36 protein-coding genes and 2 rRNA genes are annotated in these 57,671 nt (G+C 71.4%); 19 read left to right on the top strand and 19 right to left on the bottom strand.

What is annotated here, in order from left to right; translation table 11 throughout:
* Positions 1-468: 468 nt before the first annotated feature.
* Positions 469-4,179: a transcription-repair coupling factor gene (gene mfd, locus K7C98_RS19430; RefSeq protein WP_224193182.1), complete on the bottom strand. Its 3,711-nt coding sequence runs from the start codon at positions 4,177-4,179 to the stop codon at positions 469-471.
* A 54-nt stretch (positions 4,180-4,233) separates the two neighbouring features.
* Here mfd and K7C98_RS19425 point away from each other — a divergent pair, with 54 nt between their 5' ends.
* Positions 4,234-5,823: a hypothetical protein gene (locus tag K7C98_RS19425; protein ID WP_224193181.1), complete on the top strand. Its 1,590-nt coding sequence runs from the start codon at positions 4,234-4,236 to the stop codon at positions 5,821-5,823.
* 157 nt (positions 5,824-5,980) lie between these two features.
* Here the strand turns inward: K7C98_RS19425 and K7C98_RS19420 are convergent, their stop codons facing one another.
* Positions 5,981-6,388 (bottom strand): hemerythrin domain-containing protein, encoded by a 408-nt coding sequence (locus K7C98_RS19420; RefSeq protein ID WP_224193180.1) that lies wholly within the window; start codon positions 6,386-6,388, stop codon positions 5,981-5,983.
* 166 nt (positions 6,389-6,554) lie between these two features.
* Here K7C98_RS19420 and K7C98_RS19415 point away from each other — a divergent pair, with 166 nt between their 5' ends.
* A complete protein-coding gene (locus K7C98_RS19415; RefSeq protein ID WP_346660294.1) occupies positions 6,555-8,858 on the top strand; it encodes a nitric-oxide reductase large subunit in 2,304 nt (767 codons plus the stop codon).
* Between the two features lie 104 nt (positions 8,859-8,962).
* Here the strand turns inward: K7C98_RS19415 and K7C98_RS19410 are convergent, their stop codons facing one another.
* Positions 8,963-10,693: a proprotein convertase P-domain-containing protein gene (locus K7C98_RS19410; RefSeq protein ID WP_224193178.1), complete on the bottom strand. Its 1,731-nt coding sequence runs from the start codon at positions 10,691-10,693 to the stop codon at positions 8,963-8,965.
* A gap of 740 nt (positions 10,694-11,433) precedes the next feature.
* Here K7C98_RS19410 and K7C98_RS19405 point away from each other — a divergent pair.
* A complete protein-coding gene (locus tag K7C98_RS19405) occupies positions 11,434-13,359 on the top strand; it encodes a hypothetical protein (RefSeq protein ID WP_224193177.1) in 1,926 nt (641 codons plus the stop codon).
* A gap of 6 nt (positions 13,360-13,365) precedes the next feature.
* On the opposite strand, the gene K7C98_RS19400 is transcribed toward K7C98_RS19405, so the two are convergent.
* The 6 genes from K7C98_RS19400 to K7C98_RS19375 all read right to left on the bottom strand — a co-directional run bounded on the left by K7C98_RS19400 (position 13,366) and on the right by K7C98_RS19375 (position 20,060).
* Positions 13,366-14,289, bottom strand: a complete 924-nt coding sequence (locus tag K7C98_RS19400; RefSeq protein ID WP_224193176.1) for a response regulator — start codon at positions 14,287-14,289, stop codon at positions 13,366-13,368.
* The gene (locus tag K7C98_RS19395) at positions 14,289-15,149 is read right to left on the bottom strand and encodes a sensor histidine kinase (protein ID WP_224193175.1); all 861 of its coding nucleotides are present in this window, start codon (positions 15,147-15,149) and stop codon (positions 14,289-14,291) included. The genes K7C98_RS19400 and K7C98_RS19395 overlap by 1 nt, the downstream gene beginning before the upstream one ends.
* On the bottom strand, positions 15,146-15,892 hold the full coding sequence (locus K7C98_RS19390; RefSeq protein WP_224193174.1) for a hypothetical protein: 747 nt from the start codon (positions 15,890-15,892) through the stop codon (positions 15,146-15,148). The genes K7C98_RS19395 and K7C98_RS19390 overlap by 4 nt, the downstream gene beginning before the upstream one ends.
* Positions 15,893-15,973: 81 nt before the next feature.
* Positions 15,974-17,206 (bottom strand): succinylglutamate desuccinylase/aspartoacylase family protein, encoded by a 1,233-nt coding sequence (locus tag K7C98_RS19385; RefSeq protein ID WP_224193173.1) that lies wholly within the window; start codon positions 17,204-17,206, stop codon positions 15,974-15,976.
* Positions 17,190-19,106 carry a glutamate-cysteine ligase family protein gene (locus K7C98_RS19380; protein ID WP_224193172.1) on the bottom strand — a complete coding sequence of 639 codons (1,917 nt, stop codon included), beginning with the start codon at positions 19,104-19,106 and terminating at the stop codon, positions 17,190-17,192. The genes K7C98_RS19385 and K7C98_RS19380 overlap by 17 nt, the downstream gene beginning before the upstream one ends.
* A 99-nt stretch (positions 19,107-19,205) precedes the next feature.
* Complete coding sequence (locus tag K7C98_RS19375) at positions 19,206-20,060, bottom strand: alpha/beta fold hydrolase (protein WP_224193171.1); 855 nt, start codon at positions 20,058-20,060, stop codon at positions 19,206-19,208.
* A 236-nt stretch (positions 20,061-20,296) separates the two neighbouring features.
* Between K7C98_RS19375 and K7C98_RS19370 the strand changes: the two genes are divergently transcribed.
* Both K7C98_RS19370 and K7C98_RS19365 read left to right on the top strand, forming a co-directional pair.
* Positions 20,297-20,902: a TetR family transcriptional regulator gene (locus K7C98_RS19370; RefSeq protein WP_224193170.1), complete on the top strand. Its 606-nt coding sequence runs from the start codon at positions 20,297-20,299 to the stop codon at positions 20,900-20,902.
* A 343-nt stretch (positions 20,903-21,245) separates the two neighbouring features.
* Positions 21,246-21,977 carry an endonuclease/exonuclease/phosphatase family protein gene (locus K7C98_RS19365; RefSeq protein WP_224193169.1) on the top strand — a complete coding sequence of 244 codons (732 nt, stop codon included), beginning with the start codon at positions 21,246-21,248 and terminating at the stop codon, positions 21,975-21,977.
* A 124-nt stretch (positions 21,978-22,101) separates the two neighbouring features.
* Here K7C98_RS19365 and K7C98_RS19360 read toward each other — a convergent pair whose 3' ends face one another.
* Positions 22,102-22,653 (bottom strand): hypothetical protein, encoded by a 552-nt coding sequence (locus K7C98_RS19360; RefSeq protein ID WP_224193168.1) that lies wholly within the window; start codon positions 22,651-22,653, stop codon positions 22,102-22,104.
* 84 nt (positions 22,654-22,737) lie between these two features.
* Positions 22,738-28,575: an Ig-like domain-containing alpha-2-macroglobulin family protein gene (locus K7C98_RS19355; protein WP_224193167.1), complete on the bottom strand. Its 5,838-nt coding sequence runs from the start codon at positions 28,573-28,575 to the stop codon at positions 22,738-22,740.
* Between the two features lie 248 nt (positions 28,576-28,823).
* Here K7C98_RS19355 and K7C98_RS19350 point away from each other — a divergent pair, with 248 nt between their 5' ends.
* The 7 genes from K7C98_RS19350 (at position 28,824) to K7C98_RS19320 (ending at position 37,260) form a co-directional block, all read left to right on the top strand.
* Complete coding sequence (locus K7C98_RS19350; protein WP_224193166.1) at positions 28,824-29,225, top strand: general stress protein; 402 nt, start codon at positions 28,824-28,826, stop codon at positions 29,223-29,225.
* A 111-nt stretch (positions 29,226-29,336) separates the two neighbouring features.
* Positions 29,337-30,644 carry a porin gene (locus tag K7C98_RS19345; RefSeq protein ID WP_224193165.1) on the top strand — a complete coding sequence of 436 codons (1,308 nt, stop codon included), beginning with the start codon at positions 29,337-29,339 and terminating at the stop codon, positions 30,642-30,644.
* 267 nt (positions 30,645-30,911) lie between these two features.
* On the top strand, positions 30,912-31,769 hold the full coding sequence (locus K7C98_RS19340; protein WP_224193164.1) for a hypothetical protein: 858 nt from the start codon (positions 30,912-30,914) through the stop codon (positions 31,767-31,769).
* A 27-nt stretch (positions 31,770-31,796) separates the two neighbouring features.
* A complete protein-coding gene (locus K7C98_RS19335; RefSeq protein WP_224193163.1) occupies positions 31,797-33,638 on the top strand; it encodes a feruloyl-CoA synthase in 1,842 nt (613 codons plus the stop codon).
* Positions 33,639-34,036: 398 nt separating this feature from the next.
* The gene (locus K7C98_RS19330; protein WP_224193162.1) at positions 34,037-35,389 is read left to right on the top strand and encodes a sigma 54-interacting transcriptional regulator; all 1,353 of its coding nucleotides are present in this window, start codon (positions 34,037-34,039) and stop codon (positions 35,387-35,389) included.
* A gap of 139 nt (positions 35,390-35,528) precedes the next feature.
* Positions 35,529-36,071: an inorganic diphosphatase gene (locus K7C98_RS19325; RefSeq protein WP_224193161.1), complete on the top strand. Its 543-nt coding sequence runs from the start codon at positions 35,529-35,531 to the stop codon at positions 36,069-36,071.
* A 238-nt stretch (positions 36,072-36,309) separates the two neighbouring features.
* Positions 36,310-37,260, top strand: coding sequence for a DMT family transporter (locus K7C98_RS19320; RefSeq protein WP_224193160.1), 951 nt, complete (start codon positions 36,310-36,312; stop codon positions 37,258-37,260).
* Positions 37,261-38,305: 1,045 nt separating this feature from the next.
* On the opposite strand, the gene K7C98_RS19315 is transcribed toward K7C98_RS19320, so the two are convergent.
* A complete protein-coding gene (locus tag K7C98_RS19315) occupies positions 38,306-39,595 on the bottom strand; it encodes a hypothetical protein (RefSeq protein ID WP_224193159.1) in 1,290 nt (429 codons plus the stop codon).
* Positions 39,596-39,635: 40 nt separating this feature from the next.
* On the opposite strand from K7C98_RS19315, the gene K7C98_RS19310 reads away from it, so the two are divergent.
* The 3 genes from K7C98_RS19310 to K7C98_RS19300 are packed head-to-tail and all read left to right on the top strand — an operon-like array spanning position 39,636 to position 43,643.
* Positions 39,636-41,384 (top strand): TrkH family potassium uptake protein, encoded by a 1,749-nt coding sequence (locus K7C98_RS19310; RefSeq protein WP_224193158.1) that lies wholly within the window; start codon positions 39,636-39,638, stop codon positions 41,382-41,384.
* 51 nt (positions 41,385-41,435) lie between these two features.
* Positions 41,436-43,184, top strand: coding sequence for a TrkH family potassium uptake protein (locus K7C98_RS19305; RefSeq protein WP_224193157.1), 1,749 nt, complete (start codon positions 41,436-41,438; stop codon positions 43,182-43,184).
* A gap of 9 nt (positions 43,185-43,193) precedes the next feature.
* Positions 43,194-43,643, top strand: coding sequence for a potassium channel family protein (locus K7C98_RS19300; protein WP_224193156.1), 450 nt, complete (start codon positions 43,194-43,196; stop codon positions 43,641-43,643).
* A gap of 170 nt (positions 43,644-43,813) precedes the next feature.
* Here the strand turns inward: K7C98_RS19300 and K7C98_RS19295 are convergent, their stop codons facing one another.
* Together K7C98_RS19295 and K7C98_RS19290 are read right to left on the bottom strand one after the other, a co-directional pair.
* Entirely contained in the window at positions 43,814-44,062 is a 249-nt protein-coding gene (locus K7C98_RS19295) for a helix-turn-helix domain-containing protein (protein WP_224193155.1), read from the bottom strand.
* Between the two features lie 224 nt (positions 44,063-44,286).
* Positions 44,287-45,312 carry a lysylphosphatidylglycerol synthase transmembrane domain-containing protein gene (locus K7C98_RS19290; RefSeq protein ID WP_224193154.1) on the bottom strand — a complete coding sequence of 342 codons (1,026 nt, stop codon included), beginning with the start codon at positions 45,310-45,312 and terminating at the stop codon, positions 44,287-44,289.
* Positions 45,313-45,437: 125 nt separating this feature from the next.
* On the opposite strand from K7C98_RS19290, the gene K7C98_RS19285 reads away from it, so the two are divergent.
* Positions 45,438-46,295 carry a fumarylacetoacetate hydrolase family protein gene (locus K7C98_RS19285; RefSeq protein ID WP_224193153.1) on the top strand — a complete coding sequence of 286 codons (858 nt, stop codon included), beginning with the start codon at positions 45,438-45,440 and terminating at the stop codon, positions 46,293-46,295.
* 17 nt (positions 46,296-46,312) lie between these two features.
* Here the strand turns inward: K7C98_RS19285 and K7C98_RS19280 are convergent, their stop codons facing one another.
* Together K7C98_RS19280 and K7C98_RS19275 are read right to left on the bottom strand one after the other, a co-directional pair.
* Positions 46,313-46,696 (bottom strand): hypothetical protein, encoded by a 384-nt coding sequence (locus tag K7C98_RS19280; protein WP_224193152.1) that lies wholly within the window; start codon positions 46,694-46,696, stop codon positions 46,313-46,315.
* 119 nt (positions 46,697-46,815) lie between these two features.
* A complete protein-coding gene (locus K7C98_RS19275; RefSeq protein WP_224193151.1) occupies positions 46,816-47,382 on the bottom strand; it encodes a hypothetical protein in 567 nt (188 codons plus the stop codon).
* Between the two features lie 101 nt (positions 47,383-47,483).
* Between K7C98_RS19275 and K7C98_RS44890 the strand changes: the two genes are divergently transcribed.
* A complete protein-coding gene (locus tag K7C98_RS44890) occupies positions 47,484-49,589 on the top strand; it encodes a fused MFS/spermidine synthase (protein WP_224193150.1) in 2,106 nt (701 codons plus the stop codon).
* A 292-nt stretch (positions 49,590-49,881) separates the two neighbouring features.
* Entirely contained in the window at positions 49,882-50,664 is a 783-nt protein-coding gene (locus tag K7C98_RS19265; RefSeq protein ID WP_224193149.1) for a DUF1571 domain-containing protein, read from the top strand.
* Positions 50,665-50,725: 61 nt separating this feature from the next.
* On the opposite strand, the gene K7C98_RS19260 is transcribed toward K7C98_RS19265, so the two are convergent.
* On the bottom strand, positions 50,726-52,267 hold the full coding sequence (locus K7C98_RS19260) for a hypothetical protein (protein WP_224193148.1): 1,542 nt from the start codon (positions 52,265-52,267) through the stop codon (positions 50,726-50,728).
* A 724-nt stretch (positions 52,268-52,991) separates the two neighbouring features.
* On the opposite strand from K7C98_RS19260, the gene K7C98_RS19255 reads away from it, so the two are divergent.
* Complete coding sequence (locus K7C98_RS19255; protein ID WP_224193147.1) at positions 52,992-54,008, top strand: hypothetical protein; 1,017 nt, start codon at positions 52,992-52,994, stop codon at positions 54,006-54,008.
* Positions 54,009-54,374: 366 nt separating this feature from the next.
* On the opposite strand, the gene rrf is transcribed toward K7C98_RS19255, so the two are convergent.
* Both rrf and K7C98_RS19245 read right to left on the bottom strand, forming a co-directional pair.
* Positions 54,375-54,491, bottom strand: a 5S ribosomal RNA gene (gene rrf, locus K7C98_RS19250).
* Between the two features lie 176 nt (positions 54,492-54,667).
* Positions 54,668-57,610, bottom strand: a 23S ribosomal RNA gene (locus K7C98_RS19245).
* Positions 57,611-57,671: the final 61 nt, after the last annotated feature.

Below are 57,671 nucleotides of genomic sequence, written 5' to 3'. Positions count from 1 at the left end.
GCGTCACGACGTCGAGCCCTCGCGCGCACGAGCGACGCCGAACGCCTGCGGTGCGGCCCCGGGGAGGGACGCCCCCACACGCAACGGGGGCCCGGGTGAGCTCGGCAGCATCGCCGCGGATTGTATACCAACGTGTCCGGCCCCGGGCGCCGGGTACGACCCTACCGGCGCATCCCGGACCCTCCGCCGCAGACGACGCGGAGTCCACCTCGCGCCGCGCGCCGACCGGGACGATCTGCCGTCCACGTGTGCCCCGGCGGCCACGAGCGCGGGTCCGAACACCCATGCGTGCGCACACGATCCCACCCCCTCGATCGCGTGGCCCACAGGCACCAGCCGATGCGGGCGCATGTCAATGCAACGAGTCGGATTGCGTATAACGGCGCGCCGGCAATGCCATGACCGCCGCGAGATCGCGGCGTACAGCCCCCGACGCGCCCGCTCAGGCGACTGCTGACATTTCGCGACTCAGCGCTTGCGCCCCGCCGCCGGCCTGGCCTCGGCGATCTGCGTCAGCTCGGCCAGCGCCGCGACCGCCACCTTGAGCTGCGTGCGGCGGTCGGGCCCGCGCGCCTCGGGCACGCTCGAGGTCACGCGATCGCCTTGCAGTTTGAACTTGCCATGGGTGGTCGCGTTGAGCCGGCCGGCTGTCTCTCCGGACAGGGGCGTGTCGGGCCCGAGGCGGACCGCCAGGCGGGTGCCCTTGAGCTCGACCGCCAGGGCGCCGAGCCGTCGGCCGTAGGTCTTGCAGATCATCACCAGCCCGAGGTGCTCCGCCTCGAGCGGGGCCTCGCCGTAGCGGTCGATGATCTCGCTCATCACGTCGTCGACCGCGTCGCGGTCGCGGGCGGCCGACAGGCGGCGGTAGAGATCGAGGCGCTGGCCGACGTCGCGCACGTACGCCTCGGGCAGGTAGGCCGGGGTGTCGAACGCGATCTCCGGGTCGGTCTCCTTGATGATCGGCTCGCCGCGCAGCTCGGCCACCGCCTCCTGCAGGATCCGGGCGTAGGCGTCGAAGCCGATCGCCTGGATCTGCCCGCTCTGGCGCGCCCCCAGCAGCTCGCCCGCGCCGCGGATCTCCAGGTCGTGGACCGCCACCCCGAAGCCCGAGCCGAGCTCCGCGTGGCGCTGGATCGCCTCGAGCCGGCGCCGCGCCTCCGGCGACAGCCGCTCGAGCGCCTGCACCATCAGGTAGCAGTGCGCGCGCTGCTTGCTGCGGCCGACGCGGCCGCGCAGCTGGTACAGCTGGGCCAGGCCGAACTGGTCGGCGTGGGCGATGAACATCGTGTTGGCGCGCGGGATGTCGAGCCCGCTCTCGATGATCGTCGTCGACACCAGCACGTCGGCGCGGTGCTCGACGAACTCGAGCATCGTCCGCTCGAGCATCTCCTCGGGCATCTGGCCGTGGGCGACCAGCACGCGGGCGTTCGGGACAAGCTCGCGGATCCGGACCGCGTGCTCCTCGATGCCGAGGATCTTCGGCACGACGTAGAACACCTGCCCGCCGCGCGCCAGCTCGCGGGTGATGCCCTCCTCGATCACCGCGTCGCCGATCCGGACGATGGCTGTGCGGACGGCCAGGCGGTCGATCGGCGGCGTGCGGATCATGCTGATCTCGCGCAGGCCGAGCAGCGACATGTGCAGCGTCCGCGGGATCGGCGTGGCCGACAGCGTCAGCACGTCGACCTGCGCCTTGAACTTCTTGAAGCGCTCCTTCTGGGCCACCCCGAACCGCTGCTCCTCGTCGATGATGAGCAGGCCGAGGTCCTTGAAGCGGACGTCCTTGCCGAGCAGGCGGTGGGTGCCGATCACGACGTCGACCTCGCCGCTGGCGACGCCCTCGATCGTGCGCTTCAGCTGGCGGTCGCTGGCGAAGCGGTTCAGCACCTCGACGCGCAGGTCGAACGGCGCGAGGCGCTCGCGGAACGTGATCCCGTGCTGCTGCACGAGCACGGTCGTCGGCGCCAGCACGGCCACCTGCCTGCCGTTCTGGGCCACGCGGAAGGCCGCGCGCAGCGCCACCTCGGTCTTGCCGAAGCCGACGTCGCCGCAGATCAGGCGGTCCATCGGGCGCGCGCGGCCGAGGTCGCCCTGGACCGCGTCGATCGCCGCCTCCTGGTCGACCGTCTCCTGGAACGGGAAGCTGTCGGCGAACGACTGGTCGAACTCGTCGGGCCCCGGGTACGCGGTGCCGGGCGTCGACTCGCGCTGGGCGTAGATCTGCAGCAGCTCCTCGGCCATCTGCCGCACCTCGGTCTTGACCTTGTTGGCCTTGACCAGGAAGGTGCTGCCGCCCATCTTGTCGAGCTTCGGCGGCTTGCCCTCGGCCGCCACGTAGCGCTCGATCTCCGACAGGCGGTAGACCGGCAGGTACAGCTTGTCGCCGCCGGCGTACTCGAGCTGCACGTAGTCGCCGGGCGCCCCGCCGAGCTGCAGCTGCACCAGCCCCGCGTAGCGGCCGACGCCGTGCTGCAGGTGCACCACGTAGTCGCCGACCCCGAGCTGCGACAGGCTCGACAGGCCGGTGCGCCGCCGCGACTGCGCGCGTCGGGTCGACTTGCCGAACAGGTCGAACTCCGACAGCACCATCAGCCGCGCCGCCGGGTAGTCGAAGCCCTCGCTGAGCTCGCCGACGGCCACGTGCACCCGCGTGCCGCCGGTCGTCGGCGCGCGCGCGTCGACCGGCGCCTCGTCGACGAGCAGCGCCTCGGGCTGGAGCCCGTGGCCGCGCAGCGCCCCGATCAGGCGGTCGACCTGGGCCCGCCCCGGCACCACCAGCAGCACCGTCCACGGCAGCAGCTCGCCGAGGTCGCCGGCGGCCGCCGGGGTCTCGGCCTGGAGCGCGCGGATCTGGTCGACCAGCGGCCGCATCGGCTCGCTGCCGCGGTCGGCCCGCGACGCCTCGAGCGCCGTGCGCAGCGGCTTGTTCGAGCTGACCTGCAGCCACACCGCCGGCCGGGCGTCGAGCTTGCCTGCCCTTTCGAACATGCCCTCTCGGACATGCTCCTTCGGACCTTCCTCTTCGGACCTGTCCTCAGGTTCACCCTCGACGAGCAGCCGGCTCAGCACCACCGGCGCGTGGCGCAGGCGGCGGCCGAGGTCGGCGTCGGGGACGAAGAACTGCTCGGGCGGGGCGACCACGCTGCGCTCGGCCAGCGCGCGCCCGTGCTGCTCGGCCAGCTCCTGGCCCTGCGCCTCGGCCACCTCGAGCAGCGCGTCGGGCTCCTCGATCACCCAGCGGGTGCCGCGCGGCAGGTAGTCCCACAGCGGCGCCATCGCGTCGTGGAAGATCGGCGTCAGCGCCTCGACGCCGAAGAACTCGAGGTTCTGCTCGAGGTTGTCGACGATCTGGCGGCTCTTGCTCGACGGCGCCAGCGCGGCGTCGGCGAGCGCCAGCACCCGCGCGCGCAGCGAGGCCGCGGTGGTCGGCACCGTCTCGCGCACCGGGTGGATCGACACCGAGGTCACCGGCCGCAGGCTGCGCTGCGACTCGGGGTCGAACAGGCGCAGGCGCTCGATGAGGTCGTCGTCGAACTCGACGCGGGTGGGGAAGCGCGAGCAGCCGACGAACAGGTCGATCACGCCGCCGCGGACCGCGTAGGTCCCCGGATCCTCGACCACGTCGACGCGGGTGTAGCCAGCCCGCTGCAGCGCCGCGATCGCGGCCTCGCGCGGCAGCTCGTCGCCCTCGCTCCAGCGCGTGCACAGCCCGAGGAACGCGTCCTTCGGGATCACCCGCCGGCGCAGCGAACGGACGCTGGCGACGATCAGCTTCGGCGGCTCGCTCTGCGCGTCGACGAGGCGGTACAGCGCCGCCAGCCGCAGCGCCATCGCCCGCGGGTCGGCCGCCGCGTCGGCGTACGGCGAGGTGTCGATCTCGGGCACCACCAGCACCGGTCCGTCGCTCGCGTCGCGCAGCGGGGCGCCGAGGAAGAACGCCGCGTCGCCCGCCAGCGCCCGCGCGCTCGCCTCGTCCGGCGCGACGGTGAACACCGGCGCATCGGCGCCGCGGGCCGCCATCGCCAGCGCGTAGCCGCGGAAGCCGCCGACGGCCCCGACGAGGCGCACGTCGGAGCCCTCGCGCAGCGCCGTGAGCACGCGCTGCAGCGGATCGCCGGGGCCCGCCGACGCGGCACTCGCAGCGCGGAGCGGGGCGGTTTGGACGGGACGCGCAGGCACGACGAGGCCGCGGGAGGGTAGCGGCGCCGCCCGTCCCCCGCTACCCTGCTCGTCGTGTTGCGTCGCACTGTCCCGCGAGCCCGCCGTGAGTCTGCGCCGCGCCTCGGCGCACCACCCCGCGAGCTGACGTCGGCGTCGGAGCTGCGCTCGTCGGGCGCGACCGGACTCATGCGGCAAGCACCTCGCCAGGCCGACCCCGACCGCGGGAAGATCACCGATCTCGCCGCCGCGGACCCCGTGACCCTCGCCGCCCACCGCGAACCGGGAGCGTCCGCCTCGACCGGCTCCCACGCCTCGCCGCCCTCGCCGCGGCGCCGGGCACGCCGGGCCCTGCTCCGCGGCCTGCCCCTGAGCCTCGCCCTCGCCTGCAGCCACGGCGCCCCCAGCGGCCCCGCGGTCGCGGCCGGGCCCGAGACCACCAGTCCTTCCGGACATGCCCCTTCGGACAGCTCACAGTCCAGCGCCGGCGGCGTGTCGCAGCCGCGGGCCGAGGCGATCACCAGGAAGATCATGGAGGCCGTGGCGGCCGCGCGCGGCCTGCCGATCACCGGCGGCGTCGCGGTCGAGGTGCTGAGCCGCGGCGACGTGCGGCTGTTCGCCGAGAAGTCGATGTACGAGCACCACAGCCGCGACGAGATCCGGCTGTTCACCCGCATCGAGGCCAGCCTCGGCGTCCTGCCGCCCGGGGCCGACGGCGAGCAGATCCTGCTCGACATGCTCGAGCTGGGCGTGATGGGCATCTACGAGCCCAAGAAGAAGGCCATGCTGATCGGCACCCACGTCAGCGAGTCGCAGCTCGACATGGTCGTCGGCCACGAGATCGCACATGGCCTTCAGGACATGCACTTCGACCTTTTGCGGCTGCAGCAGCCGATCCCCGGCGACAGCGACGCCGAGACCGCGCGCACCTTCCTGGTCGAGGGCGACGCCCAGGCCGCCTACCTCGCGTGGGTCTCGGGCCCGGACGGCCTCAATGCCATCCCGCCCGAGGTCCTCGCCACCGTCGGCGACCAGGCGCTGAGCCTGGCCTCGATGCTCGACCACCCGATCCTCAACCGCTCGCTGCAGCTGCCCTACGCCGACGGCGCGGCCACCGTCGCCGCGCTCGTGCGCGCCAGGGGCTGGGCCGCCGTCGACGCCCTGTACCGCGACCTGCCGACCACCAGCGAGCAGATGCTGCACGTCGACAAGCTCGTCGCCCGCGAGCCCGCGATCGCCGTGGCCGCCGAGCCGAAGGCCCTCGCGGCCGCCCTGCCCGAGCACGCGCTGGTGTGGCAGGACACCCTCGGCGAGGCCACCCTCCTGTGCATGCTCGCCGACTCGGTGCCGACCAGCGACGCCCGCGCCGCCGCGGCCGGCTGGGGCGGCGACCGCCTGCTGGTGTTCGACCGCAAGGCCGGCCCCGACGTCACCCCGCTCGTCGTCGGCCTCGTCGCCTGGGACAGCGAGGCCGACGCCCGCGAGTTCGAGGCCGCCTTCAACAAGTACCTGATGGACCGCATGCCGACCACGTCCATGGTCCGCCGCCGCGGCGACCGCGTGCTGTTCGCCACCGGCATCCCCCAGGGAGCCGGCGCCGCGCTCGACCCCGCGGCCTGGAACGCCTTCCCGGCCCCGATCCGCGCCAAGGGACAGGGCACCTAGGACAGGTCCGACAGGACATGCCCGCCTGAGCATGTCCCCGGGAGCATGCCGCAGGGGACATGCTCAAGACCTGAGCTCGGCTTCACCGTCCTGGCCCACCCGGCCGCCACGGGCCGGGCCGACCTCGCCGCTCGTGGTCCAGGCCGCGAGACGCCGCTCACCTGCGCTGCCCGACCGCGTCGAGCACGGCGGCCGGCAGCCGCGCCTCGCAGCACGGGAACAGCTCGCGCTCCTCGAAGCGGACGTGGTCGGTCAGGCGCTCGGCGAACGCGACCAGGCCGTCGCGGCGACCGCCCCTGGCGGCCAGCGCCAGGGCCCGCAGGGACGCGTGGTCGGCCTCCGTCCGCTCGACCAGCGCGACCTCGCCGGCGCCTCGCAGCGCCGGCAGCAGCAGCGCCTCCTCGACGCGGAAGTGCGGCTCGAGCTCGTGCTCGAAGCGGTCGATCAGGTGGTTGGCCGCGTCGTCTGCCCGGCCCGCGGCGACCAGCGCCGTCACCGTGCGCGCGAGCACCAGCGCATGGTGGTGCTCCGACGACAGCCCCCTGAGCCTGGGATCGCGCTTCATCGCCCTCCCGCGCCGCGGGAGCGCGACAGGCAGGCGGCCATGGCTTGTCGCATGTCGCGCATGACGGGCTTCGAGGCGGCCCGCCGAGGATGGACGCGCCGGCGCGCCGGCGCAAGCGTTGCCGCCGGCCCGGGCGCGCGCAGGTGTTACCGTGCGCGCACCGGCCATGCAAATGCAACGACGAGGACCCCTGATCTCCCACGGTTGGGTGCAAGCCGTGGCCCTCGTGGCCCTGTTCGGCTTCTCCGTGCTCGGCTTCATCGCCGCCCGCACCTACCAGGCCGAGCCGCCGATCCCCGACCGGGTCGTCTCGCCCACCGGCGAGCTCGTGTTCACCGGCGAGGACGTGCGAGCCGGGCAGGAGGTGTTCCTCCGCAACGGCATCATGCAGTACGGCTCGATCTTCGGCCACGGCGCCTATCTCGGCCCCGACTTCACCGCCGACTATCTGCACCGCGCCGCCGCCGACGTCGAGCAGCAGCACCGCAGCGACCACGCCGACGCCCATCGCCTCACCGTCGCCGAGTTCCGCGCCAATCACTACGACCCGGACAGCGGCACGCTGGCCTACTCCGCCGCGCGTACGGCGGCCCATCGCCGGCTCGAGCGGCATTATCACGAGCTCTTCACCGACGCCGCGGGCGGCCGCGGCTTGCGACCCGCCGCGATCGTCGACGCCGACGACACCCGCCGCCTGACCGCCTACTTCGCCTGGAGCGCCTGGGTGGCCGCGGCGCAGCGACCCGGCGAGGACTACTCGTACACCAACAATTGGCCGCCCGAGGAGCTCGTCGACAACCGACCGACCGCCGACGCGATCGTCTGGAGCGTGCTCTCGCTGATCGCCCTGCTGGCCGGCATCGGCGCCGTCATGGCCGCGTTCGGCCGCTGGGACTGGCTCGGCTGGCACGGCAGCGAGCGCTACAAGCTGTCGTTTCGTCCGCCCGACGCGGTCGCCCTCACCCCGTCGCAGCGGGCCACGGCCGGGTTCTTCTTCGTCATGGCGGCGATGTTCCTGCTGCAGGCCGTGCTCGGCGCGCTCACCCAGCACTACCGCACCGAGCTGGGCGGCGTGTTCGGCCTCCGCCTCGACTACTTCCTGCCGTACAACATCGCCCGCACCTGGCACGTCCAGCTGGCGATCTTCTGGGTCGTGACCTCGTTCCTCGCCGCGGGCATCTTCCTCGCGCCGATGATCGCCGGGCACCGGGAGCCGCGCGGCCAGCACGTGCTCACCTACGCGCTGCTCGGCGCCCTCGCGGTCGTGGTCGGCGGCAGCTTGCTCGGCGAGCTGGCCGGGATCCACGGCTGGTTCGGCGACGCGTGGCTGTGGTTCGGGATGCAGGGCTTCGAGTACCTCGACCTCGGCCGGTTCTGGCAGGTCCTGCTCACCGGCGGGATGTTCTTCTGGGTCGCGATCTTGTGGCGCTCGCTGCGGCGGCGGCTCGCGGTCGAGCACGCCGCCAACATGCCGTGGCTGTTCTTCTTCGCCGCGCTCGCGCTGCCGGCGTGGTACGCCGTCGGCCTGCTGGCCCACCCGCGCGCCAGCTTCGTCGTCGCCGACTTCTGGCGCTTCATCGTCGTGCACCTGTGGGTCGAGGACTTCCTCGAGCTGTTCACCACGGTGATGGTCGCCTACATGTTCGTCCTGCTCGGCGTCGTGCGCGAGCGCGTGGCCCTGACCGTCATCTTCGTCGACATCGTCCTCTACAGCGCGGGCGGGGTCATCGGCACCGCGCACCACCTCTACTTCAACGGCGAGCCGGCCGAGGTCCTCGCGCTCGGCGCCTTCTTCTCGGCGATGGAGGTCATCCCGCTGACCCTCCTCACCGCCGAGGCCTGGAACTTCCTCCAGCTCGGCGTCCAGCAGGAGGCCCGCTCCTCGACCCCGTTCCCGCACCGCTGGGCCGTCATGTTCCTGGTCGCCGTCGGCTTCTGGAACTTCGTCGGCGCCGGCGTGTTCGGCTTCCTCGTCAACCTCCCGATCGTCTCCTACTACGAGATCGGCACCGCCCTCACCGCCAACCACGCCCACGCGGCCATGATGGGCGTCTACGGCATGCTCGCCGTCGGCTTCATGCTGTTCTGCCTGCGCTACCTGGTGCCCGAAGAGCGCTGGTCCGACCGCCTGGCGAGGCTCAGCTTCTGGTCGCTCAACCTCGGCCTCGCGTGGATGGCCTTCGTCACCCTCCTGCCGCTCGGCGTCCTCCAGCTCCACCACTCCGTCAGCGCCGGCTATCACGCCGCCCGCGACCTCGAGTTCATCACCGCCGACACCAACTGGTGGATCGAGGTCCTGCGGCTCCCCGGAGACCTCCTGTTCATCCTCGGCGGCGTGCTCCCGCTGCTCTGGCTCGCCTTCCAGGGCGTCCGCCACCGCGGCGCCCACCAGGGCGCCGGCGGCGACAGCCAGCAGCTCCTGTTCACCGAGCTCACGCCGTGCGAGCCTGCGAGCGAGGAGACAGCGTGATCGCGCCGCGTGCCGCGGACGAGTGATGCCCGCGGCGCGGCTCCGGACCGGTCAAGCGCGACGAGCCGGTCGAGGTCGCCTCGCCCGCACGTCGCGCCCGCGCGTCACTCGAACTCGATGCGCCACTCGTCGATCCGGCCGTTGTCGCCGTCGAGCTGCGAGTACGCGGCCGCGACCTTGAGCTGCCACAGGCCGGCGCGGGGCAGGTTCGAGAGGTAGAAGATCGTCTTGACGTCGCCGGTGATGCCGTTGGCGTCGCCCGGGCCGTGCAGCGAGTGCTCGACGCCGTTGGGGTCGACGAGCTTGATGTGGAGCCCGCTGATCTCGTGCTCGACGTCGACGTGGACGCGCACGCGGGCCGCGTTGCCGACCCCCGTCGTCGTGATCTTGCTGTCGACGTACACGGGATCGCCCCCGAGCGGCCGGAAGGGGATCGTGACGTCGGTCCAGTTCTCCCACGCGGAGACGCTGACCCAGTCGACGACGCCGCTGCGATGGCCGGTCACCGCCGCGAGCATGCGCCCGCGCTGCTGCGGCGACAGGCGCTGGCGGTCGCCGAAGCAGTGCTTGAAGTAGCTCATCACGTTGCGCCGGTCGGGGTTGGCGAAGTAGAGGATCGAGGCGTTGTACGGCGCGCCGAAGAAGATGCTGGTGTAGATCGACAGCAGCGGGTTCGGGTTGCACTCGTCGCCGTGCACCGCGGCGAACAGCGTCTCGCCCGGATCGGCCGGCGTGTCGTTGATCGGGTAGCTCGCCAGGTACGCGAGGCCGCCGGTGAGCCAGGAGACCGATCTGTCGACGTCGTACAGGGCGTTGACGATCCCGGCGGTGTCCCACGCCGTGTGCCCGCCGACGACCTTGCCGATGATCTGACTCGTGAAGTCCGACAGCGTCTTCGGCTTGGTGCTGCCCTCGAGGAAGGTGTGCGGCAGGCAGAAGTAGTGCCCGAGCTCGTGGGCGAGGAAGCTGCTGCCCCAGAAGTTGCCCGTCAAGTTGACGTAGTGGGTGGTGCACCACGAGCTGCCCCCGGAGATGGCCTTCGTCTTCCACGAGCTCGTCGCCGCGTCCCACACGACGGTGCCGATGCCGGCCCGCGCGAACAGCGGCACCGCGCCCTCGGCCTCGATGTCCTGCCCCAGGTCGGTGGCGTCGGCGTCGTCGAACGACGGCGGGCACAGGAACGCCGCGTCGGCGGGGGTGTCGTCCTGGCCGTCGCCGTTGGGATCGGGGGTCGTGTACGACGCGAGGTTGGCGACCGGGGTGCAACTGTTGTTGATCCCGCTGTTGTTGACGAAGGCGTTGAAGTTGGTGCCGGCGTCGATGCGGAAGCGCAGCATGCTGTCGCTGCGGTACTGGACCCGGTCGGCCCAGTCGATCGCGGCCTGCATGTTCGCCTGCGTCAGCGCCGAGCAGGTGGTGCCGTTGTCGTTGCACAGCTTGATCGGGCGCAGCTGCGCCTGGTGGTAATAACGCGTGGTCGCGACGCCGAAGACGTTGCGCGGCGCCGGCGACGAGGCCTCTGCCTCGACCCTCAGCTCGAACGCGGGCGGGTCGCTGCCCACGGCGGAGAGATCGACGGCGCCTCCGGGCCATACATCTTCGGCCGCACGCGCTCGGTCGAGGTGCGCGCTCGCCTCGTCGACCTCGCAGGTGAATTCGCTGTCGGCCACGACCGACTCGCCGGGCTCGTCGGCGTCGGCGAGCTGCTCGTCGTCCTCGACGACATCGAGGTCGGCCGCGTCCTCGTCACAGCCGGGGACGACCGCGAGGGCGAGCGCGAGGGAGAAGAGGGAGAGAGGAGTGACGATACGACGATGGGAATTACGGAGAGACATAGTTGGGCTCCTGAGTCCGCGATGCCTCCCGCCTGAGCAACCCGCGTGCCAGCGCGTTTGGGTCGGCCCCGCCGACCGATTCGCCTCCGCAGTTCGCTTTGGCGACGACAGGGCGCGAGCACCGAGATGCGCGCGCATCCGGATCGATGCGCGCGCATCGCTCGAGATGAGCGGTCCAGCAGCCCGCGACCTGGCGCCGGGGAGCTGCGCCGCGCCACCATGTCGGCTCGCACACGGCGCCCGGGCGAGGAGGACCTGCCCGGGCCGCAGCTCGCGGATCGGCGCGTCCTCTTCGCCGCCTCGGACCGAGACGCCGCGCAAAACCGGGCGCACCCGGCCCGCGCCCGGCGGGGCTGCCGCTGCCCTCCCTGGCCCGTTCTCTGCCCGGGGCCTCGCCGAGCCCGGTCGCTGCGGCTAGAATCGGCCGACGTGCCGCTCGCCTGCGCCTCCGGGACCGCCCCACCCCGTTCGCCCGCGCTCGCCCGGGCCCCCTCGCGTGAGGTGCTCGCTGCGCCATGTCTCTCGCGACATGCTCGAAAAGGCATCTTTGAGCGCCGCGGCATCGACGGGCGGTCGCCGACCCACCGATCATCGCGGGCGTCCCGATCAAGGTGTTCGATGAGCCAGGTCTCCTGCGACATGTCCCAAGAGGCATCCTCGCGCCCCACGGCATCGGGCCGCCGGCCCCGGGCAGGCCGCGAACGCTCTCGAGGTGACCGATGAGCCAGGTCCCCGGCGGCATGTCCGATCGCCCAGGCCCCGCCGCCCCGCAGGTCGAGCGCCTGGTGCGGGCCGCCTGCCGGCGCGAGCGCGTCGCCGACGCCGCCGCCCTGCTCACCCGCGTCGCCCTGCCGCTCGGCTGTGTCCTCGCCGCGGCGGGCGTCCTCGCCACGCGCCGCCTCGACGCCCCTGCCTGGCTCGGCTGGCTCGGCCTCGTGCCGGTCGTGCTCGTGCTCGTCTACGCCGTCGTGCGCCCGGCCCGGCCGCGTCGGGCCGCCCGCAGGATCGACGCCCACTACGGCCTCCACGACCTCATCGGCAACGCCTTCGAGATCGCAGGGCGCCCGCTCCCCGCCGGCGACGCCCAGGCCGCCGATCTGCTGGCCCTGCACGTCGCCGACGCCGAGGCGGCCGCGCCCGCGATCGACCCGCGCCCCGTCGTCCCGCTGCGCCCGCCCGGCCTGCGCGCGCACGACTTCGCCGCCGCGGCGCTGCTCGTGCTCGCCATGCTGGTCCCGCGCCCGCCGCCGCCGGTCGCCGACGATCCTGAACCTCCGGACATGCCCGAAGAGTCAGCCAAGGCCGCGGCCAGGAAGGCGCCGACCGACCGCGCCCTGACCGAGCCGCTGCGCGAGGACCTGCGGGCGCTCAAGGAGGGCGAGGACCGGGCCGCCGCGCTGGCCGAGCGCATGCTGCAGATCCTCGACGCCTACGGCCGCGGCGAGCTCGACCGCGAGGCCGCCTACGCCCAGCTCGAGGAGCTCGAGAAGTCGCTGGCCGAGGCCGAGGCTGACCTCGAGGCCAGGATGGAGGAGGACCCGGCCGTGCTGGCCGAGGGCGTGCGCCAGCTGGCCGAGGCGCTCAAGCAGGAGGAGATCACGCAGGACGCGGCCGAGGCGCTGGCGCGCGGCGACGGCGACGAGGCCGAGAGGTCGCTCGCCGACGCCGAGGCGGCCGCCGAGGCCAGCGACGAGGCCGAGAGGTCGCTGCAGCGGGCCATGCAGCAGGCCGAGAAGTCGCTCGGCAAGGCGGCCGGCGAGAACACCGACACCGCGTCACAGCTGGCCGAGGCCGAGCGTCGGCTCAAGCGCCAGCAGGAGCAGCCCGCCGCCGACCCGCAGGAGCAGGAGCGCCGGCTCAAGAAGCAGCAGGAGAAGGTCGACGAGCTGCGCCGCCAGCACGAGCGCGAGAAGGCCGCCCAGCGCAAGCTCGACGAGCTGCGCCGCCAGGCCAACGACGCCCAGAAGGGCCAGAAGGGCTCACAGCAGAAGAAGCGCGCGCTCGAGCAGCTGCGCCGCGGAGCCGGTGACGCCGCCCGCAAGGCCTCGCAGTCGCGCCGCCTCGGCCAGGCGCGCGACGACCTCGAGGAGGCCAAGAGCTTCATGCGCCGCGCCGGCCAGGGCGGCGAGCAGGACGACAAGCGCAAGCAGCAGATGCAGAAGTTCGCCAAGGCCGCCAAGGGCAAGAAGCCCGGCCAAAAGGACGGCCCGACCCTGCTGGTCGAGGGCGACCTCGGCGACGGCGAGCCGAGCATGCAGATGGAGGGCGACTCCGGCGGCGACCCGCAGGACAGCGGCGACGGCGGCGACCCGCAGGACAGCGGCGACGGCGACGGCCAGGACAGCGGCCAGGGCCAGGACTCGTCCGGCGACGGCCAGGCCCAGGGCGACGGCATGGGCCAGGGCTCGGCCGATGCCCTCGGCGATCCGACCGGCCTCAAGGTCAAGCCGAAGGACGTCCGCGTCGACCCCAAGCAGGGCAAGGGCACGACCAAGGCCGAGATCATCAAGACCGCCAGCCAGGAGGGCTTCGCCTCCGCGCCCTACCGCACCATGTACACCGACTACAAGGCGTTCGCCCAGAGCACGCTCGACAGCGAGGCCCTGCCCGCCGAGCAGCGCCGCCGCGTCAAGCGCTACTTCCAGATGATCCAGCCGCGCAAGTAGTCGCCGCTACTTGGCGTCGGCTGCCGTCGTGACCTCGCCGTGCAGGTCTTTCAGGAACTGGACGCGATCGCTCGCGGCGATCCAGCGCTCGAGGCGCTCGCGATCGACAGGCAGCACGAGGTCATGGCTCTCACTCGATACCAGCGTCGCCATCGCCCGGAACGGCTGCGTGAAGCCGTTCAACGCGACGAACACACCGAGCCGACAGCGACGATGCTTGCGGTTCATCTTCCCGCGCAGCGAGTCGAACTCGTGGCGTGGCACCGGGGCGCTCCAGTGCTTGCACTCGACCAGCAGGTACTGCCCCTCGTCGCGCCAGAACGGATCGGTCGACTCGATGCGCACCACGAGATCCATCTCTTCGATGTCGTTGCGACGATTGCGCTGGAACACGACGAAACCCGGCATGGTGCGGAACAGCGTGTCGAGCACCTCCTCGAGGAGCGCCCCCTTGCGGTTCTTGTCGACCTCGGTGAGGCACGCGGTCCAGGTCTCGCGCAACTGGCGGTCGAGCTCGCTGCGCGCGAGTGCAGCAGCGTCGCGAGCCCGGACGCTCTCCCAGGCGCTGCGCAGCTTGATCCGCAGCAACGCGTCGAGCACCTCGTTCTTCTCGAGATAATCGTAAGCGCCCAGCTCGAAGGCCCGCTCCACGGCCCGGCTGTCGGCGTATCCCGTGACCACGATCGTCTTCGCCCCGGGCGAGCGACGAGAGACCTCCTCCAGGAGATCGAGCCCGCTGTCGGGGCCATCCGGGCCGCGCAGCCGCTGATCGAAGAGCACCGCCGTCCAGTCGCCCGCGTCGAGCTTCGCCAGCGCCTCGTCGCGCGACGCGGCGCTCTCGGCCGAGTACCCTTCGGCCTTCAGGATGCCGAGGTAGATCTGGACGAAGCTCGGATCGTCGTCGACGACCAGGATCTTGGGGCTCAGCATCATGTGACTCCTTCGAGCGGGATCGGCAACCGCAGCACGAACCGCGCTCCGCCGCGCTGGCTGGGTTCGTAGTGGATCGACCCGCGCAGCTCGTCCTCGACGACCCCGCGAACGAGGGCGAGCCCATGGCCGCTTCCACCGGCGCGAAACGACACGCCATCGGCGAAGATCGCGGCCTGCTGCTCGACCGGCACGCCCGGTCCGTCGTCCTCCACCATGACGACGAGGCGAGCGCCTGTCCCGCCCGTCATCTCGGCGCGGACGAAGATCCTGACCTCGACACCGCCGGCCTGACTCGCGTTGCGCAAGAGATTGAGGATCGCCAGAACGAACCGCTCCCGCCGCCCGCGGAGATAGACGCGCTCGACGCCCGCGGTCGACTCGAACTCGACCGGATGACGCAGGTCTGACTCTACCGCCACGATCGCGTCCCGCACCGCCGCCTCCGCAGCGAACAGCTCGTCGCGACTGGTGCCCTGACTCGTCACGCGCGCGGTGTCGGTGGCGAACCGCAGCGCCCGCTCGAGCCCGCTGGCGATGTTGTCGAGCGAGCCCGCGTTCTCCGTCACGAATCCCTCACCGCTCCCCTGGCGCCGCAGTTGCTTCAACGTGAGCTGCACGGGAACCAGGATGTTGCGGAGCTCGTGCGCGACCATCCGCGTGTGCCGCCCGAGCTCCGCTGCCTCGGAGACCGCCGGTGGCCGCCCGTGCAACGCCTCGTGTGCCTCGTCGGCGAGGGTCGCGCGCGCGAGCGACCGCAGCGCCTCTCCGGATGGTTGCTCGAGCTCGCCGAACAGCTCGACGCCGATCGGAGTGACGCGATACATCTCGAGATATTGCTCCGCCACGACCTCGATCAATCCGCTCGAGGCGAAGCGTCGCTCGTCGAAATCCCACGGCCACTGCCTCTCTTCCCCACTCCATACATCCGCTCGCCGAGCACCGAGGAGGGCTGCGCTCGCTCCGAACTGATCCGCCAAGGGTCCTGGTCTCCCAACGCCGCGGACACTTCGAGCGCCAATAACCAGCGCATCGCATCTCGCCCTCGCAGACCGAGGAACACCGCCCCAGCCGGTCGCAAGGTGGTCGTCGAGTCCGTCGTCTTGGTCAACTGGAGCTCTTCGGCATAACGGCGCGTAGGAAAGTCGCCCAACGCTGTCACCACGGCGACGGCTTCTGCAGCCGCCCGCCTGGCGCTCGCCTGAAGACGCAAGCCCCGAACCTGAGAAGGAAAACTCCGTAGTTCGTCCGAACGATGGACTCCCCGAGCGACGATTTCCTTGCGTAGAACCCACGCGATCAGCCATTCGTCCTCGTCGGGCTGACCGGACAGGAGGCCCGACTCTGCGAGGTGAGCGACCGCGTGCTCGACCAGGGTTTGCGCGTGCCCATCGCCCCAACGCTGGAGGAGGCTCCAAAATCCCTGCCAACGGTCCTCGCCGGGCCAAGGTCCCTTCTCACCAGCCTGCTTCTCTGCAGCGTCGAAGATCTCGAGGACCTTCGCCTCGCGGCGCGCGTCGTCCATCCACGTCGGGAACCTGCGCGTCGTCAGCAAGCCCTGTCGGGCCAGCTCGAGATGCCGACGGAGCGCTTCGACGAACACCGCAGGAGCCTAGCGTCGATGCCGAGCACCAGCAACCGTGCGAGCAGGCTCGGCGCCCCGCTGCTCTCGCACATCTCGAACTCACCCCTCGACGGTCTCGTCGCCCTCGCGCAGCCGCTGCAGCTCGGCCGGCAGCATCGGGCGCGCCGCGGGGCGCCGGCGGCTGAACACCAGCCGCTCGGCGTCGGCGCGCACGTGGCGGTAGCCGAACAGGTGGAACACCTGCTCGACCGCCACGCGCGCGATCGCGGGGTCGGCGACGTAGTGATCGGCGCGCTCGGGGTGGCGCGACACGCCCGGCAGCCAGGGCACCAGCACGTCGAGCCGCAACGTCCGCAGCGCCGCCGACACCCGCAGCGCCGTGCGCGAGACCGGACGGGCGATGAAGTAGCCGTCGTCGCCCTGGCCCTGGTAGCGCGGCAGCATCATCATCCCGGTCTCGGGCGCGCGCACCGGGCCGCGGCGGTCGCCGGCGACCGCCTGGCCGCGCTCGACGATCTGGAAGTTGACGAAGCCGGGCAGCATGACGAACGGCTCGTCCTCGGCCTTGATCACGTGCCGGTGGCGGATCTCGCACACCGCGGGCATGCCTGAGTTGACGGCCGCGAGGCGGGCGCGATGGGCCGCGAGGTCGGGCACGTGGCGCGCCTCGAGCGAGCCGGCCGCCACCAGCATGAGCAGCAGCGCCGACTCGTGGAAGTCGACGGTGCGCGGGTCGTCGTGCTGCCCGCCTTCGATCGCCACGCCGACGTGGCCGAGGTCGCACAGGTAGCCGAGCATCGAGCCCTCGATCACCTCCTCGAGCCCGAGCACCACCGGGATCGGCAGCGCCAGCGCCAGCGGGCGGTTGCGCAGGACGTCGGCCATGCACGAAAACGGCGTCGACAGCCCCGAGGTGCTGTGGAGGTCGATGAAGTGGACCGGCCCGCGCCGCAAGAGGGGGAGGAACACGCCCAGCAGCTCGCGCGTCTCCTGATCCTCGCTGGTCTCGATCGTCCCCGCGACGATGCGGGCGATGTTGTCCGGGGTCCAGCGGCGGTTGAGGTCGCGGTCGACGAAGCGGCGCTCCTCGATCAGCGCGCGGCGGTTGCCGGTCACGCCGACGAGCTCGCCGCGCAGCGGCACGCCGCCGTCCTGCAGGCGGGCGAGCACGCGTGAGATGGCCGAAAGGCCAGCCGGCTCGTTGCCGTGGAGCGCCCCGATGCACACGACCGTGGGTCCGGGGCGCCCGCTGCTGTAGCGCCCGAGCACGCGCGGGTGCGCGCCCGGGCCGGGGGGTCGCGTGGTCGGCGGGCCGCTACTGCTGAGCGTCACGCAGGTAGCTTTCGAGCAATTTGCCCGAGACGTCAATGAGGTCGCGCTCCGTGATCACGCCGACCAGCTTGTCGCCCTCGACCACCGGCAGGCACGAGATGCCGCGCTCGCGCATCAGCTTCATCACCTCGAGCGTCGGCATCTCCGGCCCGATCGTCAGCGGGTTCTTGACCATCAGCTGCGCGACCGTGGCGTTGTCCTGGACGCTCCGGGCGCCGCGGGCGACCATGCGGATCAGCGCGCGGTGCGACAGCAGGCCGACCAGCCGGCCCTCCTCGTCCTCCACGAGGATGTGGCGGATCTTCTTCCAGTCCATGATGTTGGCCGCGAGGTCGATGATGTCGCTCGGCTGGACGGTGAAGATGTCGGTCGACATGAACTGACCGGCCGTCTGATACGAGTCGCGCCAGGTCTTCGGCTCGCCCTCGAGCCGCGCGGTCTCCCACGTGTGGACCGGCGCGCCGCTCTTCTGGTTGCTGAGCATCGCCGACGACAGCGTGCGGTAGCGGACGTCCGAGGTGCCCTGCTCGCCCATCGCGTGCAGCGAGTTCAACATCCACTGCGACCCCGTGGTGCCCTTGCGGACGCGCTCCTCGATGGTGCCGAGGTAGCGGTCGATGTCGCTGCCGTCGACCTTGACGTGCTGCAGGCCCCAGCGGGCCGTCTTGAGCAGCTCGGTCAGGATCAGGTCCTGCGCCGACATCGTCCGGCCCTTCCACGTCTGCTGCGCCTTGAGGCCGTCGCGCGCGGCGTTGAAGAAGTTCGCCTTGGCGTCCTCGAAGGACATGTCCTTGAAGACAGGCCGCTCGTCCTCGGCGAGCGCCGCCATCAGGCCGAAGAAGAACGCCGCGTTGGCGACCTCGTCGAGCACCGTCGGCCCCGACGGCAGCACGCGGTTCTCGATGCGCAGGTGCGCCTTGTCGGCCGACACGCCGTAGCAGGCGCGGTTCCACCGGTACACGGTGCCGTTGTGCAGGCGCAGCGCGCCGAACTGCGGGATCCCGCCGCGCTCGATCACCTGCATCGGGTCCTCGTCGATCGCGTTGGCGATCAGGATCCGGAAGCGGGCGATGTCCTCGCGGAAGATCTCGAGCACGCTCTGCTGGATCCACCCGTCGCCGAAGTGCACGCGCGGCCGCGCGGCGCGGTCGACCCGCACCTGCGAGCGCGTGTCGACCGAGCGCTCGAACAGGGCGATCCGCGTCTCGTGCCACAGGCGGTGCTTGAGCAGCACGGGCGAGTTGACGGCCGCGGCCAGCAGCGGGCCGGTGACCGCCTGGGCCAGGTTGTAGAACTTGGCGAACTCGCTCGGGCTGACCTGGAAGTGGACCTGGAAGCTGGTGTTGCACGACTCGAGCATCACGTTGTCGTGCGTCGTCTCGAGCTCCTCGATGCCGCGGATCAGCACGTGGAAGTCGTCGCCGCGGAGCCGCCGCAGGGTGCGGTTCAGCTCGAGGTAGCGCGGCTTGGGCGTCATGTTGTCGAGCCCGAGGTCGGCCTTGCGCAGCGTCGGCAGGATGCCGGTCAGCAGGATGTCGGCGCCGCAGTGGCGCGCGGCGTCGCGGGCGACCCCGACGACCTCGTTGAGCTCGTCCTCCATGCGGCGCAGGCACGACGCGTTGAACACCTGCGGCGACAGGTTGGCCTCGAGGTTGAAGCGCGCGAGCTCCGTGGTGAGGCGCGGGTCCTGGGCCCGCTCGAGCACCTCCATGACCACCGACGCCGGCCGCAGGCTGCGGTCGACGAGGAACATCTCTTGCTCGGCGCCGACCCGGCGCACGCCGGTCTCGAAGCGATCGGTCTCGAGCAGCCGCTCGAGCGCGACCACGTCGTCGAGGAGCTTCTTCATGAAATTGCGCAGCTGGTCGTCGTCGGACGTCGCGATGTTTTGTTCACCCATGGGCGTATTTGGTCGCAGGGTATCCGCTCTCGGATCGGCGGCCAAATTCGGCCGTGCGGTTTCCGGCGGGCTCAAGCGCGAAGTGCGCGGAGAACGCTGTCACACTGCCGATACGAACGGTCCGACGATCGCTGCGACCGCCGCCGGGTTGTCGAGGTGGGCGTGATGCCCCCCCGGGACCTCGGCGAGCACGGCGCCGCCGATCATGGCCAGGCGCTCGCGCATCAGGGCCTCGTCGAACGCCATCCCCGGGACGGCGCGCACCACCAGAGTCGGGCACGCGATCGCGGTGAAGAAAGCCCGCACCTGGGCCTCCGTCAGCCGCTGCCGCGAGGGCAAGCGCAGGTGGGGATCGGCCCGCCAGCGCACCCGGCCCCCGTGGGGCTCGAGCCCGCGGCGCAGCAAGATCCGCGCCGAGTCGACGCGCATCCCGGTCGCGCTCGCCAGGCGCTCCGCGACCTGCTCGGCGCCGGCGTAACCACCGTGCTCGTCGCGGGCGCGGGCGGCCGCCTCGGCCTGCAGCGCGTCCCGGAGCTGCCGCGGCGCGGCGTCGTCGGGGTTCGTCAGCGGGCCCAGCCCTTCGAGCAGCACGAGCCGCGTGACCTGTTCGGGACATGTCCCGGCGAGCAGGGCCGCCACGCCCGCCCCGAGCGAATGGCCGACGACGACGCAGCGCGACCAGCCGAGCGCCGAGATCGCCAGCGACGCGTCGGCGACGTAATCGAGGAACACGTAGACACCGTCGGCGCGCCGCTGCGACAGCCCGTGACCGGCGAGGTCGAGCGCGACGAGGTTGACGCCGTGCAGGTGCTCCGCGAGCCGCTCGAAGCTCGCCGCGTTGTCGAGCCAACCGTGCATCGCCAGCACCGGAACGCCGTCCTCCGGGCCGAAGCACAGCGCCGCGAGCCGGGTGCCGCCGATGTCGATGAGCCGCTCGCCGCGAGGTGTAAGCATGCGCCGGACCATGTCCGAATTGGCAGCTGAACGCAACTCGGCGGGCGCAAACCGACCACGTGTGCGCCAGTGACCTGGCCCTTGAGACATCACGTCGAGGCGCTGCGAACGCACCTACGCAGGTTGACTCCGGCGAGTGTCTCATTCACCGTGGGGGTGCTCCCGAAAGATCGATGGTAGATGTCCCGCCGAAGCGACGCGCGCGGGCCGACGCGGACAAGCAATCGCGTCGGCGTGTGCTCCTGCGCGCTGCGGCCGAGGCGTTCGACGAGCTGCCGTACAACGCGGTCACCGTCGCCGACATCGCCCGCCGCGCCAACCTGGCCAAAGGGACAGTCTATCTCTACTTCGCGACCAAGGAGGAGCTGTTCCTCCAGCTCGCGCTCGAGCAGCTCGGCGAGTGGCTCGGCGACGTCGAGGTCGCCCTCGCCGGCGACGAGGCGCCGGCCGCCCCCGAGGCGCTGGCGGAGCTGCTGGCCCGCTCGCTCGCCGCGCGCGTGCGGCTGGCCCGGCTGCTGGCGCTGCAGCACGCGGTGCTCGAGCACAACGTCGCGCCGGCGGTGGTGCTGGCGTGGCGCCGCGGCATGCTGGCACAGACGCTGCAAACGGCGGCGCTGCTCGAGCGGCGCTGCGCTGCCCTGCGGCCCGGCGACGGCCTGCGCTTCATGCTGCACCTCCACGCCGCGGCCATCGGGCTGCACCAGATGACGCACCCCGCCCCCGAGCTGGCGGCCCCCCTCGCCTGCCCGACGATCGAGCCGCTGCGCCTCGACTTCACCGCCGCCCTCCAGGCCCACGCCGCGGCCCTGCTGCGCGGGCTGCCGCCGACAGCCGCGACGTGAGCGGCCCCGCGCGGGAGACCTTCGTCGCGCGCGTGGAATGCCGCCGACCCCCCGGACGAAGTAGGCTCAGCCGCCGCCCAGGAGTCCGCCCCTGTCCGACATCCGCCCTCGTTCCGCCCCGCGCCGCGCGCTCGCCGGGCTCACCGTCGTCCTGGTCTTCGGGACATGTCTCTTCAGTCTGGCCGGCCACCTCGGCGGGCTCGACTGGCGACTCGACCTCGCCAGCCACTTCCGCCTGTGGTACGCGCTGCTCGCCGCGCTCGCGCTCGGCCTCACGCTCGCGCTCCGGCTCCGGCGCGTCGCCGTCGTCGCCGCCGCGCTGCTGGCGGCCGAGCTGGTCCAGGTGGCGCCGCTGTGGCTGGCCCGCCCGGCCGCGGCCGGCGAACCCGCGCTGCGCCTCCTCCTGTTCAACGGCCTGTCGAGCAACCCGCGCAAGGCCGAGGCGGTCGCCTGGCTGGCCGACGCCGGGGCCGACCTCGTGGTCGTGCAGGAGGTCGACGCCGACTGGGCGGCCGCGCTGGCGGCCATGCCCGGCCACGCGGTGATCGAGTCGGCGCCGCGGCAGGACAACTTCGGCATGACCTTGCTCGTACGACATGACGCATCAAACATGGTCGTACGAACATGGCGCGAAGACCTGATCCCCGGCGTCCCGGCGCTGGCCGCCGAGCTCGCGGTCGGCGGGCGCCGGATCGCCGTGCTCGCGGTCCACACCCTCCCGCCGGTCGGCCACGACCAGGCCGGGCGCCGCGACGCCCAGCTGGCGCGGGCCGCCGCGTGGGTCGGCGAGCAACGCGCGGCCGGGCGCGTGCCCGTGGTCGTCGGCGACCTCAACGCCTCCCCGTTCAGCGCCCCGTTCCGCGGCCTGCTGGCGGCCGGGCTGGTCGACTCGCAGCGCGGCTTCGGCCTGCAGGCGAGCTGGCCGGTGGGCCACCCGCTGCCGCCGGTCGCCATCGACCACTGCCTCCACGACCCGGCGCTGGTCACCGCCGCCCGCGCGCTCGGGCCGGCGCTCGGCTCGGATCACCTGCCGGTGCGCTGCGACCTCGCCTGGCCCCCGGGACAGGCGCCGTGATGCTCGCCTGCCCCGAAAGAACAGGTGCTCGGCTCGGGTGACCTGCCGGTGCGCTGCGACCTCGCCTGGCCCCAGGGACAGACGCCGTGATGCTCGCCTGCCCCGAGGGACAGGCGCTCGCGGCTCACTTGCCGGGGCCCATCACCGTCGGGCACTCGGCGCGGGCGATGCTGCAGTCGGGCCCGGCCTCGATGTCGAGGCTCGGCGGGTTGTCGGCGTACTCGGCCATCTTCGCGCAGGTGAACGAGCACACGCGGGCGGAGTAGCTCTCGCCGAACTCCTCGTAGCAGGCCTCGATCTCCGCGATCGTCGCCTGGCAGCTGCCCCAGTCGATGCCGAGGTCGCAGGTCGCGTCACCGGGCTCCGGGTCCGGCGCGTCCCCGGCGAGGCAGCTCTTGCGCAGGACGTCGCAGGTCTCGGGGCTGCCGTCGGCCGCGAGCGCGTCCTTGATGGCCCTGAAGGTGCACATCCCCGCCCGAGACTCGGAGTCGGGCAGCAGCCGCTCGCCGTACGCGTCGGCGGCCTCGCAGAACTGCTTGCGCTCGTCGTCGGTGAGCTGGTCGCCCTTCTTGGCGCCGTCGATCCCGGAGTCGAGGCCGGTATCGTCATCCTTGCACGCGCCGAGCGCGAGGCCGAGAGCGAGGAGCGCGGAGAGGAGCCGGGGGGCTGGGGTCACACCGCCATCTACCTCGAGCGCGCGAGGCCCACAAGCGGCGCGCCCCGACCGCTGCGGCACGGAGGGCGCTGAGGGATCCGGACCTCAGCGGACCGTGACCCTCGCGCCCTCCGAACGGCCCCACACCTCCGGCATGTACATCGCCTCGGCGTGGGCCGGGGGCAGCTGATAGTCGCCGCGGCTGGTCGCGCGCAGGAACACGGTGTGATGATGTGTCCCCGGGGGCAGGTCGTCGGCGAACACGACCACGCGATCGCGACGCAGCTCCTCGAACGACGCCCACCAGCCGCGCGGCCCCCTCAGCGTCCCGGCCGCCTGGCCCTTGCCGAGGTTCATCTGCACCGCCTCGAGGCCGGCGGGCAGCGGGACCTCGAGCGCCACGTAGCGGATCCGCGTGCGCGAGGTCAGCGTCAGGTCGACCGCGACGGCGTCGCCGATCGTGATCGGCCGCGAGCCCAGCGCCCCGTCGGCCAGCCGCAGCGAGCGCTGCACGTCGAGGCCGTGCTCGCGCGCCGGCGGGCTCGCCTCGGCCGGCGCCCACTCGGCCCCGAGGCGGTAGTACATGCGGCCCTGGCCCTGGCGCTGCAGGATCACCGTCAGCGGCGCCGCCGTCGCCTGCGCGCTCGCGCCGGCCGGCTTGAGGATGTCCGGCATCTTCGCCGTGGCCTCCTGGGCCTTGAGGTCGCGCCCGAGGAAGCTGGCCTCGAAGACAGGTCGCTTGCCGACCCACGCCCGGCCGACGAAGTCGGGCGGCTCGGCCTCGCGGACGCGCGCGTAGTCGGCCAGGGCCACCAGCGCGTAGGCGTTCTCCTGCGTGTTGCGCCACGCGCCGCCGATCCGCCGCTCGAGCAGGCCGCGGGCCAGCTTCTCGATCACCGCGTGCTCGGGCTTCACCCGCAGCAGCGCGGCGAGGATGATCGCGTCGCTGCGGCCGTCGGAGTGGAAGAACGCGGCGCCGCCCCAGTCGTCGCGCTCGAGCACGTGGGCGGTCGCCGGCAGCTCCTCGAGGTCGGCCAGCAGCTCCAGCGCCAGCGTCGCGACCTCGGGCCGCTGCGGGTCGCCGCGGTGCATCGCCATCAGCAGGAACGCGCGTCCGAACGCCGGCAGCTCGGCGCGGCGGACGAACAGCGCGTCGACGCGGTCGCGGTGGTGGCGGTCGGCGTCGGCCAGCACGTGCAGCGCCAGCGCCTGGCGCACCAGATCGGCGGCGCCCCAGCCCTTCTGCGAAGGGTCCGGCGCCCGTAGGCGCGCGTCGAGGTCGTCGAGCGCCCGCTCGAGCGCGGCGCCCGGCACCGGGTGCCCTGCGCGCGCGGCCAGCCCGAGCACCCAGGTCGCGTAGGCGCTGGCGTACGCGTGCACCTGCTGTCCTCCGGGCCAGTAGGCGAACCCGCCCGACGACGTTTGCATGCTCAAGATCCGCTCGACCCCGGCCTTGACGAACAGCGCCGGATCTTCGGCCAGCCCGAGCGGATAGGTCGAGTGCAGCGCCAGCAGCGAGACCACCGGGAGCAGCCGGCTCGCCGTCTGCTCGACGCAGCCGTACGGGTAGGTGAGCAGCGCGTCGACGGCGTCCTCGAGCCCGCCGAGCAGGCTCGAGCTGGCCGACACCGACACCCCGCCGACGTCCGCTCGCACCGCGCCCGGCATCACCACCGGGATGGCGATCGCGCGATCGTCGGCCAGGCTGCCGTACATCGCCACCTTCTCGGTCAGCGTGCGCTCGGGCTCGACCGGCAGCGCCAGCTTGACCGCGTCGCGGCCGGCCGCGGCCCCGCCCGCGCGCAGCACCGCCCGCACCTCGATCTTGGCCTCGCCGGCCGCGTCGGCGCGGATCGTGAACGGCACCCGCACCTGCCCGCCGGCCGGGACCTCGACATCGGCTGTCCTATCGGACATGACTACGAGGCCCTGTCCCTTCGTACTTGCGTCGTCGTGCACCACCAGCTCGACCGCCGCGCGGCCGGCGACGTCGGTGAAGTTCTGGACGATCGCCGCGACCTCGGCGGCGTCGCCGGGGCGGAGCTGGCGCGGCGTGGCGGCGCGGACGATGAACGGCGTGGTCACGGTGGTGCGCGCGTCGCCGACGCCGAAGCGGCCGGGCGACGTCTTGTCGGCCAGGCGCGCCGAGGCCAGCGCGAAGATCCGGAACGTCGTCAGGTTCTCCGGCAGCCGCGCCTTCACCCGCGCCTCGCCCTTCGCGTCGGCCGCGAGGTCGGCGAGGAACACCGGCGTGGTCTCGAAGCGTTCGCGCGCCGGCGGGACCACGCTGGCCTGTCCCGTCTTGAGGGACGCGCTGCGTCCGCCGTGGCCGCTGCCCAGGCCGTAGCCGCGGCCGTAGCCCCACGAGCCCGACAGCCACGGATCGTCGGGGACCGGCGTGTACGGCCACAGCACCGCGCGATAATCGTCGTAGGAGCTCGTGCCGACGTCGCCGCCGGGGAGGAAGCTCGGCAGCAGGTCGGGCACCTCGTAGTCGGTCAGCGCCAGCACGGCCTCGTCGACCGCCCACAGCGCGACGCGGGCCGCGACCGGCTCGCCCGCGGCGTCGCGCACGAACGCGGCCAGCTCGACCTGATCGCCGGGGCCGGCCTTGACCGGCGCCTCGACGCGGACCTGCAGGCGCCGGTGCTCGACGCCCTGCTCGATCGTCGTGCGCGTGCTCAGCACCTCGGGTCGCTCGGGCCGCTTTGCGCCGATCGGCGCGACCACGAACGCGCGCATGTGGACCTGCGGGCTCCAGCTGTCGTCGGCGACGAAGCTGAAGCTCGCGGTGCCGCTGTCGGCCCCGGTGAACGCGAACGGCTGGACCTCGCGCAGCCCCTTGCGATCGACGACCAAGAGCCCGCGCCCGCCCTTCCACGGCGCGTGCACGGCGACGTCGACCGGATCGCCGGGGCTCACGTCGGCGGTGCTGGCCTCGATCGACAGCTTCGTGACGGCGGGCATCACGACCCGCTTCTTCTTGGCGCGGTCCCCCGGCGCGACCCAAAAGCTGGCGGCGGCGCCGACGTGCCGCTTGTCCGCCGTCGTCACCGCCACGCGCACCTCGTAGCTGCCCTCCTTGAGCGCCGGCAGCTCGCAGCGCGGGTCGGCGCCCTCGGCCGGGACGTCGAGCTCGCAGGTCTTGACGCGCTCCGTCTTCTCGACGTGGCCGTCGAACACCATGCGCCCGCCCTCGGCCCGCTCCTGTACTTCGTACCATGTCCTTTCGACCATGACCTTCGCGCCCTTCGCGGCCACGCGCGCGCCCGCGAGGTCGACCGCGCGGATCGGCACGCCGACGCGATCGCCGGCGCGGCGGTGGCCGGCGGGCAGCGCCAGCGCCATGTAGAAGTTCGCCGGGTGGACCTGGAGCTGCGCCTCGGCGCCGACCGCCTGGTTGCTGGCGTCGCGGACCTCGGCGCTGATCGTGCAGCGGTGCGGATCCCTGGCGTCGCCGAGCGTCAGCGGGACCTCGACCTCGCGCAGCCCGGGCTTGGCGTTCGGATCTGCGGACGCCAGCGAGCGAGCGCCACCGGGGTAGCGAGCCCCATAGTGGAGCGGTTCGCCGACCCACCAGCTCGAGTCGAGCCCCGGCGGGCGGTAGCGATTGGCCGTACAGCTCGAGTGATACGCCAGCGCCGCGAACGGCACCGCGCCGCCGAAGTAGTAGTTGGCGGCCACCCGCAGCGCCGCCTTGTCGCCGGCGATCACGTCGGGTCTGGCCACCGTCGCGGTGACCTGGAATTCGGGCACGCGGAAGTCCTCGACCTTGACCGACTGCGTGGCCTGCCCGCCCGGCAGCGCCGCGCGCACCGTGTACCCGCCGAGCCGGGCCTCGGCCGGCAGCGCGAGCTCGGCCCAGTACTTGCCCTCGGCGGTGGTCTTGACCGTCTTCGCCGCCACCTCGGCGCCGGTCGGGTCGCTGAGGGTCAACTTCACCTCTGTCTTTTGGGTCAGGCGCTTGAGGCCGCTCGGCGTGTGCGGCGTTTCGACCGCGGACCAGCCGACCACCTTGACCTTCTCACCCGGGCGGTAGGCGCCGCGGTCGGCGACCACGCGGGCGATCACCCGCTCGCCCGGCCGCAGATCGGCGTCGAGGCTGGCGGCGTCGGGCACCTCGCCGGCCGTGATCACCGTGCTGTCCCTGGTGACCGGATCGGCGATCACGAACCGCTGCGCCTGCGAGCCCTCGCCGGCCTTGACGATCCCCTTCGCCACGTACTCGGCCACCGGCGGCAGCGCGAGCACGCCGTCGCCGTCGGTCACCCCGAGCGGGCGCAGCGTCGTCCGGCCGTCCGTCGTCACCACCCGCGAGACCGTGGCGCCGACCACCGGCGTGCTGTCGGACAGGCGCAGCACCTGGACCACCGCGCGGGCCGGTGAGTCGATCACCACCGGCCCGAGGTCGGTGAGGCGGTAGAGCCCGCGCACCGCCGACGGCGTGTCGCGCTCGGCGTTCGCCGCCACGCCGGCGGCCGCGACCTCGACCAGCACCAGCCCGCGCGCCCCGCCGACGAGCTCGCCGACGTCGAGCGCGATCGAGGCCCAGCCGCCCGCCCCCTTCGGCTCGAGCGCGACCGTCCGCTCGCGCGCGCCGGCCGGCATCGGCTCGGTCTTCCACGCCCCGCGCATCAGGTCGGCCGCTTCGACCACCGCCGCGCGCACCCGCAGCGACTCCACGAACCGCGCCTCGACCCCGACGGTCTGCTTGCGCCCCGGCAGCAGCGTGCCGTGGTCGCTCGACAGCGCCAGCTCCGGCCGGCGCTCGAACACCACGGTCCGCTGGAACCCGCCGCCGAGGGTCTGGCCGTAGATGTCCTTCAGGCCAGGTGCCACCGTGACCGTGTAGGTGGTGCCGGGCACGAACTGGCCCTGGATCGAGATCTCCCGCCCGGCCTCGTCGCCGTAGGCGTCGGCGACCTCGATGCGCAGCGACTTCGGCCGCGGGCTTACCGACACGTGACGCGCCTGGGCCTCGCGCACCGGGTTGAGCAGGGACAGCCCGATCGGCTCGAGCTCGCAGCGGGTCTCGCCGCCGCAGCCGAACGCCACCACCCGTTGCGGTTCATATGTCTGAAAGGACATCTCCCACGGCGTGTCGAGCGGGAGGGCGCCCCGGCTGCCGACCAGCCCCGGCTCGACCGCCAACGTGATCTCGCTGGCGGCCGGCCACAGGCCCTGCGGGCGCACCGTGTAGTGGCGCCCGCGATCCTCCTTGTGCCGGTAGCCCAGGTACTCGGCCTGCTCCGCCTCGGCGGCGGTGGCCTCGCGGATCTGCAGGCGAACCGGCGCCGGCTTCGCATCCTCGCCGGCGAGCGGGCGCGCGACGGCCTTCAGGCGGGCGCGGACCTCGGCGACCGTGGTCGGATGATCGAAGGTGACGACGAACGGGGTGTCGCGGCGCGTGTCCGGCGGCGCGTCGCGGTTGACGTGCAGGTCGACCGCGCCCGTGCATTGCGGTCGGGGCGTCTCGAACGTCCACTCGACGCCCTGCGCCAATCGCTGACCGTCGAGTCCGACCAGCCCGGGGGCGAACCGCACGGTGTAGCGGGTGGCGTCCTGCAGCTCCTCCTCGGGGCGGAAGACCAGCAGGTCGGGCGTCTCGAACCTGGCCACGCCCTTCAGCGGCGGGTCGAAGCTGAACAAGCGCGAGGCGTCGGGGATCTCCTCGCTGCCGAGCGCGACGACCGGCTGGTTGAAGCGGACCTTGAACGCGGCGCCGCCCGCGGTCCTTCCTTGCGGCGCGTAGTCGAGGACGGCGAGCGGTGCGCCCGGGACCACCTGCGGCGGCGCACCCGGACGATCGGCGAGGGCCGCGGGGTCGAAGGCCGCGAGCATGTCCGCGTCCGGAGGTCCGGGCTCGGGGTCGGCCGGGCCAGAGTTCTTGCACGCGAACAGCGCGGCGACGAGGGCTGCGGACGACGAGATGCGCGGGGCCATGAGACCGGCCTGGGACCGTGCGGACGGGCCGAAGTTCCCGGGCGCGCGGGCTTGACACCCGACCGTTCGGACATGTCGAAAAGGACATATGATTCGGCCGCCCGCGAGCGGGCGTCGCCGCCGCCGGGCGGCCGCACCGCTGCACTTGCGGCTGGGTCAACATCGCACACGCTGCGAGGCGACCCGCGAGGGACGAGACCATCGGCCTGTCCGGCCGCGCCCCCTCGCATGCGCAGGAGTAAAAAGCGATGTCGAGCAATCGAGGTAAGGGCCGCGGCGACGCCCGCGGCTTCGCAGGTATGGACCCGGACAGGCAGCGAGTGATCGCCAGCCGCGGCGGCGAGACCGTCAGCCAGGACCGCCAACACATGGCGAACATCGGCCGCCGTGGCGGCGCGGCGGTCAGTCAGAACCGCGAGTACATGGCGATGATCGGCCGCCGCGGCGGCGAGGCCGTCAGCCAGAACCGCGAGCACATGGCGATGATCGGCCGCCGCGGCGGCGAGACCGTCAGCCAGGACCGCGAGCACATGGCCGAGATCGGGCGCGAGGGCGGCCACCACTCGCACGGCAGCCCGACCCACAGCGTGCGCGAGCGCGAGGACGAGCCGCACGAGCCCGAGGCGCAGAACAGCGGATCTGGCCTTTAGGCCATGTCCCCACGTGGGCCCGGAGCAGGCCCGGGACGGCCGCGAACGCGCACGCGTTAAGCGGGACCTTGACACGCGCGCGCCGCTTCGGGTGTCATCCCTGGCGCCCGCATGCGTCCCCTCGTCCTGCTCCGGTGCGTCGCGACGCTGCTCGTGCTCGGCGTCGCGGGGCCGGCGTGGGCCAACCCGCCGGCGCCGGTGCTGCCCGAGCCGAGCGGGCCGCCGCCCGCTCCTCCGCCGTGGATGCCGAGGAACGAGGCCCAGCGGACCGCCGAGGTGCCGGTCGGCCGGGCGCTGTGGAGGCCCGGACGCGGCATCGAGCTGGCCACGCCGAACCGTCGCTTCACGCTCAACATCAACATGTGGGCGCAGCTGCTCTACACCGCGCGGCGGGAGGCGATCCCGGCCGCGGGCATGGAGCCGTGGTCGAACAGCCTCGAGTTCCGGCGCGCGCGCCTGATCCTCTCGGGCAACATCTTCACGCCGCACGTCGGCTACTACGTCCACTTGATGTTCGCGCCGAAGGACCTCGGCTTCAAGGACGGCACCCCGCGGCGCGCGCCCATCTTCCAGTGGTACACGACCTGGACGCGCTACCGCCACGTCAACCTCCAGGCCGGCTTCTTCTTCGTGCCCTACGCGCGCCAGCGCATGCAGCCGCTGGCCAAATTACAGATGGTCGACAACTCGTCGGCCAGCTACGAGTTCACGCTCGACCAGGACATCGGCGTGCAGGTGAGCTCGCCCGACGTCGCCGGCCTCGGCAAGCTGCGCTACTTCGCCGGCGTGTTCATGGGCGAGGGCTACGAATTCTACAAGGCCCGCGACTTCGGCCTGACGTACATGGCCCGCGTCGACTACCTGCCGCTCGGCATGTTCGACGACTACAGCGAGGCCGACCACGAGCGCAGCGCCAGGCCGCGCCTCAGCATCGGCGCCGCCTACGCCTTCAGCGACCGCGACCACCGCACGCGGGCGATCGGCGGCACCGCCTTCGCCGACGGCGGCACCATGCGCAGCAACAACGTCACCGTCGATCTGATGTTCAAGATCGCCGGCATGTCGCTGCTGCTCGACTTCTACTGGCGCCAGGGCTGGCGCCTCCCGGGTGGCCTTTTGGACATGTCCGGAATGCCAGCCCCGGTCGAGACCGCCCGCAACGGCGTCGGCTGGACCGCGCAGATGGGCCTGTTCATCCCGCGCACCCGCGTCGAGCTCACCGCCCGCTCGTCCGGCGTGCGACCGTCGCGGCGCGTCGACACCAGCCTGGCCCGCCTCGACGAGTACGGCGCCGGCGTCAACTATTACTTCTACCGCCACTCGCTCAAGCTGCAGCTCGACTACTTCCGCCAGTGGGGTCCGGGCCTGCCCGCGGGCGTCGCCGACCAGCTGCGGTTGCAGCTGCAGGCCGGCTTCTAGCGGACACCGCGACGCGGCATCTCGCCGCGCGCCGCATACGACGCGGCCAGCGAGCGTGCCGGGCCCATACGTGACCGACGAGCATGCGGCCAGCGTGGCGCATCTCGCCGTCCTCGCGCCGAGCTCCGACAGACGGGCAAGCGAGCACCTGGGGCCCGACGAGCAACGCGACCAGCGTGGCGGGAGAACAGGCGAGTCCCGCGCGCATTGCCTCCGTCGCCGCGCGGGCCGCGGGCCGATCGCCGGACGTGGTATCGTGCGGCCGCCATGAGGTCCGTCCCGCTCGCGCTGCTCGTCTCGCTCCTCGTCGGCTGTGGCGGTGAAGCGCCGCCTCCCCCCCCGCCCGCGCCCGCGCCCGCGCCCGCGCCGGCACCCGCCCCCGAGCCGCCGCCGCCGCCGACCGGCCGCGCGCTGTTGGTCGCCAGCGAGTTCGGGCTGTCGCCGCTCGCCTGCTTCCTCGACGCCGGCAAGCGATTCGCCAGCGGCGCCGACTGCCTCGCGCTCGCGCCCACCGGCGCGGAGGTGTGGTTGATGAGCGGCGGGGCCGCGAAGGTCGTCGGCCGCGCAGTAGCGAACTGCTCCGACGCCGCCACCCCCGAACCGACCCTCACGATCGACGCCCCGCCCGACGCGCTGCGCGGCGACGCGGTCGTGCCGGCCAGCCTCAAGGAGGCGCTCGTCTACGTCACCCCGGCCGTGCCCGCCGACGTCGACCGCGACGCCCCCAAGGAGCTGCGCGGCCGGATCGCCGAGGCCGTCCGCGCCGCCGTGCCGGAGCTCAAGACGATCAAGGTCCGCGTCGACCAGCGCGTCAGCGTCGACCTCGACGGCGACGGCGTCGGCGAGGACATGGTCGCCGCCGTCGTCCCCGGCGACCCGAAGGACGAGGAGGCGAACTTCCGCTTCAGCGGCTTCTTCCTGGTCCCGCCCGCCGGCGCGCCGGTGCTGCTGCGCTCGCGCGCCGACACCCGCGAGCGCTACGCCCTGCTCGGCGCCGTCGACCTCGACGGCGACGGCGCGCGCGAGCTCTACCTCAACACCTACGGCGACGACGGCTTCTCGCTGTCGCTCGAGTCGCGCGGCGGAGGCGGCCTCGAGACCCTCGGCCGCTGGTCGTGCGGCTAGCGTTCATCTGCCCCCGAGGACATGTCGATGAAGCCAGACGCCGAGCCTGACCCGAAGGACCTGTCCCTCGAGCTCGCCCCCGCCGAGGTCGTCGTCACCTACCGCGCCGGCGGCGTCATGGAATTGCGCTCGCCGCAGCCGCTGCAGCCCTACCCCGCCACCCTGGCGGAGGCGCTGCGCCGCTGGGCCGAGGAGGCGCCCGAGCGGGTGCTGCTCGGCGAGCGCCGCGACGGCCAATTGTTCGAGCTGTCCTACGGGTCAGCCTGGGCGCGGATCCGCCGGCTCGGCGCGGCCCTGCTGGCGCGCGGGCTGTCGGCCGCGCGCCCGCTCATGCTCCTGTCCGACAACAGCGTCGACAACGCCCTGCTGCAGCTCGCGGCCATGTACGTCGGCGTGCCCGCGGTCCCGGTCTCGCCGGCCTACAGCCTGGTCTCGCAGGACCTCGAGAACCTGCGCCACATCGCCGCCCAGGTCGAGCCCGGCCTGGTGTTCGCCGCCGACGGGGTCCGCTTCGCCCGCGCCCTCGCGGCCGTCGGCGCGCCGGCGCTGGTCGGCCGGGACCCCGGCGACCGCCACGCTGTCCTCTCCGACATGCTCTCCGAGACATGCTCTCTGGAACATGCCGACCTCGCCCACGCCGCCACCGGCCCCGACACCGTGGCGAAGATCCTGTTCACCTCCGGCTCGACCAGCCGGCCCAAGGGCGTGATCAACACCCAGCGGATGCTGTGCTCGAACCAGCAGGCGATCGCCCAGTGCTGGCCGTTCCTGCGCGCGCGCCCGCCGGTGCTGGTCGACTGGCTGCCGTGGCACCACACCTTCGGCGGCAACCACAACTTCAACATGGCGCTCTACCACGGCGGCTCGCTCTACGTCGACGAGGGCAAGCCGGCGCCGGGGCTCATCGAGCGCACGGTCGACAACCTGCGCGCGGTCCCGCCGACCCTCTACTTCAACGTCCCGCGCGGCTTCGAGGTGCTGCTGCCCTACCTCGAGCGCGACGAGGCCCTGCGCGAGCGCTTCTTCTCCCGCCTCGACGTCATCTTCTACGCCGGCGCCGCCCTCCCGCCCAACCTGTGGGCCCGCCTGGCCGCGGTCGCCGAGCGGGCCGGCGCGGCCGGGCGCGTGCTCATGACCTCGGCCTGGGGCTCGACCGAGACCTCGCCGCTCGTCACCAACGTGCACTTCCCGATCGCCCACGCCGGCATCATCGGCCTGCCCGCGCCCGGCTGCGAGCTCAAGCTGGTCCCGCGCGAGGGCAAGCTCGAGATGCGGGTGCGCGGGCCCAACGTCACCCCCGGCTACCACCGCGAGCCCGAGCTCACCGCCGCCGCCTTCGACCCCGACGGCTACTACTGCATCGGCGACGCCGGCCGCCTCGCCGACCCGACCGACCCGCGCAAGGGCATCGTCTTCGACGGCCGCGTCGCCGAGGATTTCAAGCTCACCAGCGGCACGTGGGTCAGCGTCGGCGCCCTGCGCGTCGCCTTCATCGCCGCCGCCGCGCCCGTCGTCCAGGACGTCGTCGTCGCCGGCGAGGGCCGCCGCGCCGCCGGCGTGCTGGTGTTCCTCAACCTCGACGGCTGCCGGACCCTCGCACCGGATGTCCCTTCGGACAGGCTCGTCGACGACCCGCGGATCCGCGCCCACCTGGCCGCCGCCCTGGCCGCCCACAACGCCGCCCACGCCGGCAGCAGCAGCCGCACGATCGCCGGCGCCGTGCTCCTGCGCGAGCCCCCGGCCATCGACGCCGGCGAGATCACCGACAAGGGTTATATCAATCAGCGCGCGGTGCTCCGCCGCCGCGCCGCCGACGTCGCCCGCCTCTACGCCAGCCCGCCCGACCCCGCGCTGATCGTCCCGGCCTGATCGGCGCTCTCTGCCTGCCCGAGTAGACATGTATATTCGGACATGTCAAAGCCACTCTCTACCCCATCTCCGAACATGCCCCGAAGGACATGTCATTCGTCCGGAGACAAGCGGGGCCGGCGACGACCGCCGCAGGGCGGACGAGGGGCCGTGCGGTGGGACGCCGGGAGGGGCCCCATGCCTGACGCGCAGACGGCGAGGCAAACTTCGGACATGCCCGAACAGGCATCGCCGTCGAGCATCTGGCATGGCAGGTCTCCCGTCGCGAGGGACCCGCCGCACGGCCCCTCGTCCGCCCTCTCGAGACCTCCCGGGCCCCGCGCTTCCGTACGCGCAAAGCTGCTAGCCGCCCCGCGCCTCCGCGTGCTACCTTGCCGGCCGGAGTCATCGTTTTCGCAGTGAGCACTCCCCGCGAGAAGCAGCTCGATCCGACCGCCGCCGTGCCCCAATTCACCCGCACGTATCAGCGGATCGGGCGGGTCAACCTGCGCGTGCTCGACGGCCCCGATCGCGGCAAGGAGTTCCACATCGGCCTGTCCGACCGGCGGCTCATCACGGCAGGGCGCGACGCCGTCAACGACATCGTCCTCACCGACACGCACGTCAGCGGCAACCACTTCCAGATCGCCGTCACCCCGCGCGGCCTCCTGCTGCGCGACCTCGACAGCACCAACGGCGTCGTCGTCGGCGACGTGCGCGTGCGCGAGGTCTGGCTCACCGCGCACACCGTCTTTCGCGCCGGGCAGTCGACCTTCCGCCTGCTCGGCGTCGACGACGTCCAGATCGCGCTGCCGCCGATCGACCAGTTCGACGCGCTGTACGGCCGCAGCCCCGCCATGCGCGAGCTGTTCTCCACCCTCGAGCGGCTGGCCACCCGCGGCGACCGCCTGCGCGTGCTGATCGGCGGCGAGACCGGCACCGGCAAGGAGCTGGTCGCGCGCGCGCTGCACAACCGCTCCTCGCGACAGCACGGCCCGTTCATCGTCCAGGACTGCACCGCGATCCCGCGCGAGCTCGCCGAGGGCCTGCTGTTCGGCCACTGCAAGGGCGCCTTCACCGGGGCCGTCGCCGACCGCCCCGGCAGCTTCGAGGAGGCCGACGGCGGCACGATCTTCCTCGACGAGATCGGCGAGCTCCCGCTCGACCTGCAGAGCAAGCTGCTGCGCGTCATCCAGGAGGGCGAGGTCGTGCGGGTCGGCGAGCGCAGCCCGCGGAAGGTCGACGTGCGGGTGTTGTGCGCCACCCACCGCGACCTGCGGGCGATGGTCGCCGAGGCCCGCTTCCGCCAGGATCTGTTCTTCCGGATCGCCGACGTGCGGGTCGAGATCCCGAGCCTGCGCGAGCGCGAGGACGACGTCCTTTTGCTCGCCGAGCTGTTCCTGCGCCGCTGCGCCGGCGCCGGCGAGGCGCGCTCCCTCTCGCACGAGGCCCGCGCCGCGCTCACGGCCCACGCCTGGCCCGGCAACGTGCGCGAGCTGAAGAGCGTCATCGAGCGCGCGCACGTCATGGCCGACGGCCCCGAGATCACCGCCGACGATCTGTCGCTGCAGGCCGAGGCCAGCGCGCGGCGGGCCGTCGCGCACGACGGCCTGCTCTTGCTGCCGCACGACCGCGCCGTCGACGAGTTCGAGCGGCTCTACTTCACGAGTCTGCTCGCGCAGCACCCGAGCAAGGCCAAGGCCGCCCGCGCCGCCGAGATGTCGGGCGAGGGTCTGCGACAGGCGCTCAAGCGGCTGCAGATCCGCGGCTGACGTCGGCACATCCCCCCGACGAAGCAGCCGCCGAGCGCCGGCGGCGCGCGACAGGCCCGGCCTCGCCGGGGCGGCCATACGTCCGTCCGCGCGCGATTGCTTGACAGCCGGCGGGGGTCGGCACCACGCTCCCCGCGCGATGCATCCGTGGCACGACATCTATGTCGACGAAGGCCAGCTCCCTCACGTTCCGGCCGTGATCGAGGTCCCGCAGGGCAGCAAGAACAAGTACGAGGTCGACAAGGAGACCGGCTTCCTCCGCCTCGACCGCGTGCTGTTCAGCGCGGTGCACTACCCTGCCAACTACGGCTTCATCCCGCGCACCTACTGCGACGACGGCGACGCGCTCGACATCCTGGTCCTGCAACAGAGCCCGGTCCACCCGCTGTGCATCGTCACCGCCCGCCCGATCGGCGTCATGCGCATGCGCGACGACAAGGGCATCGACGACAAGATCGTCGCCGTCAGCACCCACGACCCCTGGTTCAACGAGTACACCGACCAGTCGCAGCTCCCGCACCACGTCATGCGCGAGGTCCGGCGCTTCTTCGAGGACTACAAGATCCTCGAGAACAAGACCGTCGTCATCGACGACATCCTCGGCACCGCCGAGGCGCTGGTGGTCATCCGGGATGCCTTCGAGCTGTACAAGCGGCTGCGTCGCGGCGAGCTGCACAAGTAGTCGCCAGGGACATGTCCCTTTCGACATGCCCGCCGCGCCCACCCGTAGCGCGGCGAGAGCGGCCGGGTTCATGATCCCGTGATTCGCCGATCCGCGCGATCGCGGGTGCCGACATTCGCCCCGTAGCGATTCAGCCGCCGGTCACGGACGCCGACACGCTCGGCGGCGGCGCCGCCGCTCGACCCGCGACCGCTCGGCCCATCGACCGCGGCCGGCGCGTCCGCTACCGTCGCGCCGCTTGCAAGCCCCCTCCGGCCAGGACACCGCCAGAGCCGTCGCCGCGCTGCTCGGCGTGCAGCTGCTGTTCGGCACCCACTACAGCGCGGCGCGCGAGATCACGGCTCACCTCGACCCGATCGCGTGGACGACGATCCGCCAGTTCGGCGGCGCCGTCCTCCTGATCGGCGGCGCGCTGCTGCTGCGCGTGTCGTGGCCGCGGCGCGGCTGGGGCCATTTCAGCGTGCTCGCGCTGCTCGGCGTGGTCCTGAACCAGCTCCTGTTCAACGCCGGCATCCAGCGCTCCACGGCCGTGCACGGCGCCCTGGTGATGGCCACCGTGCCGGCGCAGACGCTCGCGCTCGGCGTCTTGCTCGGCCAGGAGTCGCTGACGCGGCGCAAGCTCGTCAGCGTCGCGCTCGGGGCGCTCGGCATCGCCGCCCTGTTCGAGGTCGACGAGCTGGCCGTCGGGACAGGCGCCTGGCTGCGCACGCGCGACGGCCGACTCGCCGACCATTTCAGCGAGACCGTCCTGTTCGGCGACCTGCTGATGTTCCTCAACAGCGGCGCCTACTCGCTGTTCCTCGCCCTGTCGAAGCGCGTGTCGCAGACCCTCGACCCGCTGCCCCTGTCGGCCGCCATCTACGCCTGCGCCCTGCCGATGATCGCCGCCGTGGGCGCGCCGGCGCTGCTCGCCGTCGACTTCGCCGCCGTCCCGGGCCACGTGTGGCTGCTCGGCGGGCTCGTGATCGTCGGCCCGACCGCCCTCGCCTACCTGCTCAACCTCTACGCCCTGCGCCGCCTGCCGACCTCGCTGGTCGGGCTGTTCATCAACGTCCAGTTCGTGATCGCGGCCGTCACCGCCGCGCTGTGGCACGGCGAGCGCCTCGACGGCCGCACCGTCCTCGCCGCCGCCGCCGTGCTGCTCGGCCTGTCGCTGCGCTTCGTGCCCGGGCGGTCGACCCCGACCTGATCGTTCGAACATGCCCCTGGGAGCATGTTGTGTGGGACAGGCTCTTCAGGACATGTCCGAAAATGCACGGCCTACAATTGGACGGGGCGGCCCGAGCACCATTGCCCGGGCCGCCCTTGGTGCGCCTCGTCCAAAAAACTTGATCAGGGCGTCGCGTCGGTCGCCATCTCGGCCAGCACCCGGGACGGGCGCGGGCGCGCGGTGAGGACGCGGTCGCGCCCGCTCAGACGCGCGGCATTGCGACGAGCTGTCCACGGAGTCAGGTCGGAGGCGCCTGCGCCGGCCTCGCGCGGCGGCGTGGCGGGGCGCGCCACCGCGGGGCTGTGCTCGAGGCCCGGGGACTCTTGCCCCGGGCGGCCCCGCCAGCCCTTGCGCGGTTTGGCTCCTGCGCCCTTGCGAGGCGCGTCTTCGGGCTTCGCGGCGGCCTCGGTGCGCCGGGAGGCGAGGTACTTGGCGACCGCGATCGAGCGGTGGCACTCGCCGAGCGGGGCGGCGTGACGCTGCCGGGGGAAGTTTTTGACTCCGGGACGGCCGGAAGGAGGAGCGGCCCCGAGCGTGTTGCTCGGACCGCCGAGCGAGCGGAGCGGCTGAGGGGCCCGCGCAGTGTTGCCCAGGATCTTGGGGGGGCAGCGGCGGCTTCTCGTTCGCATCGGCTGTTTCATGGAGCAGCTTCCATGGTGACGCCGCGGTCGATTCCGCGAGCGGCTGTACGGCCGGACTATATGCACACTGATCCGCTTTCGGTACCGGGAAAGCGCAGGGCGTCGCCGACCCCGCCGGCACCGACCGCGAGCCTGGCGACGAGCCCGCTCGGGGGTGGACGGACATCACGTCCGATGCGCGCTAACAGCCCCTCAAGGCACGAATTCGCAAGGATCCGATCTGTGGATAAATCTGCCAGCAGAGATCGGTTTCGTCCCTCGGACAACTGTCACTTTGTAGTTTTTGTAAGGCGCAACACAATCACGGCAGCGGCCAACGGCGCGCCTGCGCTCGCCTACGCGGTACGTGCAGCGGCTCACGGTGGATCGCTCCCTCCTCCGGATCACGGACGTCGTGTCGCGGGCTGCGGGGCCTCCGCCAATGCGAGCGAGAACTCGAGCTCGCTGCGGCTCACCGCGGCCGCGACGACGCTCGCCCGGTAGTCGACGCCGAGGATCTCGAACTCGATCGCGTCGGCCACCGACTCGCTGACGCTGAAGGTCTGCCGGCCGAGCCCGGAGAACCACACCGCCGCGCGCACGCGCAGCGAGCCCGTCACCTCCTCGAGCGTGCCGTCGCCGACGTCGACCGCGAGCTGCCCGCCGCGGGCCGCCACCTGCGGCGTGCCGCCGAACGTGAGGCGGGCGCACGTGCCCTCGGTGCTCCACGCGTGGACCTTGAGCGGGCGCTCGCCGGCCCGCCAGTCGACGCCCGCGACCAGCTCGCCGCGCGGATCGGGCGCGCCGTCGCGGTTGTAGCGGTCGGGGATCTGGCCGCTCGCCATGGCCCGGTTGGCCAGCGCCGCCGCGACCCCGCCGGACATCCTGAGCGCCACCAGGCGGGCGTCGCTGCCCGCAGGGCGGGCTGTCCCCGCGGACAGGGCCGCCGCCGGCAGGGCCGCGTGGGCCCACAGCTCGAGGTCGGCCGCGCCGCTCTTCAGCTCGATCTTCGTCAGCGGGACGTCGCCGAGGTCGATCTCGACGTCGACCAGGTCACCTGTCCCTTGGAGCAGCTGGTCGCGGATCTGCGGCCAGCGCCCGCCGACCACCTCCTTCAAGAACCCGTCGGCCAGCGCCTCGACCTGCTCGCGCCCGACCAGCCCGCGCGCGGCCCCCGGCACCAGCGACAGCAGGAACTCGGCGAACCGCTTGCGCTCGGCCGGCGGCAGGCTCGGCCTGACCTCGCGCAGGTCCTCGGCGCCGAGCTGCAGGCGCACGCTGCCGGCGCGTGGGTCGAGGCGCGGCGCGATCACGGCGTCGAGGTCGAGCGCCGCGACCTGCTTGCCCCCGTTCGTCAGGGCGACGCTCACGCGCGCGCCGACGCTGCCGGCCGGGGCCGGGCGGAACGCGACGCTGCGGATCGCCACCGCGAGCGATCCGAGGTCGACGGGGCCGAGGTCCGGCAGCGGCAGCCGCACTTGCGGCAGGCGGGTCAACGAGCGCTGCACGCTCTGGCTCAGCGTCGCGTACGGCACGGCGAGCGCCAGGTGCGGCCCCGGAGCGGCGGCGCGGCGCGTGAAGGCGTCCCTGTCGCTGCGCACCCTGGTGCAGACCGAGCTCGCGCAGCCGGCGGAGGCCAGCAGCAGCGGGAACAGCGGGGCGAGGACGAGGACGGCGCCGGGACGAGAGAGCATGCGGCCCCAGTCTAACGGTCTCGACAGGTATAGTGGCGCGGTGTCGATCGGCAGCGTGCTCGTCCTCCTCGTCGCCCTCGGAGTCGTGGCCCTCGACGTCGCCGTCGCCACGCCCTGGACCGGCCTCGTGATCGTGTTCGGCATGGCCGGCGTGACCCTCGCGGTCGCCGAGGAGGTCCGGCAGATGATCTTCTCCCGCCGCAAGGCGGAGGCGCTCGCCGGGGTGCTGTGGTTCGAGGTCTCGCTGCTGCTGGCCCTGCTCGGCTTCCTGCTCGCGCGCACCCTCGCGCTCACGGCCGCGTTCGGCGGCACCCTCGAGGCCAGCGGCGTCGAGGCCGCCAAGACCTACGACCTCGTGTTCACCAGTCTGGCCGCACTCGCCGGCGGCCTGGTGATCGCCCCCGAGCGCACCGGCCGTGTGCTTTTGAACATGTCCCAGCGGCCAGCCATGATGTTGATCATCAGCTTCGCCGCGATGATCGCGCTCGGCAGCCTGCTCCTCACCTTGCCGGTGTCGCTGACCGAGGCGGCCCACACCTCCTACGTCGACTCGCTGTTCACCATGGCCAGCGCGGTGTGCGTGACCGGCCTGACCGTCAACGACGTCCCCACCGTCTACACCCCGTTCGGCCAGGGCGTCATCCTCGCCGGCATCCAGCTCGGCGGCGTCGGCATCATGACCGTGGCCGCGCTCGCGCTGGCGTTCAGCCGCAACAGCTCGCTGCAGAGCCAGCTGCGCTACGCCGCCATGCTCGACGCCCGCACCGTCGCCGACCTGCGCAAGATCGTCGTCGGCATCCTCGCCGGCACCTTCGTCGTCGAGGCGATCGGCGCGGCGCTGCTGTGGTTCCTGCTGGTCGGCGACCCGCGGCTCGGCGAGCACTCGGCGCTGTGGATGGCCGTGTTCCACTCGATCTCGGCCTTCTGCAACGCCGGCTTCTCGCTGTTCCCCGGCAGCATCACCCAGTTCGCCGGCGAGTTCGGGGTCCAGACCGTGATCATGGGCCTCATCATCCTCGGCGGCCTCGGCTTCCCGGTCATGGTCGAGCTGGTGCGCTACGGCTGGCGCCACCTCGTCCGCGCAGTCAAGCGCAGCGCGCCCGCCCCGGCGCGGCTGTCGCTGACCACCCGCGTGGTCCTCTCGACCAGCTTGATGCTCATCGTCGTCGGCACCGTCGCCGTGCTCGCGCTCGAGTTCTCCAACGCCCTCGCGCCGGCGGCCGAGCAGGGCGTCGGTCGCCGCTTCATGGCCGCCCTGTTCGCCTCGATCAACACCCGCACCGCCGGCTTCAACTCGATCGACCACGCCTCGCTGCGCGACGCCACCATCCTCGTCATCTGCGCCCTGATGTTCATCGGCGGCTCGCCTGCCTCGACCGCCGGCGGCATCAAGACCACCACGTTCGCCACCGTCGTCGCCGCCCTGCGCGCGGAGCTGCGCGGCCGCGAGCCCGAGCTCGGCGGCCGCGCCCTCGCCCCCGAGGTCCTGCGCAAGGCCACCGCCGTCCTCGTGATGATGAGCGGCATCGCCTTGGTCATCATCCTCCTGCTGACCCTCACCGAGGAGCAGCCGTTCCTCAAGCTCTCGCTCGAGGCCATCTCGGCGCTCGCCACCGTGGGCCTGTCGACCGGGATCACCGGCTCGCTCACCGTCGCCGGCAAGTTGATCGTCTCGGCGGCGATGTTCCTCGGCCGCGTCGGGCCCTTCACGATCGCCCTCGCCGTCGGTGAGACCGCGACCGCCCACCAGCGCTACCGCCTGGCCCGCGAGGATCTCCCGGTCGGCTGATGTCCCACCAGGGCGCGGCCCGCGGGCCACGGGCGCGGGTATAGTGGCCGCGTGTCGCTCGGCATGCTGCTCGTCCTCCTCGCCGCCGTCGGGGTCGTCGCGCTCGACGTCGCCGTCGCCTCGCCGTGGACCGGCCTCCTCGTCGTCCTCGGCATGGGCATCGTCACCCTCGCCGTCGCCGAGCAGGTGCGGCAGATGCTCGCCGCCCGCCGCAAGGACGCCGGCCTCGGCGGCGTCATGTGGTTCGAGGTCGCGCTGCTGCTCGCGCTGCTCGGCTTCCTGATCGCCCGCGCCTTCATCCTCGGCGACGCCTTCGACGGCCCGCTCACCGCCCGTCGCCAGGCCGCCGCCGAGACCTACGACCTCGTGTTCACCAGCCTCGCCGCGCTCGCCGGCGCCCTGGTGATCGCCCCCGAGCGCACGGGACGTGTCCTTCTGACCATGTCCCAGCGGCCAGCCATGATGCTGATCGGCAGCTTCGCCGCGCTGATCTCGCTCGGCAGCCTGCTGCTCACCCTCCCGGTCTCGCTGACCGAGGCGGCGAACACCTCCTTCGTCGACTCGCTGTTCACCATGGCCAGCGCGGTGTGCGTCACCGGCCTGGCCGTCAACGACATCGGCGCCACCTACAGCGTGTTCGGCCAGGGCGTCATCCTCACCGGCGTGCAGTTCGGCGGGATCGGGATCATGACCGTCGCCGCGCTCGCGCTGGCGTTCAGCAACAACAGCTCGCTGCAGAGTCAGCTGCGCTACGCCGCCATGCTCGACGCCCGCACCGTCGCCGACCTGCGCAAGATCGTCGTCGGCATCGTCGCCGGCACCTTCATCGTCGAGGCGATCGGCGCCTCCTTGCTGTGGCTCATACTCGCCGGCGACCCGCGGATCGGCGACGCCTCGCCGCTGTGGACGGCCGTGTTCCACGCGGTGTCGTCGTTCTGCAACGCCGGCCTCTCGCTGTTCCCGGGCGGCATGGGCGCGTTCGTCGGCGACATCGGCGTGCAGGCCGTCGTCATGCTCCTGATGATGCTCGGCGGCCTCGGCTTCCCGGTCATGGTCGAGCTCGTCCGCCACGGCTGGCGCCGTTTCGTCCGCGCCGTGAAGCCGAGCACGCCCGCGCCGCCGCGCCTGTCGCTGGCCACCCGCGTGGTCCTGTCGACCACGCTCGCGCTACTCGTCGCCGGCACCGTCGCCGTGCTCGCGCTCGAGTTCACGTCGGGCCTGCGGCCCGCGGGCGAGCACGGGATCTTCCACCGCCTGTGGTCCGCGCTGTTCATCTCCGCCAACACCCGCAGCGGCGGCCTCGACACCGTCGGCGTCGGCGGCATGCGCGACGCCACCCTGCTGTTCCTGTGCCTGCTGATGTTCATCGGCGGCGCCCCGGCCTCGACCGCCGGCGGGATCAAGACCACCACCTTCGCCACCGTCATCGCCGCCCTGCGCGGGGAGCTGCGCGGGCGCGAGCCCGAGCTCGGCGGCCGCGCCCTCGCCCCCGAGGTCCTGCGCAAGGCCACCGCCGTCCTCGTGATGATGGGCGGCCTGCTGATGGCCTTCATCCTCCTGCTCAGCCTCACCGAGGACCTGCCCTTCCTCCACGTCGCCTTCGAGGCCGTGTCGGCGCTCGCCACCGTCGGCCTGTCGACCGGGATCACCAGCTCCTTCTCGGTCGCCGGCAAGCTGATCCTGACCGCCGCCATGTTCCTCGGCCGCGTCGGCCCCTTCACGATCGCCCTCGCCGTCGCCGACAACGCCGCCCCCCGCTCGCGCCACCGCCTCGCCCGCGAGGACCTCCCGGTCGGGTAAGCTGTCGCCATGGCACAGAGCCGCTATCTCATCATCGGCCTCGGGCGCTTCGGCGCCGCCCTGGCCGAGTCGCTCGCCGAGCAGGGCGCCGAAGTCATCGCCGTCGACCGCGACATGGCCATGGTCGACGCCGTCAAGCAGAAGGTCGCCTACGCGATCGAGCTCGACGCCACCGACCCGCAGGCCCTCCTGTCCGTCGACCCCCTCAAGTGCCGCGCCGCGATCGTCGCCATCGGCGAGAACTTCGAGGCCACCGTGCTCACCCTCGCCGCGCTCAAGGAGGTCGGCGTGCGCGACATCGTCGCCCGCTCCCGCTCCGCCCGCGAGTCGCGGATCCTCCAGGCCGTCGGCGCCACCCAGGTCATCGAGCTCGAGTTCGAGATGGGCCGCACCTTCGGCAAGCGCCTGATCGGCGGCGCCGAGAGCCAGCCCGCCCTCGGCCAGGCGCTCAAGACCTGACCCTGCGGGCATGCCCCGAAGGACCTGCGCCTGGGGGCATGTTCGTGTACGACATGTCCGATCGAGCACGTACGACGCCGACCGCGCGCGCTTAAACGACCAGCGGCCCGCCGCTGGGAGCGACGAGCCGCGCGAGGGGCGTTGAGGAGCCGCCCCCGGTCTTCGATGGGTCACACGCTCATCGCGGCGACGCTGGTGGCGCTCGCGGTCGAACGCGGCGAGGTGTCGCCGAGGCCGGGGCGCGCACCCGCGTCGCGGATCCAGCGGATGTTGTGCTTGATGATCCGCCGCTTGAGCGCGTGCCGGGTGATACCGAGCAGCTTGGCCGCTTCGACGATGCTGCCGGCGGTGTGAAGGGCGGTCTCGCAGAGGAGGCGTTCGGCGTTGGTGAGGTTGAAGCTGTCGAGGACGATCTGCATGACGACAACCTAGAACACCCGCTTGATCCAACGGAGAGCAAGCGCGCGGGGCCTGGACAGCGACCGGCTTGTGCTCGCCGCCTCGCGCGGCATGTGCCCGCGTACTCGCGGGCACCCGCGGAGACGCGCGCAGGCGAGCGCAGCGCCTCCTCCTCGGCCTGCCTTGTCCCGGACAGATCAACCGCGCCCGTGCGACCCGCACGTCCGTCGCGGTCCGCACTCCGTCATCGCGTCGCGGCCGGCGCCACGGCCTCGCCGTCGGTCCCTGCGCTCGCCTCCGGCGTGATCGATCCGCGGCGAATGAGCACGGCCAGCGCGACCCCGCCGACCACCTCGCCGTACCACAGCGTGCACGCGCGGATGAGGATCGTCGACGCCAGCGCGATCGGCTGCGTCACCCCGTGAGCCAGCCGCGCCACCAGCACCGCGAGCGAGCCCTCGGTCGCGCCGAGTCCGCCCGGCAGGAAGCTCAGCGCGCCGATCAGCGTCGTCGTCGCCCACAAGAATGTACAAAGGGACAGGCTCGCCTCGACCCCGGCGAAGCCGTGCAGGATCAGCCAGTAGCCGACGCACTCGAGGCCCCAGCCGACCACGCTGATCGCGCTGAGCACCACCAGCGCGCGCAGCCGCAGCACCGCCGCGCTGCTGTCGACCAGCCCCTCGGCTCGGGCCACCAGCTGGCGCAGCCGCGGCAGCCGGCCGAGCAGCGTCAGGAGCCCGCGACACAGGCGCGGGCTCCCGAGCACAACCACGCCCGTGAACACCAGCGCGAGCGTGACGAGGGCGACCGGCAGGTACTCGCGGTGCTCGGCGATCCCGACCAGGCTCAGCACCACGAGCGCCACCAGATCAGTCAACCGATCGGCCACCACCACCGGCGCCGTGCGGGTGAACGGCACCCCGTCGGTCTCGCGCAACAGGTAGCTGCGCAGCACCTCGCCGATCTTGCCCGGCGTGACCGACATGCTGAGGCCCGCGAGGTACACCAGCAGCGAGCGGCCGTAGCCCAGCTCCGGCGCCGCGCCCGGACCATCGCCGCGGACCCCGAGCCAGCCGAGGCACAGCTCCCACTTGAGGAAGCGCAGCAGGTAGTTGACGCTCGACAGCGCCAGCGCCGCCAGCACCATCGACCATGCATATTCGGACATGGCCTCCTGGACACGTCCCGCGTCGACCCACAGCACCGCCACGGCGTAGACCAGCACGCCGAGCGCCACGCCGACGAGGGCGCGCCGGACGAAGCGGCTCACGCGGGCTCCCGGGCGGCGGCGGTCGGCATGGGCGCCGAGGATAGCGGCCCCGGCCGGCGAGACAAGGCCGCTGGCGGCCGCGCGCCGACTTGCGCGCCGGCGGCGAGGCGGGCAGCATCGCGGCGATGACCAGCGCAGGCAACGATGAGGTGCTGTGGCTCGGGCGCGCCCGGGCGCCCGGAGCGGCAGGCGCGCGGGCGGTGCGAGTGCGGACGCGCGGCGCTGCGCCCGGCCCGGACGACATCGCCGAGGAGATCGACGATCCGTTCGCCGACGACGACGGCGATCCGTGGCAGCGAGCCGTCGACGCGCGCCCCGGCGACCTGCGGGCGCGCGTCGCGGAGCTCGAGCTGCTCGCGCCGGTGCGGCCGAGCAAGGTGATCTGCGTCGGCCGCAACTTCCGCGCCCACGCGGCCGAGCTCGGCAACGAGGTCCCGAGCGAGCCGCTGCTGTTCTTCAAGCCGCCGAGCTGCCTCGTGCCCTCGGGCCAGGTCGTGCACCTGCCCCGCGGCTACGAGCGCATCGACATGGAGAGCGAGCTGGTGCTCGTCGTCGGCCGCAAGGCCAGCCACGTCGCCGCCGAGCGGGCCTTCGAGCACGTCGCCGGCTACGCCGTCGGCAACGACGTGTCGAACCGCGACCTGCAGAAGCGCGACAAGCAGTGGACCCGCGCCAAGGGCTTCGACGGCTTCGGCCCGCTCGGCGCGTTCGTCCGCCTCACCCCGCCCGGGTTCGTCCCGCCGGCCGAGGCCCGGATCTGCGGCTGGCTCAACGGACAGGTCAAGCAATCCGCGCCGCTCGCCGACATGGTGTTCGACGTGCCGTACCTGTTCGCGTACATCAGCGCCTGCATGACGCTCATGCCCGGCGACCTGATCTTCACCGGCACGCCGGAGGGCGTCGCCGCGCTCCGGCCGGGCGACTCGGCGCGGATCGCCCTCGACGGCCTCGAGCTGGCCCCGCTGGTCACGCCGTTCGCCTGAGCCATCCTCGCCGGCCCCTATTCGCGCGACTGACGGCTCTTGGGGCCCGCCAGCGTCGCGATCTGCTCGCAGGTCAGCTTGCACGTCTCGCGGTCGGTCCGCCGCAGCGTGGTGTCGGAGTAGCAGTCGTCGAGGCAGGCCGACAGCTGCTCGAGCGTCGCCGTCGCGGGCGGGTGGGAGACCCGCTCGGCTCGCTTCGCGCACGTCTGCAGGCAGGCCTCGCGACCCGAGCCGCGATCGTGGCACGCGGCCATGCATCGCGACGTCCGCACGACGCCGCCGTCGTACTCGCGCTCGCGCTGCCGCGCCTGGCTCTTGGACGCCGCCTTCGGCGCGCGGGCGGCCTCCTCGGCCGCGTCGGCGCGCGGCGCGGCGACGAAGGGAGCGAGCAACAATGCCATGAGCGTTCCGGTGATCGTTGCAGTGCGCATATCATCGGGGGTAGCGCGGGTGCTGTGTGCCGCAATGCGACTCACAGCACGGAGCGCCGGAATCACCGCCGGCGGGCGCGCTCGGGCCCTCATACGGCCGCGCTCGATTGTGCACATGGTGCGCGCGCCGGCGAAGCGCCCCTGGAGAAGAGCCGCGCTGGCGACCGCGGCAATTCCCGATCCAGCCGACTGTGATGATTGCACGATCGCGGCCGAAAGGCCCCAACGCGCGGCCCCCGGCCCGCGTCGCTGGCGGGCACACCGATCAATCGCCGCTCGCTCGATTCCGTGCGCGACGCGACCGAGGCACCGCGAAATGCCTCGATCGCGGCACTCCCATCATTCGCCGGTCCCGGCGTCGCCCGCCACCGATGACCTCCGGCGTACGCCCCCCACTCGGGCACCGCCGCAGGCAGCCGCTCGCTCACCAGCGCGAGCACCCGCCCCTCGACGCGCGCCCCGGCCAGCACGTCCGCCCGCCTCGCGTCCGCGGCCTCGGTGACGTGCGCGACCACGAAGTCGAGGCCCGTGGTCTCGAGCGCGTCTCGGGCTCGCAGCCATGACAGCCGGGCCACGCAAGCCCTCCGGCCGGCGAACTCGACCACGACCAGCACGATGGTGACGCGGCCGTCTCGAGGCGCCGCGACATCGGCCATGCATGCCGGCAGCGGTCCGGCGTAGGGCGCGCCCGGGCACGTTCGTCCGGGACAGGACGACACGACCGACGCGCGCGCGATTGGAGTAGTCTCGCGCGACCGTGACCGCCGCCGCCCGCACCTCCGCCTCCTCCGCGCTGTTCGCCGTCGCGATCGGGCTCGGCGCGTTCCTGCTGTTCCTCGTGCAGTTCATCCTCGGCAAGCAGTTGCTCCCGTGGTTCGGCGGCGCGCCGGCGGTGTGGACCACCTGCATGCTGTTCTTCCAGGTCCTGCTGCTCGGCGGCTACGGCTACGCCCACCTGCTCGCCGACCGCTTCAGCCCGGCGCGCCAGCGCGACATCCACCTCGCCGCGCTCGCGCTGGCGGCCGTCCTGCTGCTCGTCCGCGCCTTCGTGTGGCCGGCGCCGATCAGCCCCTCCGACGCCTGGAAACCTGACCCCGAGGCCAGCCCGATCCTCGCCATCCTCGGCCTCCTGACCTTCACCGCCGGCCTGCCGTTCCTCGTGCTCGCGGCCACCGGCCCGCTGCTGCAGAGCTGGTTCGCCCGCGTGCGCCCGGGCGTCTCGCCGTACCGGCTCTACGCCCTGTCGAACCTCGGCTCGCTGCTCGGCATGTTCTCCTATCCGTTCGCGCTCGAGCCCGCGCTGCCGATCGCCGGCCAGGGCTGGGTGTGGTCGGTGGGCTTCCTCGCGTTCGCCGTCGCCTGTGCCGCCTGCGCCGTGCTGGCCGGCAGCGCCCCCGCGCTCACCAAGCCTTCGGGACATGTCGCTTCGGACAGCAAGCCCGGCGCCGGCCGGCGCCTGCTGTGGTTCGGCCTGGCCGCCGTACCGTCGACCATGCTGCTGGCGACCACCAGCCAGATCAGCCAGGAGGTCGCCGTCATCCCGTTCCTGTGGATGCTGCCGCTCGCGCTCTACCTGCTGAGCTTCATCCTCTGCTTCGAGTACGAGCGCAGCTACGCGCGCGCGCTGTGGCTGCCGCTCCTCGTCCTCGGCGCCGGCGGGGCCACCTACGCCCTGTTCGCGGGCGTCTACGCCGGCATGGTCCTGCAGCTCGTCATCTACCTCGTGACCCTGCTGGCCTACTGCATGGTCGGCCACGGCGAGTTGGTGCGCCAGAAACCTGACCCGAAGTACCTGACGCAGTTCTACCTGATCGTCTCGGCCGGCGGCGCGGCCGGCGGGATCTTCACGGGCGTGGTCGCGCCGCTGGCCTTCCCCGAGTTCTGGGAGCTGCCGATCGCGCTGTTCGTCGGCTTCGCGCTGGCGATGTACGTGCTCTACCGCGGGGCCTGGCCGCGGCGCCTGTGGCTGTCCGCGCTGGCGGGGTTCGGCGTGCTCGTGGGGTCGGTCGCGCTCGCGGGCGCGCTCGGGTATCACATGAGCGAGCAGCTCGACGACAACCTGTTCGTCACGCGGAACTTCTTCGGCGTCCTCCGCGTCGACCGGGCCAGCGGCGGCACGCTCACGTACACGCGCCTGCGCCACGGCCGGATCACCCACGGCATCCAGTTCGAGGGCGAGCCGCTGAACGCCGCGCCCACGAGCTACTACGGGCCCACCAGCGGCGTCGGCCTCGCGGTCGACAAGCACCCCCGCCGGCTGGCCGGCGAGCGCCTCCACATCGGCGTCGTCGGCCTCGGCGCCGGCACCATGGCCAGCTACGGGCGGGCCGGCGACCGCGTGCGCTTCTACGAGATCAACCCGGCCGTGGTCGCGCTGTCGAGCGGCGACGAGCCCTTCTTCACCTACCTCCAGAACAGCCCCGCCGAGGTCGCCGTCGTCATCGGCGACGCCCGCGTCGCGCTCGAGCGCGAGCAGCCGCAGGCCTTCGACGTGCTCGCCATCGACGCGTTCAGCAGCGACTCGATCCCCGCCCACCTGCTCACGGTCGAGGCCGTCGAGCTGTATTTCCGCCACCTGCGCGAGGGCGGCATCCTCGCGGTGCACATCTCCAACCGCTACCTCGACCTCGACCCCGTCGTGCGCGGCATCGGCGAGAAGCTCGGCCTCCACGTCGAGTACGTCGAGGCCCTCGAGAACGACGAGGTCGTGTGGCAGAGCGACTGGATGCTGCTCGCCCGGCGCGAGTCCGACATGGACAGCCCCGACCTGCTCAATGCGCTCGCGCCCAGGCTCGATCCCGAGGCGCCCTATCCGCTGTGGACCGACGCGTACAGCAACCTGCTGCAGGTGCTGAAGCGCTGATTGTCGCCATCCGGTGAACACGCGGGCCGCCTGACAATCCGCGGGGCCGCGATACGCATCGCGCCGATTCGCGCGTGAGCACGACATCGCGCATTCGAATGATCCGCACCGGATAAACCACAAATGACATAAGGCGCGTTCGCACGGGCGCCCGTCCGCGCGTGAATAGGGCCTGAGGGCCGGCGTCGCAGCGGCCCCCCGAACAACGTCCAACCGCGGCAACGCTCGCTCCTGCCCGCGCGGGCCTGCCGCGGTTGACGAGAGGAAGAAAGCCATGCAAAAGCTCCACCCCATGAAATGGCTTACGCGTCATGCGCCGTCGCTCGTCGCGGCGTTCGCTGTCGTCGCCGGTGCAGCGGTCGTCGCTCGCGCCGAGGAGCCCGTCGCCGCGGTCGCCGGCGTCGAGGCTGATGCTGCCAAGATCCGCCAGCTCGTGTTCGACATGGAGAAGGCGTTCGAGCAGATCGACGACTACACCACGACCATGTACAAGCAAGAGCGCGTCAAGGGCCACCTCCTGCCGCGCGAGGAGATCCAGGTCAAGTTCCGCAAGCCGCTCGGCATCTACCTCAAGTGGACCGGCGAGGTGAACAACACCCGCGAGGTCCTCTACGTCAAGGGCTGGAACGACGACAAGATCCGGGCCCACAAGGGCACCTTCCCGGACATGACCGTCAACCTGCGCCCTGACGCCAGCCTCGCCATGCAGGGCAACCGGCACAAGATCACCGAGGCTCACTTCGGGCACGCGATCGGCGTCATCGCCCGCGACGCGCGGCTCAGCGAGTCGCGCCCGCAGGACGGCGTCCGCTACCTCGATCTCGGCGAGAAGGTCGTCTACGGCGCCCGCAGCCGCTGCGTCGAGGCCCGCACCCCGAGCACCGGCGTATTCAGCGTCTACTACGCCGCGCGCGCCAAGATCTGCTTCGACGTCAAGACCAAGATGCCGACGCGGATCCAGGTGTGGGACGGCGACGGCGCCCTGCTCGAGGACTACGGGTTCCAGAACACCAAGATCAACGTCGGCCTCGCCGACGTCGACTTCGATCCGAACAACAGCGAGTACAACTTCTGACCCGACGATTCAGCCGGAGGCGCCTGGGCCTCCGGCTGTCTCATGTGCCATGTGTTGACAATCAGGGCCGAACGAACAGCGCGCCGCTGTAGATCCACGGCGCCTCGCTGTCGGCGTACTCGGGCGCGTCGCCGAGGTACGGCAACAGGTGCTTCGGCGTGATCCAGACCTCGACGCGGTACACCCCCGGCCCCGGCGCCTCCAACTCGATCTGTCCGCTCGACCAGGTCATCAGCTCCTCGCGCTGGCCCTCGGTCGCGCGGTACAGCACCCCGCGGGTCGTCGGGGCCGTGGCGCCCTGCGGGCTGCGGGGGTCGAGCGTCGGCAGCGTCGCCCGCAGCGTCAGCGGGCCGCCGGCCAGCGACGTCTCCGCGCCCATCTCGACCACCTCCGCGCCCTCGGCGTGGAAGTCGAACCCGACCGGCGTCCCGAGCGACTCGAACACGATGTGATTGTTGCCCGCGCGCAGCGCCGCCTTGACCGCCTGCGGCGTCAGCTCGGTCGTGCGGATCCGGTTATTGAACCACCGGATCATGCGGCGATACGAGTCCCCGCGCTCGCCGTCGGTGGCGATGGTGGTGAACACGTTCTCATGCGCGTCCGTGCCGGCCGAGATCGTCAGGCGCTGGGACTGCCCGAGCGTCTCGAGCGCCACGATCGACGGCTCGTTGGGCAGCAGGAACCCGAGGGTCGCCAGATCTGGCTGTCGCCCCTCCGTCAAGAAGAACGGGATGATCGCGGCGAGGTAGTCGTTGCTCGGCAGCCCGAGGTCCTCCATGCGGATGTCGGGATCGAGGTTGGCGTGCAGCTGATAGAGCTCGATCCCGTCGAGCCCGAGCGTCGCCAGCTCGGCGACGTCGCGCCCCTCCGTGTGCGCCACCCAGGCCAGCGCGCCGGCCTCCTTGATCGCGGCGAACGCCGCCGGCGAGCTCGTGCCGTACACCTCGGTCACGTGCTTCTCGAGCCCGAGCGGCATCATCTCGGCGGTCTCGATCCCCGGCATCACCATCACCTTGTGGCCGTCGGGGCACTTGAGCCAGCTGGCGATCGGCGTACCGCCGTCGCCCAGGATCGGCTCGTCCATCCCGCGCATCAGCAGCAGCTCCTCGTAGGCCGCCTCGCTCGCGTGCACCGGGTGGTCGCTGAGCATCGCCACGTCGATCCGCGGCGTGCACAGGCCCTCGCGCAGATGGGCCAGACAGTCCTCGTCGGGCACCCCGCCCGGCTGCGGATCGCCGTCGCACGCGTCGTGCGAGTGATGCGAGTGCAGGTGCATGATCGCCCGCACCTCGCGCAGCCCGCGGATCGTCCCGCAGCCGGAGATGTCCGGCTGGCCCTTGTCCCACGCGATCGGCTCGGCTGGCGGCGACGTCTCGCCGCAGCCGCCCTCGACGCCGGTGGTCCCGCTGCTCGTCGACGTCTCGTCCGCCGTCGTCGTCGGCGTCGGCTCGGTCGGGAGCGCGCTCGTGCCCGTCGTGCCCGTCGTCGTGCCCGTCGAGCTCGTCCCGGTCGATGTCTCGCTCGCCGCACCGGTCTCGTTCCCCGAACCGTTGCAGGCCCCGATCAGCAGCGCTCCGCTCACGATGCTCGCCCAACTGCGCATGGTCGCCTCCGAAGATCTCAAGCCACACTAACACGAACCTCGACCGTGACCCCCCATCGCCTCGCCGTGCGCCGACTCCTGTCCCTCGCTCACCGGTACCGAGGCCGTCGACGCGCCGCGGACAGGCGACCCATCGCCGCCCCCCGCCGCCTTTGACCGACATGTCCTTCAAGACATGCTCAAAGGGCCATTCACCGCGCTCCGCGCACAGCTCGCTCGAACTCCCGATGCCGTCGGCAGCCGCATCCCACCACGTCACTGCCCAGGTCCTCGAGCCGAGCCGCGGTCTCCTGAGCCACGCGGAGAGCTCACGCCCCCACGCCACCTCGCGTATCCTGGCTCATCCAACCGCTCGAGCTCCCGTCGCCGCCGTCCTCGCCTCGACGCCACGGCAACCGCCCACGCCATCACGTCACCCGCCCATGTCGGCGAGGCGGGCCACGAGCGCGGGATCGCGAGCCCCCTGCCGCGTGCCACCGCCGGCAGCACCGACGTCGACCCCGTCAGTCGCAACGAACTCCCGTTCGCGATTCACCAGCCCTTGCGCCGCCGAGGCGCTGTCCGGCCTCGTCGCCGAACAGGTCCGAACAGACAGCCGTCGCCTCGACACCCCATCGCTCCGCGCCCCGTAGCCAAGACACGCCGTCCGTCCGGGACTGGCCGCCGCGCCCCGGGCCGTGCGGCTCGTGACGTCGCCCACCCGCCCGGTGTAGTCTCGGGTGCCATGTCAGCCTTCCTGCACCGCTCCGCCCTCGCCCTCGCCTTCGTCCTCGCCGCGTGCGGGGGCGACAGCAAGACTGCTCCCAAGACTGCAGAGAAGAAGGTCGAGGCCAAGGCCGAGACCAAGGAAGACGCCGGCGAGGCGGACAAGGCGGGCAAGAAGCCGCGCCCCCGGGCGCCCGCGAGCGAGAAGTCGCGCGTCGCAGATCCCAAGGGTCGCACGGCCGTCATCGGCTCTCTGGGCGGCGACCTCGCGGCCACCAAGGCCGCGCTCAAGGCGGCAGGCGCGATCGATGACGCCGGCAAGTGGACGGGCGGCGACCTCGTGGTCGTCCAGCTCGGCAATCAGTTCGGGCCCAGCAAGGACGAGAAGGCCACCCTCGCCCTGCTCGACGATCTCGCCGTGCAGGCGCAGGCCGCCGGCGGCGCGCTGTACCGCCTCACGGGCGAGAACGAGATCCTCAACGTCGCGCTCAACTTCAAGGACATCGTCCACGCCCAGGGTTTCAAGGACTACGCCAAGGAGAAGAGCGAAGACCCGCGGGTCGAGAGTCTGCCGGCCAATCAGCGCGGGCGGGCCGCCGTGTTCGCCTCCGGCGGCCCCGCGGCCAAGAAGTTGTCCGAGCAGAAGCTGGTGCTCGTCGCCGGCGACAGCGTGTTCGCCCATGCCGGCCTGCTCGGCGAGCACGTGCAGAAGGGCATCGACAACATCAACGACGAGGGCACCAAGTGGATGCTCGGCGAGATCGCCATGATGCCGGACATGCTCGCGACCCCCGGGCCTGCGCGCACGCCCCGTCTCCGCGGCAACGAGCCCGCGTGCGAGGTCGTCGAGCAGGTCGTCACCGATCTCGCCGTGAAGCGCCTGGTGATCGCCCGCCCGGCCGCCGAGAAGATCGACGCCGTCATGTGCGACGGCAAGCTCGTGCGGGTCGGGGCGGCTGCGGGCGACGCCAGCGGTCCAGCCGAGGTCCTCGAGATCTCCGGCGATGCCGTGAAGTTCGTCCCGGTCGCCAAGTGACCATGCCGGCGAGCCGGTCCTCCGCAGCCAGGCCGCTCGCCCAGGCTCGTCTCGGCCACCCTGTAAAATTCGCCGCCCAGTCCCCATCCGCGGCGAGACCCGCTCGCCTCGGCGAGCCCATCAAGTCGCCAGGCAATCCCGCTCGACTCGGCTCATCTCGACCAGCCTGTAAAATTCAGACCTCGCCGCCCCACTCCTTACACCGGCGGCGAGACCAGCTCGCCCCCGCGAACCCATGAAGCCGCCAAGCAATCGCGGCGACCAGTCCTCCCCGGCGAGACCGCCCAGTGACTCTCCAATCCGAGGCCACGGGGGCGCTCTGCCGAGACCAAATAAAAAAGCCCCCTTCTTTCGAAGGGGGCATAGCGCTGGCGGCGTCCTACTCTCCCACAGGGTCGCCCCTGCAGTACCATCGGCGCTGGAAGTCTTAACGACCGAGTTCGGGATGGGATCGGGTGTGGCCCTTCCGCCATAGCCACCAGCAAAACTTGTTCGACGAGCTGCGGGTCCGGCGGCTGCCCTGTGAGGAGCGGCCGATTCGTACTCGAAAAGAGATTGTGCGCTGTGCACGGGGCTCCGGTTCGGAGCGGGCCATTTGGCCTTCGTGCGTGTGTCGCTCGGAACCTCGGACTGCAAACCGCCACACGGGAGCGGTGCCCAAGGTCAAGCCGAACGGTCGATTAGTACCGGTTAGCTCCGCGCGTCGCCGCGCTTCCACACCCGGCCTATTAACGTCGTCGTCTACGACGGACCTTCAGGGAATCCTCATCTTGTGGTTGGCTTCCCGCTTAGATGCTTTCAGCGGTTATCCGTTCCAGACATGGCTACCCGGCGATGCTCTTGGCAAAACAACCGGAACACCAGGGGTCTGTCCATCCCGGTCCTCTCGTACTAGGGACAGCTCCACTTCAAGATTCCTGCGCCCACGGCAGATAGGGACCAAACTGTCTCACGACGTTTTGAACCCAGCTCGCGTACCGCTTTAATTGGCGAACAGCCAAACCCTTGGGACCTACTACAGCCCCAGGATGCGATGAGCCGACATCGAGGTGCCAAACCACGCCGTCGATGTGAACTCTTGGGCGTGATAAGCCTGTTATCCCCGGAGTACCTTTTATCCGTTGAGCGATGGCCCTTCCATTCAGAACCACCGGATCACTAAGGCCCACTTTCGTGCCTGCTCCTCTTGTATGAGTCGCAGTCAAGCTCCCTTATGCCTTTACACTCTTCGGCTGGTTTCCAATCAGCCTGAGGGAACCTTTGCGCGCCTCCGTTACTCTTTCGGAGGTGACCGCCCCAGTCAAACTACCCACCAGGCAGTGTCCCGGACCAGGCTCACTGGTCACGGTTAGGCTTTCAGACTTCTCAGGGTGGTATTTCAACGTTGGCTCCGTGGAACCTAGCGGCCCCACATCATAGCCTCCCACCTATCCTACACAGACAAGTCCGAAAACCAGTGCCAAGCTGCAGTAAAGGTTCACGGGGTCTTTCCGTCTTGCCGCGGGTACGGGGCATCTTCACCCCGATTTCAATTTCGCTGAGTCCCGGGTCGAGACAGTGGGGAAGTCGTTACGCCATTCGTGCAGGACGGAACTTACCCGCCAAGGAATTTCGCTACCTTAGGACCGTTATAGTTACGGCCGCCGTTTACCGGGGCTTCGATTCGATGCTTCGCTTGCGCTGACATCTCCTGTTAACCTTCCGGCACCGGGCAGGCGTCAGACCCTATACGTCGTCTTGCGACTTCGCAGAGTCCTGTGTTTTTGGTAAACAGTCGCTACCCCCGATTCTCTGCAACCCCCAAAGGCTCATGGCGCGAGGCCCGTCACCCTCAAGGGCACACCTTCTCCCGAAGTTACGGTGTCAATTTGCCGAGTTCCTTAACCCGAGTTCTCTCAAGCGCCTTGGGATGTTCTCCCCACCCACCTGTGTCGGTTTACGGTACGGTCAGCACAGCGGTACACTTGTACGATGCTTTTCTTGGAAGCTTGGACTCACCGAGTTGTCCGCCTTGCGGCGACCCTCATCACCTCTCGGCGTTGCCCGCGCGTTTGTGGCCAGATGCCTCCTACGCGAGCCGCCTACCGGCTTGAACGACCATCCAACAGGTCGCTCGGCTATCCTCCTCCGTCCCACCTTACAAAACCATCCGTGCTGGTGCAGGAATGTTCGCCTGCTTCCCATCGACTACGCATTTCTGCCTCGCCTTAGGGACCGACTAACCCTGAGAAGATGATCTTTACCCAGGAACCCTCGGGTTTACGGCGACCGGGTTTTTCACCCGGTTTATCGCTACTCATGCCAACATCAGCTCTTGTCTGCGCTCCAACGCTCGTTTCCGTACGCATTCACCGCACAGACAATACTCGCCTACCGCCTGCCTTTCGGCAGACCCGGAGCTTCGGTTCATCACTTAGACCCGTTGAATTTTCGGCGCAGGTTCACTCGACCAGTGAGCTGTTACGCTTTCTTTAAAGGATGGCTGCTTCTAAGCCAACCTCCTGGCTGTCTGAGTGCTCCCACATCCTTTACCACTTAGTGATGAATTGGGGACCTTAGCTGCCGGTCTGGGTTCTTTCCCTCTCGGCAATGAAACTTAGCTCTCACTGCCTGAGTGCCAGCCTGTTGTCATCGGTATTCGGAGTTTGGTTGGGTTCGGTAAGATTGTGGTCCCCCTAGCCCATCCAGTGCTCTACCCCCGACGCAAATCGGCTGACCCCATACCTCAATATGTTTCGGCGAGAACCAGCTATCTCCCAGTTTGATTAGCCTTTCACTCCTATCCACAAGTCATCCCCCACATTTTCAACTGTGGTGAGTTCGGCCCTCCACGCAGTCTTACCCGCGCTTCAGCCTGCTCATGGATAGATCACAAAGGTTTCGGGTCTGTAACCAGCGACTTAGACGCCCTTCTCAGACTTGCTTTCGCTTCGGCTTCGCCTATCGGCTTAACCTTGCCGCTGACCACAACTCGTTGGCTCATGATACAAAAGGTACGCCGTCGAGCCTTGCCTTGCGGCCATAGCTCTCCGACTGCTTGTAAACACACGGTTTCAGATTCTTTTCACTCCCCTCGCAGGGGTTCTTTTCACCTTTCCCTCACGGTACTCGTACGCTATCGGTCACCAAGGAGTACTTAGCCTTGGAAGATGGTCCTCCCAGCTTCAGACAGGGTTTCTCGTGTCCCGCCTTACTCGGGGAATCCCTAGGGCCGCTCGAACTTTCGCATACCGGGCTATCACCGTCTATGGCCGGCCTTCCCAGGCCGTTCTGCTAGCTCTTACGGTCCCATGTCGGGCCCCCACAACCCCTACAGGAAACCTGCAGGTTTGGGCTAATCCGCATTCGCTCGCCACTACTAGCGGAGTCTCAATTGATTTCTTCTCCTGGAGGTACTTAGATGTTTCAGTTCCCTCCGTTCGCTTCCGTCTGCCTATGGATTCAGCAGAGGATGACAGGCCATGACGCCTGCCGGGTTTCCCCATTCGGACATCTACGGATCGACACTCGCTTCCAGTTCCCCGTAGCTTTTCGCAGGTAGCCGCGTCCTTCGTCGCCTCTTGGTGCCAAGGCATCCACCGTGTGCTCTTTCTACCTTAACCTTGCGGCCGGCTCGCCCCCTCGCAGGGGCTCGCGCGTGCCGCCAGGCACCGTACACCCGCG

It is taken from the genome of Nannocystis pusilla (genome assembly GCF_020073745.1).
In the GTDB taxonomy this organism is placed as follows: domain Bacteria; phylum Myxococcota_A; class Polyangia; order Nannocystales; family Nannocystaceae; genus Nannocystis; species Nannocystis radixulma.
The sequence above is the reverse complement of the archived record's forward strand: the minus strand, read 5'-3'. Positions and strand labels throughout refer to the sequence as shown.

Excerpts from the sequence above, each read along its gene's own strand:
- K7C98_RS19420 (WP_224193180.1), bottom strand. The coding sequence starts at position 6,388 with ATGAAGCGCGATCCCAGGCTCAGGGGGCTGTCGTCGGAGCACCACCAT.
- K7C98_RS19415 (WP_346660294.1), top strand. The coding sequence starts at position 6,555 with ATGCAAATGCAACGACGAGGACCCCTGATCTCCCACGGTTGGGTGCAA.
- K7C98_RS19410 (WP_224193178.1), bottom strand. The coding sequence starts at position 10,693 with ATGTCTCTCCGTAATTCCCATCGTCGTATCGTCACTCCTCTCTCCCTC.
- K7C98_RS19405 (WP_224193177.1), top strand. The coding sequence starts at position 11,434 with ATGTCCGATCGCCCAGGCCCCGCCGCCCCGCAGGTCGAGCGCCTGGTG.
- K7C98_RS19400 (WP_224193176.1), bottom strand. The coding sequence starts at position 14,289 with ATGCTGAGCCCCAAGATCCTGGTCGTCGACGACGATCCGAGCTTCGTC.
- K7C98_RS19380 (WP_224193172.1), bottom strand. The coding sequence starts at position 19,106 with ATGGGTGAACAAAACATCGCGACGTCCGACGACGACCAGCTGCGCAAT.
- K7C98_RS19375 (WP_224193171.1), bottom strand. The coding sequence starts at position 20,060 with ATGCTTACACCTCGCGGCGAGCGGCTCATCGACATCGGCGGCACCCGG.
- K7C98_RS19355 (WP_224193167.1), bottom strand. The coding sequence starts at position 28,575 with ATGGCCCCGCGCATCTCGTCGTCCGCAGCCCTCGTCGCCGCGCTGTTC.
- K7C98_RS19350 (WP_224193166.1), top strand. The coding sequence starts at position 28,824 with ATGTCGAGCAATCGAGGTAAGGGCCGCGGCGACGCCCGCGGCTTCGCA.
- K7C98_RS19345 (WP_224193165.1), top strand. The coding sequence starts at position 29,337 with ATGCGTCCCCTCGTCCTGCTCCGGTGCGTCGCGACGCTGCTCGTGCTC.
- K7C98_RS19340 (WP_224193164.1), top strand. The coding sequence starts at position 30,912 with ATGAGGTCCGTCCCGCTCGCGCTGCTCGTCTCGCTCCTCGTCGGCTGT.
- K7C98_RS19335 (WP_224193163.1), top strand. The coding sequence starts at position 31,797 with ATGAAGCCAGACGCCGAGCCTGACCCGAAGGACCTGTCCCTCGAGCTC.
- K7C98_RS19325 (WP_224193161.1), top strand. The coding sequence starts at position 35,529 with ATGCATCCGTGGCACGACATCTATGTCGACGAAGGCCAGCTCCCTCAC.
- K7C98_RS19315 (WP_224193159.1), bottom strand. The coding sequence starts at position 39,595 with ATGCTCTCTCGTCCCGGCGCCGTCCTCGTCCTCGCCCCGCTGTTCCCG.
- K7C98_RS19300 (WP_224193156.1), top strand. The coding sequence starts at position 43,194 with ATGGCACAGAGCCGCTATCTCATCATCGGCCTCGGGCGCTTCGGCGCC.
- K7C98_RS19295 (WP_224193155.1), bottom strand. The coding sequence starts at position 44,062 with ATGCAGATCGTCCTCGACAGCTTCAACCTCACCAACGCCGAACGCCTC.
- K7C98_RS19285 (WP_224193153.1), top strand. The coding sequence starts at position 45,438 with ATGACCAGCGCAGGCAACGATGAGGTGCTGTGGCTCGGGCGCGCCCGG.
- K7C98_RS19280 (WP_224193152.1), bottom strand. The coding sequence starts at position 46,696 with ATGGCATTGTTGCTCGCTCCCTTCGTCGCCGCGCCGCGCGCCGACGCG.
- K7C98_RS19275 (WP_224193151.1), bottom strand. The coding sequence starts at position 47,382 with ATGGCCGATGTCGCGGCGCCTCGAGACGGCCGCGTCACCATCGTGCTG.
- K7C98_RS19265 (WP_224193149.1), top strand. The coding sequence starts at position 49,882 with ATGAAATGGCTTACGCGTCATGCGCCGTCGCTCGTCGCGGCGTTCGCT.
- K7C98_RS19260 (WP_224193148.1), bottom strand. The coding sequence starts at position 52,267 with ATGCGCAGTTGGGCGAGCATCGTGAGCGGAGCGCTGCTGATCGGGGCC.
- K7C98_RS19255 (WP_224193147.1), top strand. The coding sequence starts at position 52,992 with ATGTCAGCCTTCCTGCACCGCTCCGCCCTCGCCCTCGCCTTCGTCCTC.